This is a genomic window from Bacteroides sp. MSK.20.82 (assembly GCF_019052485.1).
GTDB classification, from domain to species: Bacteria; Bacteroidota; Bacteroidia; order Bacteroidales; family Bacteroidaceae; genus Bacteroides; species Bacteroides thetaiotaomicron.
This window is the reverse complement of sequence record NZ_JAHQUN010000007.1, coordinates 172,386-215,971: the sequence shown is the minus strand read 5'-3', so window position 1 is coordinate 215,971 and position 43,586 is coordinate 172,386. Positions and strand designations below refer to the sequence as shown.

The 43,586-nt window shown below is 40.0% G+C and carries 52 protein-coding genes, 8 tRNA genes, 1 rRNA gene and 1 pseudogene (1 of these 62 only partly in view); 41 read left to right on the top strand and 21 right to left on the bottom strand.

Annotated elements, in window-relative coordinates; translation table 11 throughout:
- Positions 1-65 precede the first annotated feature (65 nt).
- Positions 66-602 (top strand): hypothetical protein, encoded by a 537-nt coding sequence (locus tag KTR07_RS09750; RefSeq protein ID WP_254305271.1) that lies wholly within the window; start codon positions 66-68, stop codon positions 600-602.
- A 29-nt stretch (positions 603-631) separates the two neighbouring features.
- Positions 632-886: a hypothetical protein gene (locus KTR07_RS09745; RefSeq protein ID WP_005794429.1), complete on the top strand. Its 255-nt coding sequence runs from the start codon at positions 632-634 to the stop codon at positions 884-886.
- A gap of 196 nt (positions 887-1,082) precedes the next feature.
- Here KTR07_RS09745 and KTR07_RS09740 read toward each other — a convergent pair whose 3' ends face one another.
- Together KTR07_RS09740 and KTR07_RS09735 are read right to left on the bottom strand one after the other, a co-directional pair.
- On the bottom strand, positions 1,083-2,579 hold the full coding sequence (locus tag KTR07_RS09740; RefSeq protein WP_005794425.1) for a phage portal protein: 1,497 nt from the start codon (positions 2,577-2,579) through the stop codon (positions 1,083-1,085).
- Positions 2,576-4,210, bottom strand: coding sequence for a terminase large subunit domain-containing protein (locus tag KTR07_RS09735; RefSeq protein ID WP_005794423.1), 1,635 nt, complete (start codon positions 4,208-4,210; stop codon positions 2,576-2,578). The genes KTR07_RS09740 and KTR07_RS09735 overlap by 4 nt, the downstream gene beginning before the upstream one ends.
- A 348-nt stretch (positions 4,211-4,558) precedes the next feature.
- On the opposite strand from KTR07_RS09735, the gene KTR07_RS09730 reads away from it, so the two are divergent.
- The 23 genes from KTR07_RS09730 to KTR07_RS09620 all read left to right on the top strand — a co-directional run bounded on the left by KTR07_RS09730 (position 4,559) and on the right by KTR07_RS09620 (position 18,948).
- Positions 4,559-4,631, top strand: a tRNA-Met gene (locus KTR07_RS09730).
- Between the two features lie 65 nt (positions 4,632-4,696).
- Positions 4,697-4,769, top strand: a tRNA-Phe gene (locus KTR07_RS09725).
- A 79-nt stretch (positions 4,770-4,848) separates the two neighbouring features.
- Positions 4,849-4,921 (top strand) — tRNA-Asn (locus tag KTR07_RS09720).
- 7 nt (positions 4,922-4,928) lie between these two features.
- A tRNA-Trp gene (locus KTR07_RS09715) sits at positions 4,929-5,001 on the top strand.
- Positions 5,002-5,006: 5 nt separating this feature from the next.
- Positions 5,007-5,077, top strand: a tRNA-Gln gene (locus KTR07_RS09710).
- Between the two features lie 5 nt (positions 5,078-5,082).
- Positions 5,083-5,154, top strand: a tRNA-Glu gene (locus KTR07_RS09705).
- A 73-nt stretch (positions 5,155-5,227) separates the two neighbouring features.
- Positions 5,228-5,312 (top strand) — tRNA-Ser (locus KTR07_RS09700).
- A 6-nt stretch (positions 5,313-5,318) separates the two neighbouring features.
- A tRNA-Tyr gene (locus KTR07_RS09695) sits at positions 5,319-5,400 on the top strand.
- 93 nt (positions 5,401-5,493) lie between these two features.
- Complete coding sequence (locus KTR07_RS09690; protein WP_005794419.1) at positions 5,494-6,117, top strand: hypothetical protein; 624 nt, start codon at positions 5,494-5,496, stop codon at positions 6,115-6,117.
- A gap of 27 nt (positions 6,118-6,144) precedes the next feature.
- A complete protein-coding gene (locus KTR07_RS09685; protein WP_008673431.1) occupies positions 6,145-6,552 on the top strand; it encodes a hypothetical protein in 408 nt (135 codons plus the stop codon).
- A gap of 37 nt (positions 6,553-6,589) precedes the next feature.
- Entirely contained in the window at positions 6,590-7,783 is a 1,194-nt protein-coding gene (locus KTR07_RS09680) for a major capsid protein (RefSeq protein ID WP_007846586.1), read from the top strand.
- Between the two features lie 19 nt (positions 7,784-7,802).
- The gene (locus tag KTR07_RS09675) at positions 7,803-8,177 is read left to right on the top strand and encodes a hypothetical protein (RefSeq protein WP_007846587.1); all 375 of its coding nucleotides are present in this window, start codon (positions 7,803-7,805) and stop codon (positions 8,175-8,177) included.
- 2 nt (positions 8,178-8,179) lie between these two features.
- Positions 8,180-8,503 carry a hypothetical protein gene (locus KTR07_RS09670; protein ID WP_004326777.1) on the top strand — a complete coding sequence of 108 codons (324 nt, stop codon included), beginning with the start codon at positions 8,180-8,182 and terminating at the stop codon, positions 8,501-8,503.
- Between the two features lie 3 nt (positions 8,504-8,506).
- Positions 8,507-9,037: a hypothetical protein gene (locus KTR07_RS09665; RefSeq protein ID WP_004326776.1), complete on the top strand. Its 531-nt coding sequence runs from the start codon at positions 8,507-8,509 to the stop codon at positions 9,035-9,037.
- Positions 9,038-9,060: 23 nt separating this feature from the next.
- Positions 9,061-9,429 (top strand): hypothetical protein, encoded by a 369-nt coding sequence (locus tag KTR07_RS09660; protein WP_224205391.1) that lies wholly within the window; start codon positions 9,061-9,063, stop codon positions 9,427-9,429.
- A gap of 23 nt (positions 9,430-9,452) precedes the next feature.
- Entirely contained in the window at positions 9,453-10,016 is a 564-nt protein-coding gene (locus KTR07_RS09655) for a hypothetical protein (protein ID WP_004326773.1), read from the top strand.
- A 101-nt stretch (positions 10,017-10,117) separates the two neighbouring features.
- Positions 10,118-10,576: a hypothetical protein gene (locus KTR07_RS09650; RefSeq protein ID WP_004326772.1), complete on the top strand. Its 459-nt coding sequence runs from the start codon at positions 10,118-10,120 to the stop codon at positions 10,574-10,576.
- Between the two features lie 62 nt (positions 10,577-10,638).
- On the top strand, positions 10,639-10,860 hold the full coding sequence (locus tag KTR07_RS09645) for a hypothetical protein (protein ID WP_008775833.1): 222 nt from the start codon (positions 10,639-10,641) through the stop codon (positions 10,858-10,860).
- 17 nt (positions 10,861-10,877) lie between these two features.
- Positions 10,878-16,352, top strand: a complete 5,475-nt coding sequence (locus KTR07_RS09640; RefSeq protein ID WP_007846593.1) for a hypothetical protein — start codon at positions 10,878-10,880, stop codon at positions 16,350-16,352.
- Positions 16,349-16,861, top strand: a complete 513-nt coding sequence (locus KTR07_RS09635; RefSeq protein WP_007846594.1) for a hypothetical protein — start codon at positions 16,349-16,351, stop codon at positions 16,859-16,861. Before KTR07_RS09640 ends, KTR07_RS09635 begins: the two co-directional genes overlap by 4 nt.
- Positions 16,862-17,457: 596 nt before the next feature.
- Positions 17,458-17,772 carry a Rha family transcriptional regulator gene (locus KTR07_RS09630; protein ID WP_005794398.1) on the top strand — a complete coding sequence of 105 codons (315 nt, stop codon included), beginning with the start codon at positions 17,458-17,460 and terminating at the stop codon, positions 17,770-17,772.
- Between the two features lie 9 nt (positions 17,773-17,781).
- Positions 17,782-18,507 (top strand): KilA-N domain-containing protein, encoded by a 726-nt coding sequence (locus KTR07_RS09625; protein ID WP_004326766.1) that lies wholly within the window; start codon positions 17,782-17,784, stop codon positions 18,505-18,507.
- A 9-nt stretch (positions 18,508-18,516) separates the two neighbouring features.
- Entirely contained in the window at positions 18,517-18,948 is a 432-nt protein-coding gene (locus KTR07_RS09620; protein WP_004326765.1) for a hypothetical protein, read from the top strand.
- Between the two features lie 113 nt (positions 18,949-19,061).
- Here the strand turns inward: KTR07_RS09620 and KTR07_RS09615 are convergent, their stop codons facing one another.
- Together KTR07_RS09615 and KTR07_RS09610 are read right to left on the bottom strand one after the other, a co-directional pair.
- A complete protein-coding gene (locus tag KTR07_RS09615) occupies positions 19,062-19,643 on the bottom strand; it encodes a hypothetical protein (protein WP_005794395.1) in 582 nt (193 codons plus the stop codon).
- A 182-nt stretch (positions 19,644-19,825) separates the two neighbouring features.
- Positions 19,826-20,893 carry an IS5-like element IS1168 family transposase gene (locus KTR07_RS09610; protein WP_065739412.1) on the bottom strand — a complete coding sequence of 356 codons (1,068 nt, stop codon included), beginning with the start codon at positions 20,891-20,893 and terminating at the stop codon, positions 19,826-19,828.
- 546 nt (positions 20,894-21,439) lie between these two features.
- On the opposite strand from KTR07_RS09610, the gene KTR07_RS09605 reads away from it, so the two are divergent.
- From KTR07_RS09605 to KTR07_RS09535, 15 genes are all read left to right on the top strand, one after another.
- Complete coding sequence (locus tag KTR07_RS09605; RefSeq protein ID WP_007846598.1) at positions 21,440-21,952, top strand: hypothetical protein; 513 nt, start codon at positions 21,440-21,442, stop codon at positions 21,950-21,952.
- A gap of 4 nt (positions 21,953-21,956) precedes the next feature.
- Positions 21,957-24,827 (top strand): hypothetical protein, encoded by a 2,871-nt coding sequence (locus tag KTR07_RS09600; RefSeq protein ID WP_007846600.1) that lies wholly within the window; start codon positions 21,957-21,959, stop codon positions 24,825-24,827.
- Positions 24,824-26,029, top strand: a complete 1,206-nt coding sequence (locus KTR07_RS09595; RefSeq protein WP_005794386.1) for a hypothetical protein — start codon at positions 24,824-24,826, stop codon at positions 26,027-26,029. The genes KTR07_RS09600 and KTR07_RS09595 overlap by 4 nt, the downstream gene beginning before the upstream one ends.
- A 1-nt stretch (position 26,030) precedes the next feature.
- Positions 26,031-26,264 carry a hypothetical protein gene (locus KTR07_RS09590; RefSeq protein WP_217291306.1) on the top strand — a complete coding sequence of 78 codons (234 nt, stop codon included), beginning with the start codon at positions 26,031-26,033 and terminating at the stop codon, positions 26,262-26,264.
- Positions 26,248-27,270, top strand: coding sequence for a hypothetical protein (locus KTR07_RS09585; protein ID WP_005794381.1), 1,023 nt, complete (start codon positions 26,248-26,250; stop codon positions 27,268-27,270). The genes KTR07_RS09590 and KTR07_RS09585 overlap by 17 nt, the downstream gene beginning before the upstream one ends.
- 20 nt (positions 27,271-27,290) lie before the next feature.
- Positions 27,291-28,610 (top strand): hypothetical protein, encoded by a 1,320-nt coding sequence (locus KTR07_RS09580; protein ID WP_217315360.1) that lies wholly within the window; start codon positions 27,291-27,293, stop codon positions 28,608-28,610.
- A 516-nt stretch (positions 28,611-29,126) separates the two neighbouring features.
- On the top strand, positions 29,127-29,942 hold the full coding sequence (locus KTR07_RS09575) for a hypothetical protein (protein ID WP_005794376.1): 816 nt from the start codon (positions 29,127-29,129) through the stop codon (positions 29,940-29,942).
- A 245-nt stretch (positions 29,943-30,187) separates the two neighbouring features.
- Positions 30,188-30,670 (top strand): hypothetical protein, encoded by a 483-nt coding sequence (locus KTR07_RS09570; RefSeq protein ID WP_224205385.1) that lies wholly within the window; start codon positions 30,188-30,190, stop codon positions 30,668-30,670.
- A gap of 21 nt (positions 30,671-30,691) precedes the next feature.
- Positions 30,692-31,087 (top strand): hypothetical protein, encoded by a 396-nt coding sequence (locus KTR07_RS09565; protein WP_005794372.1) that lies wholly within the window; start codon positions 30,692-30,694, stop codon positions 31,085-31,087.
- Between the two features lie 6 nt (positions 31,088-31,093).
- Positions 31,094-32,269 carry a hypothetical protein gene (locus KTR07_RS09560; RefSeq protein WP_007846606.1) on the top strand — a complete coding sequence of 392 codons (1,176 nt, stop codon included), beginning with the start codon at positions 31,094-31,096 and terminating at the stop codon, positions 32,267-32,269.
- Between the two features lie 2 nt (positions 32,270-32,271).
- Entirely contained in the window at positions 32,272-32,535 is a 264-nt protein-coding gene (locus KTR07_RS09555) for a hypothetical protein (RefSeq protein ID WP_004326738.1), read from the top strand.
- A gap of 27 nt (positions 32,536-32,562) precedes the next feature.
- Positions 32,563-33,030, top strand: a complete 468-nt coding sequence (locus tag KTR07_RS09550) for a hypothetical protein (RefSeq protein ID WP_005794369.1) — start codon at positions 32,563-32,565, stop codon at positions 33,028-33,030.
- Positions 33,008-33,424 (top strand): hypothetical protein, encoded by a 417-nt coding sequence (locus KTR07_RS09545; protein ID WP_005794367.1) that lies wholly within the window; start codon positions 33,008-33,010, stop codon positions 33,422-33,424. Before KTR07_RS09550 ends, KTR07_RS09545 begins: the two co-directional genes overlap by 23 nt.
- A 28-nt stretch (positions 33,425-33,452) precedes the next feature.
- Positions 33,453-34,160 carry a hypothetical protein gene (locus KTR07_RS09540; RefSeq protein ID WP_005794365.1) on the top strand — a complete coding sequence of 236 codons (708 nt, stop codon included), beginning with the start codon at positions 33,453-33,455 and terminating at the stop codon, positions 34,158-34,160.
- A complete protein-coding gene (locus tag KTR07_RS09535; RefSeq protein WP_005794364.1) occupies positions 34,157-34,720 on the top strand; it encodes a DUF6549 family protein in 564 nt (187 codons plus the stop codon). Before KTR07_RS09540 ends, KTR07_RS09535 begins: the two co-directional genes overlap by 4 nt.
- A 41-nt stretch (positions 34,721-34,761) precedes the next feature.
- Here KTR07_RS09535 and KTR07_RS09530 read toward each other — a convergent pair whose 3' ends face one another.
- The 13 genes and pseudogenes from KTR07_RS09530 to KTR07_RS09475 form a co-directional block, all read right to left on the bottom strand.
- Positions 34,762-35,163 (bottom strand): DUF3127 domain-containing protein, encoded by a 402-nt coding sequence (locus KTR07_RS09530; RefSeq protein ID WP_007846608.1) that lies wholly within the window; start codon positions 35,161-35,163, stop codon positions 34,762-34,764.
- A gap of 186 nt (positions 35,164-35,349) precedes the next feature.
- Positions 35,350-36,015 carry a hypothetical protein gene (locus KTR07_RS09525; protein ID WP_004326734.1) on the bottom strand — a complete coding sequence of 222 codons (666 nt, stop codon included), beginning with the start codon at positions 36,013-36,015 and terminating at the stop codon, positions 35,350-35,352.
- A gap of 90 nt (positions 36,016-36,105) precedes the next feature.
- On the bottom strand, positions 36,106-36,399 hold the full coding sequence (locus KTR07_RS09520; RefSeq protein ID WP_004326733.1) for a MazG nucleotide pyrophosphohydrolase domain-containing protein: 294 nt from the start codon (positions 36,397-36,399) through the stop codon (positions 36,106-36,108).
- Complete coding sequence (locus KTR07_RS09515; RefSeq protein ID WP_005794355.1) at positions 36,383-36,784, bottom strand: hypothetical protein; 402 nt, start codon at positions 36,782-36,784, stop codon at positions 36,383-36,385. Before KTR07_RS09515 ends, KTR07_RS09520 begins: the two co-directional genes overlap by 17 nt.
- 1 nt (position 36,785) lies before the next feature.
- Positions 36,786-37,301 carry a hypothetical protein gene (locus KTR07_RS09510; protein WP_007846609.1) on the bottom strand — a complete coding sequence of 172 codons (516 nt, stop codon included), beginning with the start codon at positions 37,299-37,301 and terminating at the stop codon, positions 36,786-36,788.
- A complete protein-coding gene (locus tag KTR07_RS09505; RefSeq protein ID WP_005794352.1) occupies positions 37,298-37,705 on the bottom strand; it encodes a hypothetical protein in 408 nt (135 codons plus the stop codon). The genes KTR07_RS09510 and KTR07_RS09505 overlap by 4 nt, the downstream gene beginning before the upstream one ends.
- Positions 37,702-38,967, bottom strand: a complete 1,266-nt coding sequence (locus KTR07_RS09500; protein ID WP_007846611.1) for an RNA-splicing ligase RtcB — start codon at positions 38,965-38,967, stop codon at positions 37,702-37,704. Before KTR07_RS09500 ends, KTR07_RS09505 begins: the two co-directional genes overlap by 4 nt.
- A 2-nt stretch (positions 38,968-38,969) precedes the next feature.
- Complete coding sequence (locus KTR07_RS09495) at positions 38,970-39,179, bottom strand: hypothetical protein (protein WP_007857030.1); 210 nt, start codon at positions 39,177-39,179, stop codon at positions 38,970-38,972.
- Positions 39,154-39,429 (bottom strand): hypothetical protein, encoded by a 276-nt coding sequence (locus tag KTR07_RS28730; RefSeq protein WP_007846615.1) that lies wholly within the window; start codon positions 39,427-39,429, stop codon positions 39,154-39,156. Before KTR07_RS28730 ends, KTR07_RS09495 begins: the two co-directional genes overlap by 26 nt.
- A pseudogene (locus tag KTR07_RS09490) lies at positions 39,429-39,921 on the bottom strand (DNA N-6-adenine-methyltransferase). The gene KTR07_RS28730 and the pseudogene KTR07_RS09490 overlap by 1 nt, the downstream one beginning before the upstream one ends.
- Entirely contained in the window at positions 39,918-40,154 is a 237-nt protein-coding gene (locus KTR07_RS09485; protein ID WP_007846621.1) for a hypothetical protein, read from the bottom strand. The pseudogene KTR07_RS09490 and the gene KTR07_RS09485 overlap by 4 nt, the downstream one beginning before the upstream one ends.
- 1 nt (position 40,155) lies before the next feature.
- Complete coding sequence (locus KTR07_RS09480; RefSeq protein ID WP_007846623.1) at positions 40,156-41,073, bottom strand: radical SAM protein; 918 nt, start codon at positions 41,071-41,073, stop codon at positions 40,156-40,158.
- Positions 41,073-41,420: a DUF551 domain-containing protein gene (locus KTR07_RS09475; RefSeq protein ID WP_007846625.1), complete on the bottom strand. Its 348-nt coding sequence runs from the start codon at positions 41,418-41,420 to the stop codon at positions 41,073-41,075. The genes KTR07_RS09480 and KTR07_RS09475 overlap by 1 nt, the downstream gene beginning before the upstream one ends.
- 370 nt (positions 41,421-41,790) lie before the next feature.
- Between KTR07_RS09475 and rrf the strand changes: the two genes are divergently transcribed.
- A 5S ribosomal RNA gene (gene rrf, locus KTR07_RS09470) occupies positions 41,791-41,901 on the top strand.
- 93 nt (positions 41,902-41,994) lie between these two features.
- Here the strand turns inward: rrf and KTR07_RS09465 are convergent.
- The 4 genes in view from KTR07_RS09465 to KTR07_RS09445 are tightly spaced (at most 2 nt apart) and all read right to left on the bottom strand, a layout consistent with a single transcriptional unit that may run on beyond the window.
- On the bottom strand, positions 41,995-42,336 hold the full coding sequence (locus KTR07_RS09465; protein ID WP_007846629.1) for a hypothetical protein: 342 nt from the start codon (positions 42,334-42,336) through the stop codon (positions 41,995-41,997).
- On the bottom strand, positions 42,329-43,174 hold the full coding sequence (locus KTR07_RS09455) for a phosphoadenosine phosphosulfate reductase family protein (RefSeq protein WP_254306548.1): 846 nt from the start codon (positions 43,172-43,174) through the stop codon (positions 42,329-42,331). Before KTR07_RS09455 ends, KTR07_RS09465 begins: the two co-directional genes overlap by 8 nt.
- Before the next feature lie 2 nt (positions 43,175-43,176).
- Positions 43,177-43,431, bottom strand: coding sequence for a hypothetical protein (locus KTR07_RS09450; RefSeq protein ID WP_007846633.1), 255 nt, complete (start codon positions 43,429-43,431; stop codon positions 43,177-43,179).
- Positions 43,388-43,586, bottom strand: partial view of a hypothetical protein gene (locus KTR07_RS09445; RefSeq protein WP_007846634.1) — the 3' portion only. 167 nt of this gene lie beyond the right edge of the window; 199 of the gene's 366 nt are visible here — the last part of the coding sequence; the start codon falls outside the window, past its right edge; it ends in the stop codon at positions 43,388-43,390. The genes KTR07_RS09450 and KTR07_RS09445 overlap by 44 nt, the downstream gene beginning before the upstream one ends.

The window sequence follows — 43,586 nt, the reverse complement described above, 5'->3', positions numbered from 1 at the left end:
ATGGTGGCGCAATTTTCAACTGGAATATTGGCGCACTTTTCAATTAGTATCTACATACTTATACTTTGGCAGTAGCGACACATGAGGATAATAAGGATGCAATCATAACATGTATAACGCGAGAATCATACGGCAAAACCTTCACACAACGTGCAAGAGAATATGTTGACCGGTTTTCAAAGGAGGTTGAAACGGCCATTGCCGCCGGATTACTACTGAACCTTTCCAAAGACAAATTACTTTCATCTATCAGGCAGTCGGTAAAAACGCCATTGCTTAATGAGCATGTACAGAGAGCTATTTCAAAGGGTTATCCGATTATTTCAAGACTCGGTGTTCAGGAGTCTTTTGGAGTAGGACGTACTGTAAGCTCTTGGACTGCACTGTCAGATTTGACGGAGTATGCTGTGGCAGAGGGTTGGATGAAGCATTGGGAATTGCAGGCTAAAGCCTGTGGAGCCGTAGGGTTCTTTGTCATGCGTGGCAGCTCCTATCCTTGTAACATTTGTGACGATGAAGTCGGATTTCATGTGGAATGGGACAAATTACCACCGTATCACGGTCATTGTAAATGCTTTGCCGTTCCCGTATCAGCAATATAATTATTTAACATACTAAATATCAGAATATTATGTTTGGATTATCATTAATCAGCACAAAGAAACTCAATCATCTTGCATCAGAATGCAGCAAACTGGCTATTGCCAATGTTGAGCTTTCAAAACAAAATGCGACACAATCTAAAACTATTATGGAACTTACTGGAGAAGTCCGGGTGCTAAATTCTAAAATCCTTCTGAATGAAAGTATCAATGATGATCTGCAAAAGAAGCTTAACCGGAAATATCCTCGAAAGCCTTATAATAAAAAATTGTATCGAAAGTAGTGTCATATTCAATTCATTCATTACATTTGCAATGTAGAAGCTGACTTGTTATAACACAAGCTTATCAACCAAATTGTTGAAAAAGTAAAGCCTCTGTCTATTTTATGTAGGCAGAGGCGGCTTTTCCTAATGTATAGTTACATTGGATTCAGAGCGCGGAGTACGGGATTGCTTTCGCGCTCCGCGTTGGTACAGATCATTTTGCATTACCCTCTTTATTTTCATTTTTCTTGATTTTCAGTTGATATAGCAAGTCAGCTTGTTGCTGTTCCTTATATTCACGCATGATACGATCCCATTCATTGTTTTTTCCATAGCCGGATTCTTCCGAGCCGGTTTCTTTTGATAAAATACCGGCACCGACTAATTGTACCAAGTTCGATACCAATTCGGCTGCATTTTGGTGGACGTATGGAACTGCCCACGAAAAAATTTTCAAATTGAGGAATTTGGTAAGTTGGCCTTTTTCTGTTCCATATCCGTGCAGGAACAGCCGTTTCATTTTGTCTATTGATTCGTCAAATTCCTTGCAGTCAATCATGGCTTTTTCCAAAGATGGTGAATAGATCAGCTTGATAGCAACACCCGGTAAATCTCCTGACTTTACTTCGGGAGGCATGACAACAAAACTCCCCATAAAAATCATTTTAAGTAATGTATTAATTTGAAGTTCAAATGATTGTGATGCTTCGGGACGATTCATAAAGCCTGCATCATCATCCTTCCCCATAGTGATAGCTTTTACCGCACCATACATATCTCCCTGAATCTCAACATCTTCACCTTTAAGTAACATGATTGGAAATGCGTATGCCATATTGTTTTGACACAAATGGGAAATAGCCAGTTCGTACTTGTCGATATTATCTTGTGAAAAGCTCCAGCAGGCACCGTGTTTGTCCCGATAATATACAACCGGACATTCGGTAAATCCATGATCGTGTTCTTCCACTAATGTATATCCTTCAATACCGAAATACTGTTTCACTTTGTTTATTGCTCCGGCTATTCCCCTTTTATCCTGCCGGTAACGGTACATTTTTTTATTATCCCACACTTCCACCCAAGAAATGAGTTCCTTTCCCTCTTCGTCATAGTCGCTGTATCGCCGGGCAAACAGTGTCATTTGACCGGTTATGGAATCGTAGTGAGGATAAAGAGTGTCACCATCAAAATAGGAGAGATTCTTGGTGAACACCTTGCCTTCATTCATATAGAATACGATTGCTGCATCTCCCGTTATTTTTACACTTTTGGCATATTCGTAAAATGCAATCTCCATATTTTTATCCAGCCATCCTTTTTGAAATTCGAGAAATATTTCCCGTGAACTTTCATCAACTTTGGTATCGGTCAGCTCATGATGAATGTCATTGCCACATAGATGTACAAGTTGTTGGATAGTGATTATCATCTGAAAGGGAAAAGAAGCACGGAATACTTTCTCCCGGAAGAACCGTTTCTTCTCTTCGTCATATTTCAGTCTGTCCGGGTAAAACAATTCCGAATTGATCTTGTGCCCTGAAGGATAAAACTCACGGATAAAATCAGCCTGCGAAATGAGCTGCCATGTCAGCCTATCACTGTTGTTTGTGAACGATGCGTTTCTTAAATCGCTCGTAATCCTGCCTTGCAAGTAACCTTCGGGAGTAACCCTTGCAAAAGGCTTTTTTGTAAGAATCTCTGCTATCATATTAATCCTAAACCTTTTATGTGTTTGCGTTTATGTTTAATTTCAAAAATCATTCGCATAAGCAATGCTTCTATGAAGTCGGGAGAATGACCTACTAATTTTTTCATTATAATCTTCTTGATAATAGTCCAGCCTTTCTCTTCACTGTCTTCATCCTTTCGTATCGCTTTCCTTTCCTTGTCGAGAATCTGTCTAAGGGGAACTTTCTCAAACCCTTTGCCGGAGAACTTGCGTTCAAGAAGAGTCGGTTCAATGGAAATCTCCCGGTTGATAATTTTTTGTGCGAACAGATATGCCGCTTGTGATTTTAAATTCGCATAGATGTATTTGAATTTCTCTTCCACGGCTTCTTTGTTGTTGAATGGGATTGCATTCGGGAAAAAGCCTTTGAATATTTGTCCGAGTCCGTTAAGGTCATAGGTGAAGCATTCTTCTCTTACATGCCATTCTTCCAGCATCGCTTTTACGGTATCGACTGTTTTCTTGCTGTCAAGTTTGCAAACAAATATGTCTCTTATATGCCATCCTTCCCACAGCCACATGACAAGACTGTCGCCACCCTCAAATGCCGCATCACATGATACCCGGCGTATTCCATCACCTATCTGCATGGAATTGCGGTATAAGGCTTCCATGTGAGTCAGCTTTATTATATCATCTCCGGCAGCTTTGTATTTCCAGTTACCGTCAAGATCGCGTGCGCGTTGTTCGTCTGACTGGTTGACAAGGTTAGCCAAATAGGTCGGATCAGAAGACATCAGTTTTACATTATCGGAAAGTTTTGCTTCAATAAAAGTAACCGACTTGATAAACAGTTCTTGTGGTGTGCCATATTGCTCATACTCCGGCTTCCAGTAGGCGTGTATAATATCCTTGCATTGCTCATATACTTCCTCACGGGTATCTCCCCAATATATACCTGAAACATTGTCCCCGTCCATAAAACAATACCGGACTCTGCCATCACGTTCCGGGATTGGAAGACCATCTTCTCCGATCCACCAGTCAATGAATTTTGCAACCCAGCTGTCAGGATCAGGGTTACATGTTCCGATAAAGCGGTTACGGATATGAAAGGCGTTACGGTTACAAGTGATAAGGTATTTGAATTTGAGATATTCCATGTGGGTTATTTCATCCACACCTATATATGCGAACTGTTTACCTTGAAAACGCTTTTTGAAATCGTCAAGTGTGTCAGCATGATAGCTGAATTTTAAAAATCCACCTTTATAGAAATTCCAGCGCATGTCGTTTTTGGACTTGTTGTATTCCCCAAAATCATCATATAAGGTGGATGATGTTTCTACCATATCAGAGAGATCGTCTATCTCATGCCGGAGAAGCACAGAACGGAAGTTTTTATTTTTTATATCTTTCAATGTTTCCATAAGAAGAGTAAAAGTTTTACTTCCTCCACGGCATCCCCCACAGATGGTAATATCAGCCGGGGTGGAGAGCATGTTTTCCTGCCCTCCACCTTGTGCGATTATCTTATTCGGATTAGGAATTTTCCTATCCGCGTCCCTTAACATTTGGATATATTCATAATCAAGCACCAAACTGGCATTAACCGTTTTTATTCCACTATATTTCTCCATAAAAAGAAAACCGATCCTCACATTACACATGTGGAGACCGGCCTATAAGCTCTGATTCTAATATTGCAGTACAAAAATACGCATAAAGAGTATTATTTTCTACATTTTAATAGAAAATAATATCAAAAATGTTTTGAGAAAAGAAATCCAGTACATATATTTGCAACGAAAACATGGAGTATGATAAAAATTAGTGCGGATAAAGATGCAGATCAAAGGGAAATATACAACAAGATAGTTTTATGTCCGATATGCGGTCAGAAACTAACTGATATAAGCTATGTCAATGGTGTTGTTATATTGAGAGTGAAGTGTCGTAGATGCAAGAACTACATAAATGTGGATATTGTGGGTACAAAGTAGTTTTCAGGATAATATCGCGGAGTGGAGCAGCTGGTAGCTCGTTGGGATCATAGCCCAAAGGTCATTCGTTCGAGTCGAATCTCCGCAACAATAGTTGGAGTTGCCGCATTGTTTCTCCCTTCGATGTGGCGTATGGGGATAAAGGGAGAATATGGAAAGATGGCAGACGTGGTGTATGCGCCGGACTGAAAATCCGGTTAAGGTGATTCGATTTCATCTCTTTCCACAAAACCTATACGGTGTGGTTCAATTCCCACAGGTACGCTGAAATGGGGTATCGCAGGTTAGGTGAGTATAGGTATATTGTCCGGTTAGCTCAATTGGTAGAGCAATACACTGTTAATGTAAAGGTCGGTAGTTCGATTCTATCACCGGGCGCAATGAAGCGGAGATAGTTCAGTTGGAAGAACGTCAGATTCCAAACCTGATTGTCGGGGGTTCGAGTCCTTCTCTTCGCGCATATTGAGATATGGTGTAATGGCAACACAGCAGATTTTGGTTCTGCTATTCAAGGTTCAAATCCTTGTATCTCAACAAATGGCGTATTCGACTAACGGTTAGGTCGTCACCTTTTCACGGTGGAAACCAGAGTTCGATTCTCTGATACGCTACACAGAATGAATAACGTCCGAAATACAAGGGAAATGCGGTGGTTTCACCGAGACATCTTGTAGGTCGCATATTGGAAGTATGGGTGAGTGAACGATACCACCTCTTTGCTAAAGAGGCAAGCTGAAAGGCTTCGGAGGTTTGAATCCTTCTGCTTCCGCAAAACGGGTAGTTACCGAAGTGGCAAACGGGATAGACTGTAAATCTATTGGCTTTCGTCTTCATTGGTTCGAGTCCAATACTGCCCACTATTAAATGGAAAATAAGACCAAAGAGTCAGATTGATGCAAAAAGCATTGTCTGACTCTTTTTTTATTCAACATAAACACAAAATAAACACGATGGAACAAGAAAAAATCTTATCCACATTAAGTGAGAAACTTGGAGAAACCAGTTTTTCACCGCAGACATTACAGACGTATGTAGAACTTAATCCCATAGCCGAAGGTTCGGAGCCTGACGAGGCTTATTGGAACAAGGCTGTGAATTTTCTGAAAGGGATGCAAGGACAGTACAACCATGATGTCGCAACCAGAGTTGAGGACTTTAAGAAAAACTATAAGCCCCAACCGACTCCCCCGACACCTCCAACTCCACCGGTACCACCGAAAAACGATGATGAACTGGAGAAGAAACTGAAAGAACTGGAAGCACGTTTAGACGCGGAAGACAGCAAAAAGGTTCAAGCTGATTTGTTGAAGAAGGTTACGGCTGCAATGAAGGCCAAACAAGCGAATGATGATTATGTGTTGAGCAAGACCTTACAAGGGGTAACTTTCGATACCAAGAAAACTGTGGATGAACTGGTTACTGAATTTCTGCCGAAATATGATGCAGAATATAAGGCGTGCAGGGGTTATGGCACCGCCCCAAGAACTTCTGACGGTTCAGGTGGAACACAACACAATGCAGCCAGCAGATACTTTGAACGTAAAGGCAAGAAGGAAGGCTGGAAGAAGAATTGAAATTATTAACTCTAAAACAATAAATGTATGGGAACAATGGGTAACACGTTTGATGTGAACACCGTGAAATACGGACATGCCCGTAAAGTGTGGCGTGAAATCCGTCACCGTTATCCGGGCGGTGGTATGGTGAGTAACATTTCCGATTGGGTTGCGGTTGGCAAGATTCCTGCCGGTACAGCAGTGAAGTTTGATCTTTCAGGCAAGACTTTTAAAGCCTATACGGACGAACAGATTAAGGCGGCTGAATCAGATATTACCACTCTTGGTATTAATGGCTATTTGCAAGAAGATGTTCTTGTAGCCAGTGAAAACACGAAGGCCAGTGGGACAGTAGTCTATGCCGGAGAGATTTATCAGTACATGTTTGACGAAAAAGTGGTTGCTATCCTGCAAAAGATTACTACACTTCCTCAAATTGTATGGGTGCAGTAGAAGAATTTGAAAATAACATTTAAAACACGACAATTGTATGAATACACTTCCTATTGATTTGTACAAGGTTATCGAATATGGGCTTGGTGGGGACACTTGGCAAGAATTTATTGACCGTTACAAGGAGAAGTATGACCTACTTCAAATTGATGGTTTTGAATTTGAAGCAACCAAGTTGGATTATACTTTCTCCCAGCTTATTACGAGCCTCGGCGTGAAAACGCTGCCAGCTTACGTTGATCCGGAAAGTCCGGGTTATGAAGCTGCATTGGGAGAACTCGAAGGAAGGACGGGTAATATCCCGACTCAAAAGAAGTTCTACCGTTTGAACCGTGTGACTGTGAGACAACAATTACAGCTGTTGCAACGGGTAGGCATGTCCGCATTGACGGAAGAGATGCAGAATGTGTTCTTGGGCTTGCTTGATGAAAGTGCTGACGGTCTTATCGGATCGTACTACAATGCGCTTACTCACCAGCGAATGAGAATTGTTTCCACGGGTAAGTTCACTATTGATACTGATAACAACCCACGTGGTTTGAAGGGTATCACTATTGACTTTAATATCCCTGAAAACCATTACCAGGTATTGGCCGGCACAAGCCGTTGGTGGACTAAGGATGAACATATTCCGGCAAATCAAGGCTCTGCCTCTGATCCGATTATGGATATAAAGAACAGAGTGAAAGAGATTCGCCGCAAATATCATTATTTGGGCAAGATCAGGATGGAGCTGGCGCAGGACTTGTGGGATGATTTAATGACTCATACTGCGGTTCTTAAACGTATCGGTCATTCTCTCTATCCGACTGTGACGGATGATAGTACGGTTATTGCCAATGCACAGAATGAAGATGAAGACCGCCTGAAAGCCATTTTCAAGAAACTGGTTAAAGTGGATGAAATCGTACCACGTGACAGCTATGCTTTTGTTGACAAGCCCGGTAAGGATGCAGACGGACAGCCTGATCTTATCACTGAACAAGTGGAAAACTTCAAGGCTACCAATATCGCCTTTATACCGGTAGGTCAGATTGGTACAATTCAAGGTGTGGAACCTTTGACTTTGGGATATGAGGCAAACAAGGTTGCTTCTTATGACGGTGGACGTTTGAAACTGACACAGAGAGCCAATCCTGAAACACATTCAATCTATATTGAAAGTGAAGCCGCCCAAATGTGTGTGCCGAGAATGCCGCAGTATATGTTCATTTCTACTGTGACTGTGTAACTCTTAACTTCATGCAAGAATGAGTGAGGAACTTTCTCATACGGAAGATATGACCATTGAAGACTTTTTGAGTGGCGCAACCGCTTATGAAATAGCGGATAACGCCCTCAAAAGGGTTCTTGTCAAGCGGAAAATCGCTTTTGGAACAATGGTAAGTGAACTGACCGAAAGGCAACTTGATCTTGCCACTGCCGATATTTATATGTGGTGTGCAAGCACTCCAAGCAGTAAGAATGATACCGAAGACAGTGACGGGGGATGGAAGCATAAGGAAGGTGGTTGGCAGACCAGCGCATACGACAAGCGGCAACTCCGTGAAATGGCGAAAGAACTGTATGAGAAATGGGATGAAGAAGTTGTAAAGGGCACTAAAATCAGAATAGTCAATTTTTGAGTATGAAAGTAAATAATCCACGGCATCCGCACAAATGTACTGTTTACCGAATTATAGGTGAGGATTCTTTCAGTGATGGTGAGAAGGTGATCTTGTATGAAGGTATATGCCGAAAGGAAGGTAGTACAAATTTGCGGACATTCAAAACCGATAATGTGATAAAGAGCGATTATCTGTTGAGCCTTCCCGGAATTGTTGAAGGAATATTGGCCGGTGATCTGATAGATGTCACGGACAGACAAGGCACTTTCACTCAATGTATGGTTACTGATAGCTATGCCGGAAATTTGGGAACAACTGTGTATTTCAATCTTGCAAAAAATTAACGCATGGATAACCGGAGCAATGAAGTATTGTTTGATGAAGGAATAAGGAAGGCAAAGGAGCTTGTTTCAGGATATATCTTTGATGTCTTGACTAAATGCTGTGAAGAACTTATCCAAGATGCACTTGATAACAAGTCAGGCTTTCGGAATCTTACGGGTAATACAATAACCAGTTATGCGTGCGGATTATTCATGGACGGTAGATTTTCCTATTTCGTTTGTAGTGGAGATTCAATGAAACAACCGGTGAGAGTAAAGCTGACTAAAGGTGAAACATTTGTAGGTGTCAGTTATGATAATCAGAACAGACGTTTTACTGGAACAATAGAAACTGATAAAGGTTATGGCGAAGCATTCTCCTTTGATTTCTTGAAAAGATATAAGTCGGAATCACGTAAAGGATTTGAGATAGTAATGTGCACGGGTACTGAATATTCAACCTATTTGGAGAATGTGTTGAATGCAGATGTTCTGACCGGAACATTTCAAAGGGCACAAAATACATTATTCAAGAACTTTAAACCAATGAAATGATGGGACGGACAGTTTATAGACGTATGGATATATTAAAACAAATCGCTGATGCAGTAACCGGCATTGGTGAAAAGGTTTTCATAACAGATCGTCCGGCTGCTGAACAAAAGGCGATGAAGGACTTTGTTGTTATCCGGTTGCCACAAACTATCCAAGATAAAGGAAGTACCTACCAAGACACTTACTGTCAGATAAACGTTTTTGCGCATGATCGCTCAAACGGTATTGAGAATACAGTCCGTTTGGATGAAATGCAAATGGAAGTGGTTTCAAAATTTCCAATAGTGACGGAATTGTTTTCAGCTGTAAGTCCACGATTGCTTCCCGGAGGAAATGACGGACTCGGTTTTCATTCCTTAATAATACAAGCGAAGCTAATAATAAACAAATGACACAAACTTAAAAAGATACGATTATGGCAGAGATTTCTATTACTACCAAACTGGAAGAGTTAAAGGTGCTCTTTAATCAGATGAAGGAGGTTTATTATGTGTCCAAAGTCAATAGTGACCTCGCAACTTTAGCGGCTTTTGATATGGAGCTGCCGGTACTCTCTGACGGAGTTACATTTGATACCGGAGCTGCCGATGTTTCCAAGATCAAGTTGACAACCGGAGCAACTTGGACTTCTATTGCTAATGCTGGAGATTCCGATATTCAGTTTCAAGTACCTTCCGTGGCAGGAAAGATCAATGACTTGTTACTGAACAAGAAAGCGGAAACGGTGACTATGACTGCTACCATTGATGGTGAGACTTATGAAGGTGAAGGTTACAATATCGAACCGAAGAAAGTAATCGGAGGACTCTTCATGCGTAGTGAAGACCGTCAAACAGCCTTGTTCTTACCGAATGTTGAGGGGTATAGCAACTTCGTCAGCGAGCAGGATAAGCCGGGGTACTTTAATGTATCTGTTTCTCCGTTGAATGATGCTAAGGGTGCCTCTATTTACATTTTACGTAAAAAAGTGTCCGAATAAAAAACTTAGGATATAACACTTTGCAAAATTCATATCAGCGAAAAGGTGGTGAGCTACTTGATACCGGCCACCACCTTTTTTCGTATAAAACACGATAAAATATGACAAAGAAGAATGACATAACACTTCCTACACCGGAGGATGAAAGGCTATTGAATGATGTGTTGGAAGACAGTGTGGACTATGTGGAAGTCCGAGGAAAGAAATATGGTATTTCATGGCTGAAAAGAGGGACTATACGCAAATTCACCAGTACCATGCAGAAATCGGGAAATGATGATAAGATCAGTTGCCAATGTGCAGCCGCTATCATTTTGAACGGATATTGGAAGATCAAGTTCTTCTATCCTTTCTTGTGGCGATGGTTCTTTTATATCAAACAATATGGAGATCATGAGCTGATGAAGGTTATAGCCGTCGGCAAAAAAAAAATTCCAGTGGAAGACTACTTGACTGCTACCATATATCTGACCGCGATGAAGGACACGATGATGACAATGACAAAAGAGGAAGCAGAGCATATCCTTCACGAACCAGCTACGGACAAACGTGGGAAATAGGCAAGTCCTATCCGTGGCTGACAGAGCCTTTGAGAGTATTTGGGATTCCAATAAGCAAGCCCTTGTTTGGTATTTATTGGGTACTTACAAATGCACAAATTGAACTATTGGCAATGGATGTGTCTATTGTGGTTACAGATTGTGACAAGGACAACAAGGAAAAGAAGCACGATACGAAGAACTTCAAATCCCCTTCCGTAAGCGAAATAGAGGATGCTGCCAAACGCTGGAAAGATAAGTATGGCAATGGAGAAACAGCAATTAACATTAATGATTATAAGTAACACAAACACAATAATATATGGCTGATCTCGGTAATTTATATTTTGATATACTGTTCCGTGATAAGACAGCGGAACAACGTAAAAAATTGAAAGCGGAAATCACCAAAGACTTGCAGGCAAAACTTGATGTGGGTTTTGACAAGAAGAAGTTGGTTGGCGATATGAAGACTTTGCTTCAAAGTGAGAAGTTTAAGATCAATGTGGTAGTGGATAAGGCCAGTACCACACAAGCTGTCCGTGCCGCCTTGCAAGCCGCCGGGTTGAATACAAACTTTACAGCAAGTGATTTACGCGCCGCCAAAGCCGCAGCCATTCAAACCAAAGCGGAGGCTTCTGCCGCAGCTGCACGTGAGCTTGCGCGACAAAGAGCCGCCCGTGCCGCCAAAGCGGAACTGGATTTGGCTAATGCCCGTGAGAGATCAGCCAATGCAGCAAGGCGGCACATGACAGCCACTCTCAATATGAATGGAGCAATGAACAGCCAGTTGAGTATTGTCGGACAATTAAGAAATGAATTTTTGGGGCTATACTCCATTTATGCGGCACAAAATTTCTTACGTGCAGTGGTTGATATTGGTGGTGAGTTGGAGAATCAGAAAATTGCAATGGCCTCTATCTTGCAAGATGAAGGCAAAGCTACAACCATATTCAATCAGATTAAGAAACTGGCTGTTGCTTCTCCGTTCGGGGTTATGGACTTGAATCAGTATGCCAAACAACTTTCCGCGTATTCTATACCATACAATGAATTGTATGATACCATGAAAAGGCTGGCTGATATATCAGCCGGTGTAGGTGTTGATATGGGACGTATCATATTGGCCTACGGTCAGATAAAGGCTGCTAAATTCTTGAAAGGAACGGAATTACGACAATTGACGGAAGCGAACATTCCTATGGTGGATAAACTGGCCGAGCGATTCAGCAAGTTGGAAGGCCGCATTGTCAGTGCCGGTGAAGTGCTTGATATGATCTCGAAAAAGAAGGTTACGTTTGAGGATGTAAAAGATGTTCTTTGGGAACTTACGGATGATGGTGGCATGTTTAATAATATGCAGGAAGTTCTTTCAGAATCAGTTAAGTCCAAATGGAAGAACTTGGCTGATGCGATTGACATTATGCTTGGTGATATTGCGGAGTCAATGGGTAGTACATTGAAATGGACTGCCGAAAGCCTTACCACCCTTGCTCAAAATTGGAAAGAAATTGTACCTTTTATAACAGCGGCCACAGCTGCGTTTGGAACATATCGGGTTGCGGTTTATGCAGGATCACGTGCCATGGGAGTGGCAAATGCTACATTAATAAAAGGAACACTCGCAGCTAAACAGAAAACAGCAGCGGATTTAGTGATGGCTTCCAATTACCGCACTTTAACTGCCGCTGAAAAAGGATTGATTGCTTCAAGAAATGCTATGACTACCGCAGAATGGAGGGCATTGGCTGTTAGTGGCGCATTGAACAAAGAACAAGCGTTGAGGTTGATAACACTTGGGAAAATTAAATCAGGTCAGGCAGGACATATTACCCAATTACTTAATATATCAAAAGCTGAACTTCAAGTGGCTATGTCAGCTGGAAAAGCTCGTGTGGCAATGACAATGCTTAGTTATGGAGCCAAACAAGTTTGGACTGCTTTTAAGGGTTTGTTCAATCCATACATGTATTTGTTCGCTGGACTTTTTGCCATTACTGAATTATGGTATAAGTCCGGGCAAAAGGCTGACGAAATGAACGAGCGTATTTCCGAGCTGACAACAAGAGCACAAGACGGTTTCAAGAATTTAACGAAAGAAGCTCAAAAATTTGCTGATGTTGATCCTTTTAAGGCGAATGATGCCTCACTGATTTCTTCTATTGAAGAAATGAAAACAGCATTAAAGGATTATTCTCCAGTTTGGGCAGACACTTTTAATGAAACGTTTAAGACTGATGATGAAGGAAATACGGTTAAAAGCCTTGCAGAACAATATATATTGCTTCGGAATGCTTTGAATGATACAAAAGAGGCTTATAGATTGTTGAATGCCATAAAAGGTACGTCTGAACATGCCAATGAAGCGACTGACGGTTATTTTGATGACAGTTTTCTTGAAAATATCAATGACTACATTGATGCGGAGGAACGGGTAAACAAGATTATTGGCCGCATGTCAGGCAGCTATATCGAGTATTCCACCGCCATGCAGAAAGTTATAGCCAAACATGGTGATTTTGCCAAAGCCGCTTCGGGTAAACCGCTGAAAGAACAGCTATCCATTCTCAAAGAATACCCCAAAGCATTGGCCAGCCTGAATAATGAGTTGCCTTTCACTGGAGGATATAGAGATGATATTTTTCAATTGCGGAAAGCGTGGAAAAACTCTAAGCGTATTTATATGGAAGATGTATTGCCGGATATGAAAGACTTCCTATCTGGGTACAAGTCGAGGCTGAAAGCTGCCGGCTGGGATTTGGAGAATTTGAGTGATGCGCAGAAAATAGCTATCGGTTTGGATATAAGTTCTTTCTTTGATACGTTCGAGAAGATGCCGAAATATATGCGAGACTTCTTTAACGAGAAGACTCTTGAAGAAGAGTTCAATATCAAGATTAATGCTGAATATACAGAAGCCAGTCAAAGTTTTTCTGATTTGCAGAAAAAGTTCAATGAAGCCACAGATGGGCAATTTGAAGCCCAAATAAAGGTTTCCACAGATTCAGAGAAAATCATTGAAGGAATACAAAAAGGATACAAGGAAGCTAAAGAGACAACAAATCAATTGAAGCCGGTATTGATTAAAGCCGGAATAGATTTGTCAGGTATTGGAGCTATTGACTTGTCAAAACTTCCCGACTGGCAGAAGCAAATTGTATCAGATTATAAAAAGGCTTTCGACACAATGCAAGCCGGTGAGAAAGGAGCTAAAGAAATCGGTTTTTCTCTCACTGATCCAAATAAGGATAAGAGCAAAAAGGATGCCTTTGCCGAAAGATTGAAAGAACGGGTAAACTTACTAAAGGAGGCATATTCTGAATATAAGAAGTGGACTGACATTGTTGGAAAGGGAGAAGCTGCCAGCAAGGTTAAAGAATCGGGTATTTTTGATTCCTTATTTAAAGGTAAAGAACCGGTGAATATTGTAAATTATCGGGATGAATTGAATAAGATTCTTAACCAGCTTGACGATAAGACCAAAGAGCGTAGGGAATTGAAAGTTTCTATACGGAAAGTGCTTTTGGATATTGATGCCAACGCTATGAAAGAAGCTTCGGATAAGGCCACAAAGGAACTTGAAAGGTACGTGTCTGATGTTTCAAAGAAATGGGATATATACAAGCAGCTTATCAATGCCGGTGCAAGTAAGAAGGATGCTTCAACTTATGCTTTTGGTTTTTTGACTGATTATGAGAATGAAGCGCAATATTTAATAGATACAGTACAAAAGAAACTCAAAGAAAAGGCTGTTGATCTTCCATTCACTTTGAGTGACGATGAAGCAGAAAGTATATTAGGAGGTAAAGACAGCCCATTATATAAGCAATTTTTTAAGGTGTGGAAGGATGCTAAAGAGGCATTTGAGAAAGATAAGGTAAGTATTGCACTTGATGATACAAAGGTTATTGCCAATGCAAGATCAACGATAGAAAAGATACGAATATTAAGTGAACAGTACGCATCAAAGACTGGATTAAGTGTCGGAAAAAATGGGGAGTTGGTTGGTGATACGTCAGGTCTAAACAATGTTCAGAAGGCTTATCTTGATGAATATAATAAGAAGCTGATTGAATTAAAATCGACCTTATTACAATTGTTACCTGAATGGGAGAAAATATTTGGAGATAAAGAGCAACGTTCATTCTCTGATTTGAAAGAGGCTGAACGTATCGCAAGGGAAATCAAGAATAATGCAAAGGTTTCCTATGATAGCGATGGAAAGCCCAATGGATTTACTTCTTTTTTTACGAAAGATGATGGTAGTATTGAAAATGTTAAGGGTGCTTATTCTTTGTTGGATAAATTGATAAAAGCCATCCCCCAGTTGCAAGATGCACAGTTGGCTGTAAATCCATTCAAAACCTTAGCGAAGAATGTAAAAGAACTTTTTACTTCTGAAAAAGACAGCGACAAACTGGAAAAGAAAATCGGACGGTTGGGAGAAAGTGCCGCTGAAAGTGCTGATCTTGTCGGCAATTTTGCAGGACAGATGTCTTCCATGTTCGATGCTTTGGGCAATGAGGGTATGGCCGACACGATGGGTAATGTGCAGGATGCCATGTCTTCTATAAGCAATATCGGGCAGGGATTCGCCAAAGGTGGAATCGTTGGTGGTATTGCTGCCGCTGCTGGTGAAGCTGTAAATTGGATTGGGAAGATAGCACAAGCGCATGATAAGAAACTCGATAAGGCTATTGAAAAGAGTAAACTTCGTGCTCAACAGTTGCAATATATATACGAACAAATTGACGGTATTCTTGAACGTTTTTTGGGCAGTGGCACGGAACTAAAACTTGTAGATGCAGAAAATGACCGTACCCGGTTGAATCAATTAAATAATCAGATTGGTGCAATACGCAATAAGGGAAAGATCAACATCTTCGATTTGATGTCTTTGCAGAAATATAAGCAGGAAGCGGAAAAACTTCAAAAACGTGTTTCGGCATACGATGAAGGTGGTGCATACGGGTATCAACGTGCCTTGATGCAAGAACAACTTTCAGAATTGGAGAAACAACGGCAAGCCGAAATTGACAAGAAGAAGACGGATGATAGCAAGGTGGCTGATTATGAGAATCAGATTGCGGAGATGAAACAGCAAATAAAGGATTTTGCCGAAGAAACGGCTGAATCTCTTTATGGCATTAATTTGAAAGACTGGGCTTCACAGCTGGGAGATGCCTTGTATGAGGCATGGCAGAAAGGCGAGGATGGTGCCGAAGCTTTCAAAAATAAGGTTGCCGACATTATGGGTGATGTTATGAACTCCATTCTCAAAATAAGTATTTTGGAACCGGCCATGCAACAGCTTCAAAAGATGCTTTTTGGTGAGGATGGAATGAGTGGTTATTTCGGCAAGGATTTCTCTCTTGACGAAAAGGAGTTGGAAAGTATTGCGGACTATCTAATGGGGGTAAGTGAGAAAACCGATGATTACTATTCCATGCTTGACAAACTGAATAACTATATGGAAAAGAAATATGGTATCAGTATGAAGGAAGAGGAAGAAGACAGTGGAAGTGGTTTATCTAAAGGCATACAGAATGTTACTGAAAATACCGCTAACCTTTTGGCTTCTTATATAAATGCAATCCGGGCTGACGTGAGTGTTAAACGGGAGTATGTGCGCAGATTGGTTGAAGAATTGTTCCCGGCCTATAATGTAATAGCACAAGCACAATTACAACAACTGACAATGATACAGATAAATACAGCAAAGAATGTGGAATTTGTGGAAGAAATCAGGGATATACTACATAGGAATATAAACGGTGTAAACAAGTTTAATATATGATTATGAACAGATTGAATAGTGAATTGAGAGGTCATGCCGTATCGTATGGCCTCTGCACACAATGGCAAGGTGACTGGCAAAACAATAAAAGCCAGCAAGAATTGATCGGAATGTATATACGGGGCATTGATTTTTGTATTGAACACGATTATCCGACGGTGGAATATATAAAAGGTAATTTTGACCGGAGCCTGCTTCATCAAAACCTTATTTTTGTTGATGAACCAGTGACCGGAGGCAACAATGGTGTATATGTACTGAACGGTAAATGTTCAGGCAAGCTTTCTTTCGGTAAATTTACAGCCGCTACTCTCCATTTGCGCCATGATAGTGAATTGACTCTTGAAGTGGAAGATTGCGCCAAAGTTTTTGTGAGTGTATATGATCGGGCTAAACTACATGTAAGGCAAAGCGATGTGGCTAAAGTTTATGTATATGTTCATGGTGGAAACTGTAAAATAGAATCCGAAGGCAATGTTATGGTAAGATATAAAAAGAATGGGGACTAACACGTTTTCTGCAATATATTTATTTACAGTCTTTTATATTTCTAAATTATTTGAACGGTATCATAAATTGTAACCAATATCTCGTCACAATACGGTAGATACGTGCATTATTTATATTATGTCTAAATTTTAGAGTAAATATAACTGTTTTTATTTACCGATTCTTACCGTTTGTTACTGATGTTTACCGAATTTATTTTATTGATTTTTAGGTTGTTGTATGGTGAAAATATCGTTTCTATATTTGTGTCGGAAACAATGCTGTTAGGTTCATTTCGTGGTTGTCATGAACTGGAATAAAATATTATAGGGCATTCTCTTTGAGGCAGGCAACCACATTAGGCTTCATCGGGATTTGCCCTTTCTCTTTATTATTATGTCAAGCGTGACTATTATATTAAGGAGGGTTCAGTAGGTACGAGTAATGGCGTATTGGGGTTCGATTCCCTGCCTACTACAAGATCGGACAAAATAATTCCCCAAAAGCGGAGATGTCCGAGCCGCTGATGGGGAAAACATTAACTTTATAGTGCAAAGATATGGAAAATTTTAATCAGTTAATACCTATTGATGAGGGAAAAGGTAAAAAAAGAACAATGACCTCCTTACAGATTGCAGAAATTACGGGCAAAACTCATTCAAATGTAATGCGAGATATTCGCAATATCCTTGAACAACTGGAAGATAGACGACAATTCAGTTTTGAATTATCATCAAGACCTCAACCTATGCCAAACGGTGGAAGCAAAGAAGTGTCTTGTTACATTCTCACCAAAAAGGATTGTCTTCTTCTCGCAAGTGGTTATGATGCAAACTTACGAGCCAAAATTATTAATCGTTGGGAAGAACTTGAAGAAAACAAGCGTGAACTTTCCCGTAAAAGGGAGAAATCTTTGTTAAGTAAAATCTAAATTTATAATATGAAAACAAATCAAGAAATGGTGCGATACATTGATAGTTTTTCTGTGGTTCAGCGCACGAGTGATGGTTATTTTGACGGAACTGAATTGCTTCGGCAGTGGAATAATGTAGAAGGGAATCCGAGAAGGCAAATGAGTAAATTCTTAGAATCTGATAATACATCAGAGTTTTTGAAAGCTCTTGCAGAGGATGAAAGCCATAGAGCAAAAATGCTCATTGGTGAAAATCAACTACTTATAAAAGTTAAGGGTAGAAATACGAAAGAAGGCAAAACACCCGATAAAGTTTGGATGAATCCGCTTCTGTTTATCAAATTTGCTATGTGGATAAATCCGGCTTTTGAAGTCAAAGTATTACGGTTTGTGTACGATGAAATGATTCGCTATCGAAACGATGCCGGGGATGCTTACAAAGAACTTGGCTCTGCCGTTCAGAAGATAGTTCCTAAAGAGTTTATGCCGAAAGCAATGCAAAAGGTTGGGGAAGCATTGAATTGGGTTGTGTTTAACTCACATGAGAAAATGCTTCGCAACAAGCAGGGTGATGAAAGCAAACAACGCGAACTGTGGCAGCTTGAAAAGAAGGTGGCTGATTTAATCAACGAGGGATTCATTACCAACTTCGATAATTTAATATCATACCTTAGAAAACAATATTCAAAAAGGAACTATCCTGCCGTGTTCCAATTACAGCAAGAAAATACAAATTTTATCCACTATAAATAATAAATCAATATGGAATTAGTAGAATTTATGAGCAACAAAGAATGCGTTGTAGAAACATTCAAAGTAAATGGTCTTATTGCAAAAGACAATACGGTAACAGAGAAAGGTTTAATGGCTATACAGTTCTATTTAGATATGATAGAGCAAAAGAAGCCAGAATTAGAAAATTGTCAAACGGCTTATATGTCATGTAGTGAGGTGGAGGAATGGGAAAAGAAAAACGCTGCGGCTTCGGTAAGTTTTGACAGCGGAGGGGTAGTCGAGTTTCTCCCGATAGAAATGTTCTCAAAAGATGCTAAAATAGAAAAGGGAGGTGGCATAAAAGGTATGCTTATTTCAATGTGCGATTGCGCATGTGAAGATGAAATATCCGAAATAGTATCTTCAAATGATGAAATTCGTAAATTGAGAGATGCGCTTAACAAATATCTCGAAAGCTGAATACTTTTGGCTAAGAGTGGCAAAATGCACAAAATAAAATTGGGCTGATTTTGGAGCCAGCCTAATTATAATTTATACGCGAAAACATTAGCCAGATTATGTTAGCTCAATATTTAATGGTAGTCAGCGTTAAAAGACGTACTAATATCTTTATATTTAGAATATAATTTGATTTTATAAATATTATATGTTCCACGACCATTAAGTATAGACTTATCTACGCTTTTATTTGCGGATTTAAATATAAAATAATAATTACCATAAGGGATTGTAGTTTTATATTTTCCCGTATTGTCAATCGTACAACTATATTTTACTTTATTTGATTTGAGAATATCAACCAAACATATAGCTAATTCACCTTCTCTCCTAATTTGTTCTTCAGCGGAAATGTAAAAGTCATATTCTTTTAATTTGGCTATTGCTTGTTCTTGCCCAACAAGTTCTTTCCATTTGATGTATTGTAACAAAGATTCATACCCCATTTGTATAGAGTCATTTTTTAATTCAATATCTTGTTTGAAATATTTACATGGTATAATATATAATTTTGCACCAATATCGGCTTTCGTACCTGAACCATTGTCGTAAGTTACAAGCCCATTTACAGATGAATAACTAATCTGTTTGTTCTGCGAATAGGAAGTAAAACACATAATAGTATAAAGCAAAAAGAATAATATATTTTTTTTCATTTCTTATGTAATTTATTTAAGGTGGGTTCTATCAATTCCATTTTTTATTTCTTGCATAAGGCAGCAGAACCCTTTAACTGTCTTGAGCAAGATAATCTTGCGTAAAGTTAAGCAATTTAATCTACCCCCCCCCAAAAAAAATGAGGGATTTTTGCATTTTTGAGGATACACCCCGTCTCTTTTTATTGGGCAATCGCCAATTCACGTTTATTGCACACAATCTGGATGTAGCGGAAGATGTTGTAGGTCAAATTTGTCATCGCCACATTCGCCTTCGCCCGTACAATCCCTATTGTCCTGACAATAAGGCCGTGCATACTTTGCTCTTCAAAACCGAATACGTGCTCGACAAGGCAACGGGTCTTGGACTTGCGCCTGTTCTCAGCCTTCTGTTTTTCTGTCAGAGGATGATTCCGACGGCCTTTCTCGCAGATTATCGGATTCATGCCATGCTCCTTCACGGTTGACTCCTGCCCGGCATATCCTGCGTCAAGATACAAATCCTTATCCTTGTCTGACTCATCAAGCAGCTGCTCAAAACCTTTGGAATCATGCACATTGGCAGGCGTTGTTGCATACGAGAGGATTACCTTGTTGCCTTTGTCTACCTTGACATGCTGCTTGTAGCCGTAAAACGTGTCACCGCGCTTCTTCGTCCAACGGGCATCCACATCCTTATGGAATTTCTTGTGAGGATTGTCATTCCACAGTTCGTCGCCCTTGCCCTCCTTTATCTTCGCATTCTCCTCACGAGTGTTGCGCTGGCGTGGGGCAACGACAAAACTGGCATCTATGATCCGCCCCTCGTTGAACTGAAGGCCCTTGGCCTCCATGAACGTACGGAAGTCTTCAAACAACTTGTCATACGCACCGACGGACGTGAGGGCTTCGCGATACTTCCAGATTGTCTTCTCGTCCGGTACATCATCCACGTTCTCTATCCCCAGAAAAGCGCGGAAACTGGTGCGGTCCACTATCTGATATTCTATCTGATGGTCACTCAGGCCATAGTAACGCTGGAGAAACAGTATCTTGAACATCAACACACAATCTATGGGAGGACGCCCGGCATTGCCCTTACGCTCGCCTGTGAACAGAGAGGCTTCCAATGTCGGACGGAATATCTCAAAGTCCACCAATGACGACAGTCTCTCTAGTGGGTTGCCTATCACGTTAAGGCGAGACGATTGATTCTCGGATTCAAACACACTTTTATAGCGTAACTTGCGATAGCGGCTTAACTTGTTCATGATCAATGATTATTTTGTCTGTTTCTGCAAATATAAGCATTTTATCCGCTTATGCAACTTATAATCAGGGATTTAATTTATAGAAGTCCCCTTAATAAATATTTTATGTCATTCTTGAATCTTTTTATATTAAAACGATTTTCGGGAAAATCGACATAGAAGAAAAATAGCCATGTTGAAAATGGTAGTATGACTACATAAAATATAATCCAATGCCACCCAGTAACACTAAAGCAGATCAGAAGAATCACTACTATCCAAACTAAAACTCCTAACATATAATAACCTCTTTTATAATTAAATACAAAAGTATTAATAAATAAAATTATGACAAATGATATTTTTTATGTTTTTCAACATACACGTGGAAGCAAGTTAGGGGTTGAGTATAATAATCTACTAAAAAATGCTTTTATGGCATTATTTTCTATGATTATATAGAAAATACAATTATATTTGCGTTGAAATAAGATTAAAGTATAAGGCCATAGAGCTTGTTGTGGAGACTAAATATCTCTGCGGCAAGCTCTTTTTTAATATATGTATATGAACGAACCGTATTCTATTTTGATGCAGAAAACTACCGAGAATGCTCCAGTCAAAGACAGCTTGGCGCATTTTGGAATTGTGTGCACAGAATTTCCGTTCAAGCCGGGTGGGGAAACGAAAGATTTACCCAAACGGGATTGGCCGGATGAAGACGGTGAAGATACTTACATACCCGATAAGCTGCTATTAAAGGCATACGACTTGGAAGCCGAGATGTGCTATAAGGGAGATTTGGGTACTGCATACGATAAAATTATGGCCTTTCAAAACTATCTCACGGGAGAAAATGGTGACGGTGCCACCTTGAAAATATATAACTCGCACACGGGTATCGGGCGGCAAGGACTTTACTTACTGGAGGTTGGAGATTTTGAATTTAATAAGTCCAATATGGATGAAGTCTTGACCTTCCCGGTAAAATTCAGAGTAACTGATCCTCGAACTCAAATAATCCCCTCGTATAGTGTTGCGGAACCGACAAAGATAGTTGCATTGGTTGAAAAAGTATAGCTGTATGGCATGGAAGGTTTATGATAAAACTGGCAATACGGTACGTTGTACACTGAAAGGTTTGGAGTATAATGGTACATGGATGGGTGCATGTTTTGTGACAAGCACTCTGAAAAGTGCCGTACCCATTCTTTTTGAGATAGGTGACTATGTTATGTACCGTGGTGAGAAGTTTGAGATAAACTATGATCCTACGGCATTAAAAAAGGCGGCAAGAAAAACTTCGGGAGAAGCGTTTGTCTATGATAACGTAAAGTTCAACTGGCCGGGAGATGAATTGACGCGATGTGATTTTCTTGATTATGTGAAAAGTGATAATCAGATACACTTCACTTCTTTGCCTAAGTTCAGTTTCTTCGCTTCGTCTATACAAGATTTGGCAGACCGTGTTCAAGTAAATCTTGACCGTATATATACTGGAGCACAAAAATGGACGGTTGCCGTACACCCTGAATATGTGAGCACTACCAATGTAAACATTGATGTGAACAATATAAAGGTATGGGGTGCATTGGAGTTGTTCAATTCAAAATTTGGTGCGAACTTTGTTATTCGTGGCCGAACAATAACAATCGGTACTGCCGGTATTGCTGTGGGCAATATTTTCAAGTATGGACGTGGAAACGGTTTGTACGAAATTCAACGTACAGCCGATGCGGATCAACAGATTATTACGCGATTGCGTGCATACGGTAGTACAAGAAATATGCCTAACCGGTATTATAATAAGCTCTCAAACAGTTCTCTTACCAATTATTTGCCGAATAACATGGCCGTGGAAAATCTGATGTTACCTGATTTTCCTAAGACAACGCTTGATCCATATATTGACAGCAAGAATATTGCTGTGCTTGGCATTCGGGAAGGGAGTGTTTATTTTGACGGTACCGGTGATTTGGAAGAAATATGTCCTTCAATGGAAGGTATGACCGCCGAACAGTTGAAAGATGCAGGTATTTATGTATCATTGGATGCCGGGGATAATGGCAATCTTGACGAAGTGGCTGATGCCGAACAACTGACAGATGATGGTACAATGGATAGCCTGAAGGAAGGTGAAGATGTCCCACCTTTTACAATAACGCTAAAAGATGTTGGTTTCAATATAAACGATTACCTGACTTCTGAAACAGCCACCATTAGCATGAAAAACGGCATGTGTGGTGGCCGGGATTTTGAAATAACCAAATGTGAGAAGAAGGGCAATAAATATGTGCTGACTTGTAACCGTGTATATGATGAAAGTCTGAAATTATATTTCCCATACAAGGATTACAATATAAAGTCCGGTGACAAGTTTGTCCTGCTTTATATTGATATGCCGGACGTTTATATTCAGGCCGCTTCACAACGGTTGCTTGCTACCGCGAAAAAATATCTTGCAAAGAATGACTATGTGCGCTATTCGTATGAACCGAAGGTGGATGATATTTTCATGGCACGCCAACATGATGAGGCTGTTGCAAGGGGGGAAGCAAGCATACATGATACTTTGAAAGAAGGGGACTTGATGCTATTCACTGATAGCGATCTTGGTATTGAAGGCAGCATCATTATTGATACCCTTATTATCAAAGAGGGAGAAGATATGATACCGAAGTACACTATGACACTTCGGGAGGAAAAGGCTGTTGGATCGCTTGAAAAAATCCAAAATCAGATAGACTCTATTGCAGGTGGTGGGCAGGGAACCGGCGGCTTGAATACCCAACAGATACAGTCTATCATCCGTTCACTGGGCAATCAGCTTTTTCTTTCGCGCACCCACAATGATACGGCAGCTGGGCTTATCGGCTTCTTAGCCGGTGCTATCTTTGGTGCAAGCGGTTTTGCAGAGGGTTTGACCGGCTTTGGGGCGAAAATAGACAGCATGGGACGTGGGTATATGGAAAGCCTCACGTTACGCAGGTTTTTAGAGGTGCCGGAATTGCGTTTTAACCGTGCTGAAATTGTGCTTGGTGACAAATGGCGTTCTCCCGGTGCTGGAATTATAGAGAGTGTTGAGCCTGATTATGATGCTGATGGTAACTTGCTACGTTCCGGGACAATAAGTTTGAAATTACAAGACGGTGAAATAGGTGCTGTGGCTGTGGATGATATTTGCATGGGGTATTTCCATGACTATGAAACGCCGGGGAATAATGCGGTATCTGATATAGATGATAGCCGTGGCAACCGTATGTTTGCCGGTTTCTGTACAATCTATTTTCGTATTACAGAAATATTGGATGCCGGAACAAACAAAAGGTTTCGCTATGTGCTTCGTGGTGTTTCTGATCGTTGGCAATATTCTTTCCATCCGTGTGAGGCTTTGCATTTTGTCGCTTATGGCAACTTTACAAACAAGGAACGCCAGACTTCCGCTTATGAGACGAGGACATACCGCCGTTTCTTGGTAGGGGTAAATGACTGGGAGTTTACAAAGAGTATGGTTGCAATGCAGGATGGGGATTTGAGCAATCTCAACATCTTCGGGTTGGATATGACCGGTTATTCTGCTTATCTGAATAACATTTATATGACCGGCACAATCGAACAGTTACAGATAGATGCACCGGTACGCATTGAGATTGATACGCAAGGTGACAATTTTCTTGCTTATGGTGAATCAATGGAAATTACTTGCAAGGTCTTTAAAGGTTGGGAGGATATTACAGACACAGTTAGACAATGGGCTATCCGAAGGGATAGTGGAGATACCGCCGATGATGAAGCTTGGAATATCAAGCATAAGGATTTCAACGGTTCAATAACGATACATAACACAAAGGAAATTAGTGATTTAGGAAATAATTCAGTAACAGTGGTAAGTACCTTGTTTACCATAACGGCAACAAATGATACTGCATCAGTAGAAGCAATTGTGACGATATGATAGAGAGTGAAAAGAAAAGAATCAGAAAAGAGTTTCAACCGCTTACGATTGCAGTAAGCTTGAAGATAATGACACCGAACAGTCCGGCCAATCAGGTCTATAATCCGGTGGCAAATGAATATGATCCTGACCGTGGGGTTACTCCACTGGTGATTTTACCGGAAGTCATAGCGAATGCCGCTGACGGTAGCTGGGATATGCCTTATGTTAATTCTTTGTTGGCAGAAATGAACTGGTTTGCTAATGGAGAGAATATTTCTGCAATCAGTTCATGGAATGGGAAGTACAGTATAGATACGGTTGGAGATACACGCGGTGCCATTACCATAAGCAGAAATGTGGCTCCGGGTGAAAGTTTTGAGTTGTATTTTGAAGGTCTGATAGCTGATACCCGGCTTGGGGTGAATATTCCCGTTAAGACTGACTCTATCATGTTGACAACGGTAGATAAGAGTGAAGATACCTACGGTTTGTCTATTGGGGATAGTCAGATAATCCAGTACAATCCATTTCTTGACAAGCTTTTGTTGTATGATTACAAGGTAGCCAACAATTTGATTTCCGCATCTACGGCCAATAGGAATGCAGCTTTGGATGAAAATTCATACGAGCGCACCATTCCACTTATGGTAACAAAGGGAGTGAATAAAATAACTACCGGATATACAATTGAACTTTATCAGGTGAACAGCATATCAAGTCAAACAATGCTGACTACCGCAAACCATGAAATAGTGGCTTTGTCCTTAACCAGCCTGATAATGGACTTGCGTTTGGTCGAGAAGGGGGATTACTTGCTGTTGGTGAAGGTTGGTGGAAAGGAGGTTGCAAGACAGCAATTCTCCGTCAATCGTGTTTATCCAAAATTTACGTGCATACCGGCAAGTCAGGCTTCCATCAATCCTGATGAAATCCTGCATAGGAATATAGCTATGGTACAGTGGAATGGAGAAATTGTGCCGATACCGGCACCGATTATCCGCATGGTATGGTTTACGGACAGTGCAAATAAGACCGGGGTACAATGGCAGGAGGGGGAAAAAACTGTGATAATGTTGGATGGAACCGGTATTGGTGAAACTTATCTTGACGATTGGTTGGACGTGTACATTAAGGCCGAGCAAAAAAAGGCTTTCTCTGTATTGACTGATGGGACAAATGAATATACGGACAGTAACGGGAACATATATATAAATAATTGATATGAGGTATGTTGTAGCAAATAAGGAAAAGGCTTTGGATGCCGGGGTTCTGTTGTTGGGGCACTTGGTAAAGGGAGAATCCATCATCTTGAATGAAAAGGAGGTAATGTGCCTGCCTTCTCTTGATGGAGAACTGGAAGATAGAATACTGTTGTTGGACGGTATCGTTTATACTAATACAATCATGAATCAAATTATATCAGAAGGAGGTTGGGAATATGGCAGAAAATTATAGTGCCCAAAATAGCATCACGATTAAACGTCTTCGTTCCAATGACAGCCTGATGCTGACTTTTGAAAATAATGGCATTCCATTGTTTCAGGCCGTAGATGAAGAAAGTGGGGCTGTCTCTCCTGATTGGAGTATAGCTGCGAATCAGCCGGTACGGACACCCAAAGTAACTTCGGCACGTGGGTTGGCGGTCAGTTTGTCTGGTCATAGTTGGGCTTACAATGGAGTGGCTTTAAATTTTAACGGTGCGGAAAGTGGAGGTTGGAAAAAAGACAGTACGGGCAAATTCTCTTTGAATACCAGTACCGGTGCCATTAAAATTGTCGGAAACTTGGCAAGCAAAACGAATATTGCAGGAGATACATTGACTTATTCATGTGTCGCTTCTACGGCAGGTGTTGAGTATAATTTGACCGGGGAACTGCCTATTGCCATTCAGAATATGGGAGCCAGCTCTTACTATCTTGCTATTCTTGCAAGTACCGAACAGTTAACAAGCAAAGTAACAAGTTGTACTCTGACTACCAAGCTGTATGCCGGTGCCAATGCCATTACCGATTACTATATAAAATGGTATAAGGACACGGCGGCTTGGACTGATAAGAACGGACAGAAAAGTGTAACTGTTACCCGTGGTGATGTGGACGGTACCCAGTTATTCATAGCAGAAGTTTATCAGTCTTCAAGTGCTTCACAACCGATAGCACGTGCCGGGGTACGTATCATTGATACGGCAGATGAATTTCAAATTGTATGTTATATAACTTCTTCCAACAAAGAGGTTGATACCGGACAACCCGTTACAGTAAGTGCCAAGATTGTAAATATGACTACGGGGTCAACTTATACTCCTACTTCCGCATCGTGGACTATGGATGTGATGGATAAGGAAAACTGGAAGAGTTTGAAACATTCTACAACAAATTCTATATCTGTAACAACAACGGAAACTGACAGAAACGGGACTCAATATGATGTTGATGTTTTGGCAGAATGTCATTTTAATTAACATAAAAACAAAATAATATTATGGCAACTAAAGGATTAGGAAATGAAACATTGGTGACCTCCATTCTGCGTTCCAATACAGTATTGGTGGAAGTTGGTGGTAGTGTCAGACGCATTACCGTGGAAAACTTCATGAATGCTATTAATAATGGTGACGAACAAATGTTGAGGCAGGTGGCTTGGGGGATTCCAATCAAACAATCAACCCAAAGTAGCACGAACTATGGTGTGATAGGTAATACAGCCGCATGGACAGAATACAAGTTGTATTGTGGCCGTTATCTCGTAACGAATGATGGAAGGGCTGCTAAAATGTCCCCTACCAATAGTGCGGTGTTTGCTGATGGTACTGCGGTGGATGAAACCAAAGGGCATGTGATGTGGATAGGGCCACGTTTGTATTATCGTGTACAGACTGACAGTGTAAGTGGTGTACCAGTCTTATGGCTCTCGATGCTACCTATTGGCGGTGAGTTTATTGGTGGGGCAAATGGTGGAATGTATAACTGTATCGGTGCATACAAAGGCTCCATGTCAGGTAGCGCACTTGTTTCACGTTCAGGAGTTGCACCGGCAGGCAGCAAGACAATCAACGCATTTTGGAATGCTGCACAAGTGAACGGTAAGGAATGGGGACTGACCGATTACGATCAGAGAAAGCTTATTATGATGTTGGGGCTGTCCCAGTACGGAGATACCAATATTCAAGCCAAACTTGGTTATGGTGTGGGTGGTAGCTCCAGTAAAGACTTGTGGGCTGCTGCGGCAGCATTGCAAACTGGCGCAACAAAGAGTCTCGGTGACAATTGGGGCAAAATAGCTATTTCTGTGGTGAATGGAAGTAATACTGGAGTGGATTGTTCACGGGTGAACATGATGGGTATAGAAGATCCTTATGGGTGGCAGTGGGAATTTCTGCAAGGAGTATTTTGCGGTAGTTTCAACAATAGTGCTCAAAGTGGAACGGAAATTTTCATTTACAAAGGAAACCGTTTACCGACTACTGCTGAATTAGCTGCGCATCCAAATGGTGAATACAGACAAGCTACCCGTCAGACAGCTTCCGGTCAAGTGCAGGAAATAATTCTTGGGGAGCATTTTGATATTTTCCCGAAAAAGATTGGTGGAAACAGCACTTCTTATTGGGCTGATTATTCATGGGCAAACACTACTGGGCAGCTGGTTCTTTGGGGCGGGCTTGCGTCTTACGGTGCGTATTGCGGCCTCGCTTATGCGGACTCGAGGAACGCTTGGTCGAACTCGTCTGCGTATATCGGCTCTCGCCTTGCGTATTTTGGGAATTTAACATTTGTTAGCGGTGCATCTTTGATGGCTGCATAATAGATTTTGAAATATTAGTTCTTTGAATTTCAATTAATTAAAACCCGTCCACCTTCTCGTTTTACGGCAAAGGATAACGGGACGAAAGCCGAAAGGCGTGGACGGTTGGCAGAGGGGAACAAGAGCTGGTTCTTTGGGGCGGTAATGCGAATAACGGTGCGAATTGCGGCCTCGCTTATGCGAACTCGAATAACGATTGGTCGAACTCGAATGCGAATATCGGCTCTCGCCATACTTATTTATCGTAGAGTAATCTGCGAGTTCTCCGAGCCATGACCTTGCAGGATTTATATCGTTGCAACGTAGTAATCAATTGGTTACGATGTCAGAAAATCAAGAATGCGGAAAGGTTGCCCAATTTGCGAAAGGCAACAAGCGGTGTTAGTAGGTTGGTTCTCGAAAGCTCCGGGCGAATTATTCAAGCAAGTAAAAACAGCTTGCAGTTATCGGAATAATTAAAATAGTCTGAACAAGACAAAATTGGAAGTATGGTGTAAATTTTAAAACAAAGCAGCAGTGAATATTGGAAGAAGTGATATTGATTGGAAGAGTCTATCGCATAATGAAATTGATAGAATTATAGCGGAAAGGATAGAGGCTGACAATAAACGGATAGAAGCAAACGGTGGAAAGAAATCTAAAAGAGCCGGGTATATTCTTGAACGTATAGCAGAGATAAATAATTTACGTGAAGCGGACAAAGAAGCACAAGATGGGAAGGTTAAGAAAAACCGCTTTATCAGGCGGCATAATCTACACCCGGAAGAAGACCTCCGAGCTTTGCAGTTGATGATCCTGACATTGGATTTTCCGGCACCGGATTATAGCGTAATGAGAGTAAAAAGTGATGCAGGAAAGGTTCGAGATATTGTCAAACAGAAATATTTCCCGTGGCGTATATTACACCATGCAATTATGAGGGTGATTGAAGAAGATGTTTATAGAAATTTGATTTATGATACAAGTGCGTGTATCAAGGGAAAGGGATTACATTTTGGAGTAAGGAGAATGAAACGTTTTCTTCACCGGTACCCGGAATACAAATGGTTCGTAAAGACTGATTTCAAAAAGTTCTATCAAAGTATTCTTCATGAGCTTATTGTTGCTGCATTGAGAAGGAAATTCAAAGATGAACGATTTATTAAATTGATCGAGATAGCTGTTTTATCGTATGACAGCGGAACAGAGTTAGTTGACGTATTGGAGAATGAAGTTGAACGGAAGAAGAGGTGTTCCGATTGGAGCATTTACAAGCCAACCTATCGGGAATTTTGCGGCAAGCCGGATAGATCATACAATGAAGGAGAAATATCGTGTCAAATGCCTGCATAGATATTGCGATGATAATGTTATGCTGGCTCGTTCTAAGGCCGAAGCGTTGTTTCTTATTCGTGCGTATGAACGGGAAAGTGCAAAAGTTGGGTTGGTAGTTAAAGCAAACAGTTGTATTGCTCCGATAGGAACAGAAACAAAAAATGGGAACAAAAAGCATAGAAAGCGAAAACGTAGTAAGAGGAAGAAGGATTAACTTTTTGGGCTATTGCTTCACGAAAGATAATGTTCGGATGCGTAAAAATATGAAAAAGAACTTTGCCCGAAAGGTGAAACGAATAAAAAGCCGGAAACGTAACCGCGAGATACGAGCTTCATACTGGGGCTGGTGTAAGTGGGGAGATTGTAAGAATTTATGGAGAACAATAACAAATAATGATATGAGTTTTGCAGATAAAGGTATCAAACAGAGTGGTAGAACAAAGGACGGAAAGAAGTTCTTCGATGTAAAAGAGACAAGATTGATGGATATTCTCAATGTCCCTATAACAGTGGTGGACTTTGAAACGAATGTGAAGACAAAGCAAGGTGAAGGTAGATATTGTGTTCTTTTTGAACAGAACGGACAACGTAGCAAATTCATAACGAACTGTTACAATCTGAAAGATGTGTTGGATCAGGCTCGCGAAGCGGAGAATAACGGTCAGAAGATTTTTCCAGTGGAAAATGTGATTGTCAAGCGGCGTTCGTTAGGTGACGGGAAGAGTGCTTATTATTTTGAAGAATAATTATAAAAATGGAGGTAATTTATGAAAAGTTATGGAACTCTTGTAGGAGAACTGCCGACTGGTATTGAATTTGTAGTTGAAGGTGCGTTGCTACGCATTTACTTCGACTTTGAGAGAAGAGAAGCTGTTCAAAAGGCCGGTTCGGAAGATGTGGTGGTTGAAGACCAGTATGTCTGTGAAAACGTGGATGTTGAAGGGGAACATGATTATGACAGTATTGTAAGTGCCATTATCATGGAACGTTATGATGCGAATAAACGTGATGCCATTTTCGCCAACTTGGAAATGGCACGTGATATGGCTTCGGAACTTGACGAAGGTAAGCGTGCCGAATATCTGAAAGAATACACTGATTATCAGAGTTATCGTATCAAGGCTAAGGAGATCGCAAAAGAAGTATTAGCAAAATTGAAGTAATCCGGTATGGAGGCGCAAGGGCATATATTAATACGAAGAAAGGCCAAAAATGGAATTGACGGTACTAATGGGGAACCGGGGAAAAACGGGCTGCAAGGCTGTATTCTCCGGCAATCCGAATGGGCTAAAGGCATAGAGTATCGCAATGACGAGGCTTTGACTTCCGGTACCCGGTACTTGGATATTGTAATTGTGACTACCGGTGCTAATACGTTTAATGCGTATAAATGTCTGAAAACTCATACGTCCAGTGATTCCATTCCGGTGACAAATACAACTTATTGGCAGAAGTTTAATTCTTTGGTGCCAGTGTACACTCCGCTTATCATGGCTCAAAATGCTATTCTACGGTTCATGCAGGGTAATCAGCTTTTGATAATGAAGGGCGATAATAAAACGGTTGCAGCAGGTCTTGTTGGTGGTGACTATCCGTTATGGGTTGGAGCTACAACACCGACTGATGCGCCATATAAGGTGAGTATAGCAGGGAAACTCTATGCGGCTGGTGCGGTTATTTCAGGTGACAGCACTTTTGAAGGTACATTGAAAGGTGTATCAGGCTCTTTTACAAGGTTGAATTGCGTGAATGCTGCTGGTGATGCGGTTGGAGGAATCAGCTTTGGAAGTGATGGAAGAATGTGGTTTGATGGTGATATGTATCATCAAGGTACTAAGGATAACCGGTCATTACGTTTCTACACTTCTGACTTATGGTGTAGAGGCGTGTTTGGCGCAAGGGAAAGAAGCATTATGGTAGTTTACGGCTCCTATGCCTATGTGTACACAAAAGGTGCTGATAAAACCGGTACTTATATACCTTTGACTTCCGGGACTTCCTCTGCTAACGAAACTTATTATACAGTTCCTTGCTATTCGCCAAGATACGATTATAACGGTGAAACTTCGGGTTTTCCAGTTGATACGGTTATATTTAGAATAACATCGAATGTAACCTACCGTTATCTTTTGAGTCTTGCCGTCACCCAAAGGATATTCGTGGTTAATGCAAATGACAATTATAATAATGTTCAGATATATGCGAATGGAACAAAGCAAACATTGAATGGCGGTTCCATGCACCATTGTATGCAGTTGGTGGATTTTATGTATCCGTCACCGAACTCTGACTGGTTGGGAAGAGGACTGATGTTCGGTGCTTCAAATGATAATGATTGGAAGTGATTATGAAAAGGATAAATTTTGAAAGAATTGAGATATTTGTTGATATTGATAAGACGAGATGTTCCGTTGAGAACTACAAGAAGGATTTTGCCAATATCATTTATCAACTTGGCAGGGGAATAGAGGCTCATGCCCTCGCATTTAAAATATTCAACTCCAATGGAGAAATTGAGTATAACGATGAAGAGTGTAATATGATTAAGGAATACGCAAGTTTATGTTCCCCAGCCTTTATTGATGCTATCAACAAATTACTATTGGAATAAAAATAATAAACGCAAACACAAAAGGATATGAACGACATTATTGAAACATTCATTCACGACCATTTGTTTTTACATTTGGTTTTGATAGCGGTAAGTATGACAGCTATCATAATCGCAATGGGGATAGATTTTATTTCGGGGATTCAGAAGGCCAAACAGCGTGGGGAACTTCGTACCTCGAAGAAGTACAAAATGACAGCGACAAAAGCGAAGAAATATTTTAATCCGTTTCTGACACTGGTTATGATTGACCTTATATGTTGCATCGTCATTCCATTTCCAGTATTCGCTATGTTATGGGCGGTTTATTGCGTTTTCTGTGAGTTCAAATCGGTACGTGAGAAATCATGGGAAAAGGCCGAGCTTCGGAAAGCGGAAAAGACCATGAGTATAATCATTGAGAATAAGGACGATATAGCACGACTGGCCGCACAAATATTGTTTGAAACACAAAAAGAAAAGGAGGATAAAAATGACACGGGGACTACGGAATAATAATCCGTTAAATATACGGAGAAATAATACGAAATGGCAGGGGTTGTCTGCAACACAGACAGATAAAAGTTTCTTTCAGTTTAAAACTATGGCATACGGTTATCGTGCTGCTTTTAAAACTCTTCAAACTTATATTCTTAATAAGTATGATACTGACAAAGACGGCACGGCCAATGAACTTGAAGATGTTATTATGCGATGGGCACCGCCATGTGAGAACAATACTGAAGTGTATATTGCCACAGTCGAAAAGCGTTCAGGCATATCTCGTCATACAATTCTGAACAGAAACAACCGGGAACAACTTATTGCGGTGGTGGCTGCAATGAGTTATGTTGAGAATGGTGTTCCTGCAAACATGGATGAGGTAAGGAAAGGTTGGGAGTTGATATAGGAAACAAACATATAAACACATAGAAGATATGGCAAACTTGAATTTTACTCTTAAAGAAGAGGATTGGTACGAAAGCCAACCTATACAGTTATCTACTGGGAAATTTGCTATTAGCATCAATTTTGGAGATGCAGCAAACAACAGAGTTGTTGTGTACAAAAGTTCTAATGGAAAGGATTATGTACCTTACAAAACAGCACTTGGGGTTGGAGAGTTCTGTGATATGAATGTCGACGGGTTGATAGCCGGACAATATGTTATGGTAGGATGTAATGAACTTCCTATTTCATCTTCATTTTTGGAAAGTTCTGATGGTAGCAGCAGTGCGAGCAAATCGGATATTTTAGCAGAAAGCGGACGTGCTCAACTGGCAGAGTCCCAACTGGAACAGTCCATAAATGCGGTGAAGACCGCTTTGGATGAATTGGTTGGTACTGTTGATGCGACTACGGCCATTGACACCTTCAATGAAATTGAAACCTTCCTTGCAGGAGTAACCAATGAAAAAACTCTGACTGGAATGTTGGCTGTTACTGATGGAAAGGCCGTGACCGCACAAACAACGGCTGATGCTGCAAAAAGTACAGCTCAAACAGCTCTTAGCAAAGCCACTGCCAATGAAACAAAACTTAATACAATACCTGAAATGCCGGAGAATGACGGTAAGATATATGGTTTCTGTAATGGTGCATGGGTAGTTATTGCGGAAGTTGGTAAAAATGTATATACAGATTGATTATGAGATTGAAGATAGGTATAGGAGTAATCTTTGTGTTACTCCTTGCGGCAACCTTTTTGATGTACCGGTTGTGGCAGGAAGAGAAGAAGGAAAGTGCCCGACTTTCAGATAATATGAAAAGTCTCTGTACTGGGCTTGAAGAATATAAGATTAGGGATAGTCTAAATGTGGTTGAAAACCATGTTTTACGGCTTAACATAGAAGAATTGAAAGAGCTGCGGAGTGCGGATGCAAAACTAATAAAAGAATTGAATCTGCGTCCAAAAGAAGTCGAATATATCACAACCACAAAAGTTGTCACTAAAGACAGTATTGTATTTGTTCTGAAAGACAGCTGTTTCAATTATTCAGATAAATGGGTGGATTTTTATGCAAATATTCCTGACAGCACATTTACTTATGAAGTGAGAGACAGTCTTTCAAGTGCGATAAGCCGGATATATAAACACAGGTTCCTATGGTGGAGATGGGGGACAAAGGGGTATAAACAAACGATAGTCAATCATAACCCACGAAGCAAAATCGTTTATAATGAAATTGTAAAGGTGGAACATTAATTAATAAGAAGGGAGCCGAAATGCTCCCTTCTCCTTTTTCTTTAGAAAGGCAAATCGTCTTTTTGTTCCCCAAAATCCACTGGCGGTTGAGGTATGGCAGTTTGTACGGGTGCCGCGGTGGATGATGCCCCATGATAATAAGTTTGGGGCTGTTGCGCTGCGGTAGGCTGTCCTGGATTACGGAGTGTTGCTTTCCAGCAAGTAATGGAGTTAAACCATTTTCCTTGCCATTCATTCGCATTAATATCTATTTCAATATCAACGTCTTGCCCGACTGCTAATCCAAAATTCTGAATATTGCTATTCATTACTGAAAAAGCGACTTTTTTAGGGTATTGGCCGGGAATTTCCAAAACGAAATCTTGTCTTTGCCAGTTGTTACCATTTTTTGAGACACCCGATTGTATCGGTTGTGCCACAATAATTTTTCCTTCTAATTTCATTGTTCGCTTATAAATAGTTAAACACTATATGCCCGGCCTTTTCAAGTTTACGGGCATAATCTAACATTCTTTCTTTAGTGCTGAAACTTTCATCATTCCACCAAATGCCAAATCTTTTAATCTGACACTGATAGCGTTTGTCTCCTAATAGATTCTCGGATATTCCTATACGATATTTTGCCATTTTTATTCATCATCCCCAGCCGGATTTAACTTGTCTGACTCATTGATTGCGCGGCTGATAATATCACAATCAGTAAGTTTTCGTTGTATGATAGCCATCCCCCTTTTGCAATTATCACTTTGATTGAGGTCACAATACCCTCCCTTATATAAAATATCAGAAAGTTCGTCCAATACTTTAAGTGTGTCAGTGAGCCGGAGATATGTTATTCCGGTTACTTCTTTGTTGTATGGACGGACTTCTTCTATCCGTTTGTCAAGGGATAGACAAGCAAGCTCTGCCATACATCTTGTAAGTTCTACTTTGGCAAGTAAGGCACTGTTTTCAATCCGGCATTTGTCAAATTCCAGTTTAATGGAGTATTCCATTTTAAGCAGATCAGGTTGTACTTCATCTGCAATATACTGGTTAGCATCAGCCATGAAAAAAGCCCGGTGTCCAGCTATTTTATTGATTTTCTTTTCATATTGAAGCATCAACTGTTCCAGTTTATTTCCTTGCTGCTTTACGCGGAAACGACAAAGCCTTGATTTACGTAATTCACTTAACATTTCTACAATTAAGGAACAAACTATGTCATTGGTGAACAATATGTTATATATTGCTGCCAGTGTGATATTTTCAGCTTTTAACTTCTTGTCTTTTATATCACCTATTTTTCTTTCCATAAGTTCATGAAATCTTTATAGACACATGGTAGTGCAAAGATAAGGACAAACGTCTCAACAATCAACTTTATTAATTGTCCGGTTCCTATATCAATCCATTCTGTTTTTATTATAATTCATTTTGGCTTCAATGAGTGAATCAATGTCACATTTGAAATGATGTAGTGTACTTAGGGCAACAATGATTACATCTGCCAGTTCTTCTTCTACATCTAAATACTCTTTAATATGTGGAGATTTCTCACCCGTACACTCAAAGACTTCGGCAACTTCTTCAAGCAGATCGCGGTGAAGATTGTTGTTGCTATCATTGTCGGGATCAATCTTTCCACGTCTTACGGCACATTCATAAGCTTTCTGCGCGATCTCATTTAATTTTCCCATTATCAATATGTTTTATCCAGTTATTATCTTTCTCCAAAAACCATTGCCAGCCATTTTGGGGCTTGATTTTTCGTTTTATATACCGGCGAACTGTGGCATAATTCAGATTTAGCTTTTGGGCGGCTTGGGTTATTGAATCGAATCTATACCATTTGCCTTCGGGAGTGATTGCGATACACGCAAAGGCATGGGCGTTTCCATTAGACCAATATCTATGTCCTTTCAAAGCCTCGCTGTGTCTTTTTCTTATTTCAACAGCTCTCTCTTTGCCATAGTATTCTTCATAGGTTTTTCCTCTTAATCCGTGGTGATAGCCTTTATTGAAAACATTATGTCCGTTGACAACCCGTGTGACCGGTATTTCAGGGTCTAATCTTAATTCCATATTATTCCTTATTTTTGTAATTATCTCTTCTCATTTGGTGATAACGATAGTACATGGATAAGTCGAGTTTACGAATGAAATTATCATCCGCTTTCATGTCAGAAACTTTTTGGGCAGGCTTGACTACATCAAAGAAAATTCTCTTTACCGCATACCTTCCCTTTTCAAGAGAATAACATTGCACTGATCCTTCATAAGCATAAATAAGCCCGGCAAAATCAGGGACTTCATCGGGCTTTATCAAACTTTTTGGTACTATATAATAAAAATAATTGGTACGTTGGCCGGAAGTGACAACATCAAACTTGTTCTTGCCATATTTATCACTTTTCTTTTTATCCTTATGGAAATCACATCTGCTTACTTTTACTTCATATTCATAAGTCAGGCGTGACCGGGTAACTTCCAATAAGTCAGCTTCCCATTTCCCGACAAAAATATTGGGAAAGATGCGGTTTCCTTTTTTATCACGAAAAACATGATCGCAAAAGCCTTGTATAATATCAAGTGTTTTCATTTGATCTTTCCATGTTCCTTATCCAGTTCATACTCAAAAAATCCTTTTGCCTTATCATAAAGTCCGTCCTTTATATCAGAGAAATACATAGCGGCATTAAAGGCTTTCAATGCTGCCACACGAGCTTTCTTCTTATAATAGTCTGCCCGTTTGATCGTATTTTCTTCTTTTCTACGTTCTTGCTGTTCCAAATATCGGTCAACCGCTTCTCGTCCCCAACGGAACATGTCTTCTTTGTCGGCAAAGGTGGCAGATTCTTCACGGATCAGCCTTTTCTCCGAGGAAATGACATAAGCTGATATTCCTTTGTATCTACGAATGGAAACGGCTATGTCGAAACCTTTATAATTTTGCTGTTCAACATAGCCGCCAAGAGTATATGGGAAGTCTGTCTTTTCTATCATACAGCTTTGATATTGATTAGTGGCACAATTGTATCAATAATTTCTACCGTAGGTTCTATAAGCTCTTTTATTTCCTGAACATTTTTGTATGCCATAGGACTTTCATCCAATGTCCCTTCACATACGGAAGTGGAATACACTTTGCTCATTTGGGTTTTGAATGCGTCCATTGATAATCTTTCTTTAGCTTCGGAACGGGAGTATAAGCGTCCTGCACCATGTGGTGCAGAATAGTTCCAGTCTTTGTTTCCCTTACCACGACAAAGAAGAATACCGTCTGCCATATTCATAGGAATCACAACGTAATCATTGGCGTATGCGGCAATAGCCCCTTTACGGATTATCATATCATCAAAGCTGATATAGTTATGGACTGTCTCAACGGATATTGTAGCGTTCCAGCTCAAAGTTCTGATTATACGCTGTATAATCAACTTGCGGTTGAATGCGGCATATCCTTGTGCGATCACCATGTCACATAAATAGTGGAGCATTGCTTCATTTGTGAGATACCCGGAATATTCGGCAAATTTTTCCTTCAAACGTAGTATTTCAGTTTGCATGAATTGTGGCTCAACAGTGGACTTCAAGCGTTGAATTTCATTAGAAAAAGCCTTTTTATCAAATTTTGCTATTTCTGCATGGTATTTACAGACCTTCACACCAAAGTTGCGCGATCCGGTATGTATTGTAAGAAATATATTATTGGTTGACTCGGCACGCCCCAGTTCTATAAAGTGGTTTCCACCTCCCAATGTACCTAAAGAGTTGTAGAATGTGCCTTCATTTATCCCCACCTTCTTACAAAGTTGTGATACATATTCTTCATTAATAACTGGTTTGGTTAGTTGGTATTTAGAGCAGAACTGATCCATTCTGATAGATAAGAAGGTAAACAAATCTTCCTTTTCTTGTTTGGATAAGGGTTGTTGGTTAATCTCAAATCCCATAGGTATGATGGAACGGATTGCATGATTAATGTCCGGGAAAGACTCTTCTGTTATTGCATTTTCAATTTCTACACACAACATTCCACAACCAATATCCACTCCGATATGATTGGGGTTGACACGATCTGTAACTGGCATGGTGAATCCAATCACTATATCTACTCCCTGATGGGTATCAGGCATAATACGAACCGGAACACCAGTCGTAACCGGATTGTTCAAAATGTTTTGTATCGTTCCAATAGCTTCATTTTCTATTGCATTTGTAAATATTTTACAATCTTTGCCGAATTTTCCTTGTAATTCAATCATAATCAAATCTTTTCGTTAAGTTTTTCAAGAAGTTCATTCGCACAGTTCTTTGCGTATTCTTCATCTTCATCATGAAAGGACTTGACTGTTATCCAAATCCCTGCAAATTTAACTTGTACTTTGTAATCAAGAAGGAGGTATTTCTCTCTGTTTCCGCTGCAATTATCTTCTACGAAGGTAGTCGTTTTATTGATTCTGTACTGTTTCATCATTATTTATTTCTTTAGAGTGGCAATTTCTATCAAGTATCTTAATGCACTGTTTAATTCCAGTATCAAATCCTTCTTTATAGCCTTTGGTATGCTCACCTAAAACATATATAGTCATTGACAGCCAAAATAGAAGTATGCCAACGGATTTATACCAGCATGGTAAAGATACAGAAAAGGGTTTTAAGGTGATAGAGAAATCACCGATCCACAGAAGACCGGCAATGAGCATGAGTAAATATAAGACTTTCATCATTTATCATTGTTAAGTTCAACATATTTGCCTTGTAAAGAGCAGTTCCTTAAAATTTCGGCATTTTCCCGGCCAAATGCAATAAGAACACTACCGCAACCGGGGCTGTCCCCACGTGTTCCATCGGGACGGAAGAATTTTATTCGATTCCTCAAAAACATCATACCGGTTGCTTTCGTGAAGATGATGTCTTGAAACTTATTGCTGTCACACCGGTTAAAAAGTAGTGCTATACCATTGCCGTGTTCTGCCAATTTCTCTACAAACTGCCATATAAGCGGTTTGGAGTACGGAGGGTTAAGCCAAATTCGCCCCCCCCCAATTTTGTATAAGACCATTGTCCTGCTTGTTGTACATGGTTTTTGCGGTAGGCCAAAGAGGGTGCATGGGAGCACATGGATCAAGGTCAAATTCACCTAATGCTTCAATGATTTCTCGTGGTGTGTACCATTCATCGGAAGCGTTTGCAGATCGTTCAAAAGATGTATTCATGTATTACTTACATTTAGGATTTTACGAATTTCTATATGATCGCAATTTTCATCAGCCTTTTTCAGAATATAAGCAATTTCTTCTTCCTTACTCATGTTCTGTGGACGTTTCGTTGCTTCTGCTCTCAATTCAGAAATAATTTTATCTACTTCGGGATTAGGAGTTTCATATAATTTTTTAAATTCAGCGGCTCTACGTTTAATAAGTCGCTCTGTCTTTTTGTTTAATTTCATCTCACAATATTTTAAAGTATTCCTTACATAAAAAAACTTTTCTTGGTGAAAAGTCTTTGAAGTCGCAACTCATGTATATTTCCTTCCTATCAGCCCAATGTGCCATGTCTTTCTGCCACTGTGGAATAATTTGGTGTGGATTGTTCAGATCACGAAAGGGTTGACAATGTGGAAGAAAACGGCGGCTTTTAGATTTCCAGTAGTTGACGCGCGCAAACGATTCTTCAAAGTCCATAAGGATGCAATACAAGAAATATTCCCCTTTATATCCATACTTGTCTATTAAAGCGGAAGCACGTTCAACTTCTGCAATCTGTCCCGGTGTATCGCATCCAAAGCGAATACGTTTAATCCATTTTACTTTTGCAAGTAGCCGAGCGATTTCATCCGTGATTAAACGAGCATCCAGTCCTTGATTAAAATCCACTTTGATACCCAGTTTGATGATTTTCTCTATTTGCTGCAAGCCATAGTTTGAGGCCAGTATATTATTATCCATAAGGATAGCTTTCTTCCGTCCGGCTGTTATTTCCTCAATATCCATATAAGGTGAGATTTTTCCTTCTTTTTTAGGAACAACACACCATTTACACCGATTGGGACACCCACGTGTCAGAAATCCATAGGACAAATTGGAGTCAATATTGTAGATCGAGTAATCAGGTTGAAGACGATCAACCTCAATTGGAAGAACTTTTTCAATATCATATCCAGTACCACCTTTTTCTATTTGGTTAGCATTGATATAATAGTTATAGTCGGGTGTGAAAGTGAAAACTTTAGCTGCATATACTTTATCATATTTACATAGTGGATTATACCATTCCACTTGATCGCCTCTTGCTTTGTGGTAAGCACTGATCTTCATAAGTGCTAAATTGGGGAAATTGCTATCAACGGCTAAAATTCCAATATTCATTATTCTTCAAATTTAGGTTTTGGCATCCATGCTATCGGTTCCCATGACGGAGGTATGCTACTCATTGAAGAGTAAATTGGGTTACCTTTGTACGTATCATAGATATAACCATCCATGCAAAACCATACATTGTTGCTATATGTACCGTTAAAAATCGCACCATGTTTACATAGAATGATGATGTCTTCATTTTCATCCGGCAACCGTTCTTTCACTGATACCCACGGAAGTTGTTTTGTCTGCCATCTGGCTCCTTCTTTAAATCCTATTCTAAAACAAGTTATTTTATCCCAGTCAGGATGTACGCCTCCAATTTCATTTACGGCTTCTTCTAATGTCTGCTTCATATTCTATGAATTTAGAATTTAAAATTATTCCATACACTTACGGTATTTAAAATCATAGGTCACATGACCTAAGGCACGGAGAATGCCTACGACATCTTGTTGAAAAGGATTTCCCCGACTATTTGCTACATGATTTTTTGCCATTTTATTTTTAATGCGTATATTTGAACCTCATTTGCAATGTCGCAAATGATTAATTTTTTTAATTATGAAAAATTTAATTAGAAAAAGCATTCTATAGCTTTACTACCGTACGGCTATGGCAATGCTTAAAATTGAATAGACGGTAGGTTGGGACTTTGTGCTAAACTGTGTTGATCTTTTGTAGTGGTTGATTGAAAAAATTATTTAGTACAGCTAAGTCCTTAATTTAGGTGGTTATAGCACAAGGGTTCCACCTCTTTCCATTCCGAACAGAGAAGTTAAGCCTTGTCACGCTGATGGTACTGCATAATTGTGGGAGAGTAGGTCGCTGCCATTTTCTTTTAAGCCTTGTTATCTTTATTGATAGCAAGGCTTAAAACATTTACATTAAAGGTTTATCACCAATAGTTATTTCTTTCATTTTATCAGATCACTTTAATTCATCTTCTAATATTAATCCTCCATTTAGAATATGATTACGCATACCTTCACTCAATGACATTGTTTGCTCCAAATTGGGACGTACCCAATTATAAACTTTCACGTATGACGGTGGAGCCTGCTTTGAAGATTTCGTATGCATCATATCCCCTCCGCATTTACATCTCATGATGAAGGGAGTTACACCTTTGTCTTTGTATAGAGTTACCTTATAATTATTGCATTTATTACATTCATATAGGTTATATTCTCCCCGGCCATCATAAATTTTAGCATCTTCAATACTTGCAACCATACTATTGTATTGTTGAGCTATATTATTTTTACTCATTTAATCTATATTTTTCATTAAACATGGAATCCGCTTCTTGAAACTGTTTCGTAAAGCGGTTTTCTTTATTATCTGGCAGTGCATCCGGTTGAGGTGAATTCTTTGCCGGATGATTCTCAACTGAATTTCTTGGTGATGCGCATCCCGCTATCAGAGCGAAAAGTACGCAGATTATTAGTATCTTCTTCATTTCTGTTCGGTTTTTGGCTATAAGTTCAATTTCTTTGTGCCGACACATGATACACGGGAAACATCCAACACGTGAGAATCCACGATAATACAATGGATTCGGTTTCTGCCCTGCATCCAGTATGCAATCTATAACTTGCTGTGCACTCCATTTGAAGATCGGTCTTAGAACAGAAGCGTCAAATTGGGAACACCATTCTTTGACATCCTTACTTCGGTAGTTTTCAGTTCTTCCTTTCTTATTAGGTTGAAAATACGATTTGAAGTACATACATTCCTCTTCCATTGCCGCACGTGCTGTACTTTCTCCGGCTCTGATACCTTGTATAATAATGCAGCTTTCTTTCAAAGAAAGTACATAATCAATCATTGGCTTCATTTTTAGTTCACTGGTACAAAACCGTGCATTCGTGGAAGGAAATCTTTTCTTGTGAACTGCCAAAGACACAAAATCGTATTTTGATTTGAGAGTTATAAGTCTTACTCCCATTTGCAGACAAACATCATTCACATGTTTATATGTGTCAGGGTGTTCCCAGCCGGTGTCACAAAACACAGCGGTTAAATTCCCCCCCCCATATTGTTTGAAAGCTTGGATCAAACATGCTTGTGAATCCTTACCACCTGAAAAACTTACTAATATTTTCATTTTTATGTCATTTCAATTTTTACATATTCATTTTTATTAATCCCGGCACTACCTTTGGGAGAATACACTAATCGGCCTCCATTATCCAATATCTTTTGTACATCTTTCATAGCTTGGTGTGCTTGGGTATAGTCTTTGTATTCTTGGTGGCCTATTGGGTATTTACAATATCTTCTGCCACCGTCAGGCATGATGCTGATACCGAATACTGTTTCACGAGTTTTTCGGTTGAAATTCTGTTGAGTCCTTACTTTCATTTTTTTTGATACATTTTCCCAGTTTAAGTATAAATACACATTCGTTATCCGGTGCTCCCCAATTGGTGTTACCAACTCCGATGGTTATAGATTCAAGTTCAAAAAGCATTGTCCGTTTGGTGTAGCCAAAACGGAAGCGAACATGAGTGTATTCT

Excerpts from the sequence above, each read along its gene's own strand:
- KTR07_RS09745 (WP_005794429.1), top strand. The coding sequence starts at position 632 with ATGTTTGGATTATCATTAATCAGCACAAAGAAACTCAATCATCTTGCA.
- KTR07_RS09740 (WP_005794425.1), bottom strand. The coding sequence starts at position 2,579 with ATGATAGCAGAGATTCTTACAAAAAAGCCTTTTGCAAGGGTTACTCCC.
- KTR07_RS09735 (WP_005794423.1), bottom strand. The coding sequence starts at position 4,210 with ATGTGTAATGTGAGGATCGGTTTTCTTTTTATGGAGAAATATAGTGGA.
- KTR07_RS09690 (WP_005794419.1), top strand. The coding sequence starts at position 5,494 with ATGGAACAAGAAAAAATCTTATCCACATTAAGTGAGAAACTTGGAGAA.
- KTR07_RS09685 (WP_008673431.1), top strand. The coding sequence starts at position 6,145 with ATGGGAACAATGGGTAACACGTTTGATGTGAACACCGTGAAATACGGA.
- KTR07_RS09680 (WP_007846586.1), top strand. The coding sequence starts at position 6,590 with ATGAATACACTTCCTATTGATTTGTACAAGGTTATCGAATATGGGCTT.
- KTR07_RS09675 (WP_007846587.1), top strand. The coding sequence starts at position 7,803 with ATGAGTGAGGAACTTTCTCATACGGAAGATATGACCATTGAAGACTTT.
- KTR07_RS09670 (WP_004326777.1), top strand. The coding sequence starts at position 8,180 with ATGAAAGTAAATAATCCACGGCATCCGCACAAATGTACTGTTTACCGA.
- KTR07_RS09665 (WP_004326776.1), top strand. The coding sequence starts at position 8,507 with ATGGATAACCGGAGCAATGAAGTATTGTTTGATGAAGGAATAAGGAAG.
- KTR07_RS09660 (WP_224205391.1), top strand. The coding sequence starts at position 9,061 with ATGGATATATTAAAACAAATCGCTGATGCAGTAACCGGCATTGGTGAA.
- KTR07_RS09655 (WP_004326773.1), top strand. The coding sequence starts at position 9,453 with ATGGCAGAGATTTCTATTACTACCAAACTGGAAGAGTTAAAGGTGCTC.
- KTR07_RS09650 (WP_004326772.1), top strand. The coding sequence starts at position 10,118 with ATGACAAAGAAGAATGACATAACACTTCCTACACCGGAGGATGAAAGG.
- KTR07_RS09640 (WP_007846593.1), top strand. The coding sequence starts at position 10,878 with ATGGCTGATCTCGGTAATTTATATTTTGATATACTGTTCCGTGATAAG.
- KTR07_RS09635 (WP_007846594.1), top strand. The coding sequence starts at position 16,349 with ATGATTATGAACAGATTGAATAGTGAATTGAGAGGTCATGCCGTATCG.
- KTR07_RS09630 (WP_005794398.1), top strand. The coding sequence starts at position 17,458 with ATGACCTCCTTACAGATTGCAGAAATTACGGGCAAAACTCATTCAAAT.
- KTR07_RS09625 (WP_004326766.1), top strand. The coding sequence starts at position 17,782 with ATGAAAACAAATCAAGAAATGGTGCGATACATTGATAGTTTTTCTGTG.
- KTR07_RS09620 (WP_004326765.1), top strand. The coding sequence starts at position 18,517 with ATGGAATTAGTAGAATTTATGAGCAACAAAGAATGCGTTGTAGAAACA.
- KTR07_RS09615 (WP_005794395.1), bottom strand. The coding sequence starts at position 19,643 with ATGAAAAAAAATATATTATTCTTTTTGCTTTATACTATTATGTGTTTT.
- KTR07_RS09610 (WP_065739412.1), bottom strand. The coding sequence starts at position 20,893 with ATGAACAAGTTAAGCCGCTATCGCAAGTTACGCTATAAAAGTGTGTTT.
- KTR07_RS09605 (WP_007846598.1), top strand. The coding sequence starts at position 21,440 with ATGAACGAACCGTATTCTATTTTGATGCAGAAAACTACCGAGAATGCT.
- KTR07_RS09600 (WP_007846600.1), top strand. The coding sequence starts at position 21,957 with ATGGCATGGAAGGTTTATGATAAAACTGGCAATACGGTACGTTGTACA.
- KTR07_RS09595 (WP_005794386.1), top strand. The coding sequence starts at position 24,824 with ATGATAGAGAGTGAAAAGAAAAGAATCAGAAAAGAGTTTCAACCGCTT.
- KTR07_RS09590 (WP_217291306.1), top strand. The coding sequence starts at position 26,031 with ATGAGGTATGTTGTAGCAAATAAGGAAAAGGCTTTGGATGCCGGGGTT.
- KTR07_RS09585 (WP_005794381.1), top strand. The coding sequence starts at position 26,248 with ATGGCAGAAAATTATAGTGCCCAAAATAGCATCACGATTAAACGTCTT.
- KTR07_RS09580 (WP_217315360.1), top strand. The coding sequence starts at position 27,291 with ATGGCAACTAAAGGATTAGGAAATGAAACATTGGTGACCTCCATTCTG.
- KTR07_RS09570 (WP_224205385.1), top strand. The coding sequence starts at position 30,188 with ATGAAAAAGAACTTTGCCCGAAAGGTGAAACGAATAAAAAGCCGGAAA.
- KTR07_RS09565 (WP_005794372.1), top strand. The coding sequence starts at position 30,692 with ATGAAAAGTTATGGAACTCTTGTAGGAGAACTGCCGACTGGTATTGAA.
- KTR07_RS09560 (WP_007846606.1), top strand. The coding sequence starts at position 31,094 with ATGGAGGCGCAAGGGCATATATTAATACGAAGAAAGGCCAAAAATGGA.
- KTR07_RS09555 (WP_004326738.1), top strand. The coding sequence starts at position 32,272 with ATGAAAAGGATAAATTTTGAAAGAATTGAGATATTTGTTGATATTGAT.
- KTR07_RS09550 (WP_005794369.1), top strand. The coding sequence starts at position 32,563 with ATGAACGACATTATTGAAACATTCATTCACGACCATTTGTTTTTACAT.
- KTR07_RS09545 (WP_005794367.1), top strand. The coding sequence starts at position 33,008 with ATGACACGGGGACTACGGAATAATAATCCGTTAAATATACGGAGAAAT.
- KTR07_RS09540 (WP_005794365.1), top strand. The coding sequence starts at position 33,453 with ATGGCAAACTTGAATTTTACTCTTAAAGAAGAGGATTGGTACGAAAGC.
- KTR07_RS09530 (WP_007846608.1), bottom strand. The coding sequence starts at position 35,163 with ATGAAATTAGAAGGAAAAATTATTGTGGCACAACCGATACAATCGGGT.
- KTR07_RS09525 (WP_004326734.1), bottom strand. The coding sequence starts at position 36,015 with ATGGAAAGAAAAATAGGTGATATAAAAGACAAGAAGTTAAAAGCTGAA.
- KTR07_RS09520 (WP_004326733.1), bottom strand. The coding sequence starts at position 36,399 with ATGGGAAAATTAAATGAGATCGCGCAGAAAGCTTATGAATGTGCCGTA.
- KTR07_RS09515 (WP_005794355.1), bottom strand. The coding sequence starts at position 36,784 with ATGGAATTAAGATTAGACCCTGAAATACCGGTCACACGGGTTGTCAAC.
- KTR07_RS09510 (WP_007846609.1), bottom strand. The coding sequence starts at position 37,301 with ATGAAAACACTTGATATTATACAAGGCTTTTGCGATCATGTTTTTCGT.
- KTR07_RS09505 (WP_005794352.1), bottom strand. The coding sequence starts at position 37,705 with ATGATAGAAAAGACAGACTTCCCATATACTCTTGGCGGCTATGTTGAA.
- KTR07_RS09500 (WP_007846611.1), bottom strand. The coding sequence starts at position 38,967 with ATGATTGAATTACAAGGAAAATTCGGCAAAGATTGTAAAATATTTACA.
- KTR07_RS09495 (WP_007857030.1), bottom strand. The coding sequence starts at position 39,179 with ATGATGAAACAGTACAGAATCAATAAAACGACTACCTTCGTAGAAGAT.
- KTR07_RS28730 (WP_007846615.1), bottom strand. The coding sequence starts at position 39,429 with ATGAAAGTCTTATATTTACTCATGCTCATTGCCGGTCTTCTGTGGATC.
- KTR07_RS09485 (WP_007846621.1), bottom strand. The coding sequence starts at position 40,154 with ATGAAATTAAACAAAAAGACAGAGCGACTTATTAAACGTAGAGCCGCT.
- KTR07_RS09480 (WP_007846623.1), bottom strand. The coding sequence starts at position 41,073 with ATGAATATTGGAATTTTAGCCGTTGATAGCAATTTCCCCAATTTAGCA.
- KTR07_RS09475 (WP_007846625.1), bottom strand. The coding sequence starts at position 41,420 with ATGAAGCAGACATTAGAAGAAGCCGTAAATGAAATTGGAGGCGTACAT.
- KTR07_RS09465 (WP_007846629.1), bottom strand. The coding sequence starts at position 42,336 with ATGAGTAAAAATAATATAGCTCAACAATACAATAGTATGGTTGCAAGT.
- KTR07_RS09455 (WP_254306548.1), bottom strand. The coding sequence starts at position 43,174 with ATGAAAATATTAGTAAGTTTTTCAGGTGGTAAGGATTCACAAGCATGT.
- KTR07_RS09450 (WP_007846633.1), bottom strand. The coding sequence starts at position 43,431 with ATGAAAGTAAGGACTCAACAGAATTTCAACCGAAAAACTCGTGAAACA.